Annotated in this window: 51 protein-coding genes and 1 tRNA gene (1 of these 52 cut by a window edge); 26 read left to right on the forward strand and 26 right to left on the reverse strand. The window is 65.8% G+C overall.

What is annotated here, in order from left to right; translation table 11 throughout:
- The 3 genes from ACQR1H_RS31555 to ACQR1H_RS31565 all read right to left on the reverse strand — a co-directional run.
- Positions 1-2429: hypothetical protein (locus ACQR1H_RS31555; RefSeq protein WP_434908703.1), on the reverse strand; the 2429-nt coding region annotated here is incomplete at its 3' end.
- Between the two features lie 491 nt (positions 2430-2920).
- Entirely contained in the window at positions 2921-4279 is a 1359-nt protein-coding gene (locus ACQR1H_RS31560; protein WP_315804955.1) for a cytochrome c3 family protein, read from the reverse strand.
- A gap of 12 nt (positions 4280-4291) precedes the next feature.
- The gene (locus ACQR1H_RS31565; protein ID WP_434908704.1) at positions 4292-5170 is read right to left on the reverse strand and encodes a pyridine nucleotide-disulfide oxidoreductase; all 879 of its coding nucleotides are present in this window, start codon (positions 5168-5170) and stop codon (positions 4292-4294) included.
- A gap of 357 nt (positions 5171-5527) precedes the next feature.
- Here ACQR1H_RS31565 and ACQR1H_RS31570 point away from each other — a divergent pair, with 357 nt between their 5' ends.
- From ACQR1H_RS31570 to ACQR1H_RS31605, 8 genes are all read left to right on the forward strand, one after another.
- Positions 5528-6829, forward strand: coding sequence for an NAD(P)-binding domain-containing protein (locus ACQR1H_RS31570; RefSeq protein ID WP_434908705.1), 1302 nt, complete (start codon positions 5528-5530; stop codon positions 6827-6829).
- A 46-nt stretch (positions 6830-6875) separates the two neighbouring features.
- Complete coding sequence (locus tag ACQR1H_RS31575) at positions 6876-8318, forward strand: ankyrin repeat domain-containing protein (protein ID WP_434908706.1); 1443 nt, start codon at positions 6876-6878, stop codon at positions 8316-8318.
- A gap of 327 nt (positions 8319-8645) precedes the next feature.
- Entirely contained in the window at positions 8646-10634 is a 1989-nt protein-coding gene (locus ACQR1H_RS31580) for a heme lyase CcmF/NrfE family subunit (protein WP_434886696.1), read from the forward strand.
- Between the two features lie 8 nt (positions 10635-10642).
- A complete protein-coding gene (locus tag ACQR1H_RS31585) occupies positions 10643-11179 on the forward strand; it encodes a DsbE family thiol:disulfide interchange protein (protein ID WP_434908707.1) in 537 nt (178 codons plus the stop codon).
- Positions 11176-11688: a cytochrome c-type biogenesis protein gene (locus ACQR1H_RS31590; protein ID WP_434908708.1), complete on the forward strand. Its 513-nt coding sequence runs from the start codon at positions 11176-11178 to the stop codon at positions 11686-11688. Before ACQR1H_RS31585 ends, ACQR1H_RS31590 begins: the two co-directional genes overlap by 4 nt.
- Positions 11685-13004 (forward strand): c-type cytochrome biogenesis protein CcmI, encoded by a 1320-nt coding sequence (gene ccmI, locus ACQR1H_RS31595; protein WP_434908709.1) that lies wholly within the window; start codon positions 11685-11687, stop codon positions 13002-13004. Before ACQR1H_RS31590 ends, ccmI begins: the two co-directional genes overlap by 4 nt.
- Positions 13005-13068: 64 nt before the next feature.
- The gene (locus tag ACQR1H_RS31600; RefSeq protein ID WP_315804948.1) at positions 13069-13722 is read left to right on the forward strand and encodes a response regulator transcription factor; all 654 of its coding nucleotides are present in this window, start codon (positions 13069-13071) and stop codon (positions 13720-13722) included.
- Positions 13723-13726: 4 nt separating this feature from the next.
- Positions 13727-15103 carry an ATP-binding protein gene (locus ACQR1H_RS31605; protein WP_434908710.1) on the forward strand — a complete coding sequence of 459 codons (1377 nt, stop codon included), beginning with the start codon at positions 13727-13729 and terminating at the stop codon, positions 15101-15103.
- Positions 15104-15284: 181 nt separating this feature from the next.
- Here ACQR1H_RS31605 and ACQR1H_RS31610 read toward each other — a convergent pair whose 3' ends face one another.
- Positions 15285-15656, reverse strand: coding sequence for a c-type cytochrome (locus tag ACQR1H_RS31610; protein WP_434908711.1), 372 nt, complete (start codon positions 15654-15656; stop codon positions 15285-15287).
- A gap of 213 nt (positions 15657-15869) precedes the next feature.
- Between ACQR1H_RS31610 and ACQR1H_RS31615 the strand changes: the two genes are divergently transcribed.
- Together ACQR1H_RS31615 and ACQR1H_RS31620 are read left to right on the forward strand one after the other, a co-directional pair.
- Positions 15870-17042, forward strand: coding sequence for an FIST N-terminal domain-containing protein (locus tag ACQR1H_RS31615; RefSeq protein WP_434908712.1), 1173 nt, complete (start codon positions 15870-15872; stop codon positions 17040-17042).
- Complete coding sequence (locus ACQR1H_RS31620; protein WP_434908713.1) at positions 17039-18391, forward strand: hybrid sensor histidine kinase/response regulator; 1353 nt, start codon at positions 17039-17041, stop codon at positions 18389-18391. Before ACQR1H_RS31615 ends, ACQR1H_RS31620 begins: the two co-directional genes overlap by 4 nt.
- Here ACQR1H_RS31620 and ACQR1H_RS31625 read toward each other — a convergent pair.
- From ACQR1H_RS31625 to ACQR1H_RS31650, 6 genes are all read right to left on the reverse strand, one after another.
- Complete coding sequence (locus ACQR1H_RS31625) at positions 18345-19079, reverse strand: response regulator transcription factor (RefSeq protein ID WP_316182172.1); 735 nt, start codon at positions 19077-19079, stop codon at positions 18345-18347. The genes ACQR1H_RS31620 and ACQR1H_RS31625 overlap by 47 nt on opposite strands.
- Before the next feature lie 210 nt (positions 19080-19289).
- Positions 19290-19979 carry a response regulator gene (locus ACQR1H_RS31630; RefSeq protein WP_434908714.1) on the reverse strand — a complete coding sequence of 230 codons (690 nt, stop codon included), beginning with the start codon at positions 19977-19979 and terminating at the stop codon, positions 19290-19292.
- A 69-nt stretch (positions 19980-20048) separates the two neighbouring features.
- Complete coding sequence (locus ACQR1H_RS31635; protein WP_434908715.1) at positions 20049-21260, reverse strand: c-type cytochrome; 1212 nt, start codon at positions 21258-21260, stop codon at positions 20049-20051.
- 151 nt (positions 21261-21411) lie between these two features.
- Positions 21412-23103 (reverse strand): PQQ-dependent methanol/ethanol family dehydrogenase, encoded by a 1692-nt coding sequence (locus tag ACQR1H_RS31640; protein WP_434894052.1) that lies wholly within the window; start codon positions 23101-23103, stop codon positions 21412-21414.
- Between the two features lie 451 nt (positions 23104-23554).
- On the reverse strand, positions 23555-24259 hold the full coding sequence (locus tag ACQR1H_RS31645; RefSeq protein WP_434894051.1) for a Crp/Fnr family transcriptional regulator: 705 nt from the start codon (positions 24257-24259) through the stop codon (positions 23555-23557).
- Between the two features lie 169 nt (positions 24260-24428).
- Positions 24429-24725 (reverse strand): putative quinol monooxygenase, encoded by a 297-nt coding sequence (locus ACQR1H_RS31650; RefSeq protein WP_434894050.1) that lies wholly within the window; start codon positions 24723-24725, stop codon positions 24429-24431.
- A 348-nt stretch (positions 24726-25073) separates the two neighbouring features.
- On the opposite strand from ACQR1H_RS31650, the gene ACQR1H_RS31655 reads away from it, so the two are divergent.
- The 3 genes from ACQR1H_RS31655 to ACQR1H_RS31665 are packed head-to-tail and all read left to right on the forward strand — an operon-like array spanning position 25074 to position 27207.
- Complete coding sequence (locus tag ACQR1H_RS31655) at positions 25074-25862, forward strand: SDR family NAD(P)-dependent oxidoreductase (protein ID WP_315804938.1); 789 nt, start codon at positions 25074-25076, stop codon at positions 25860-25862.
- Positions 25859-26713 (forward strand): SDR family NAD(P)-dependent oxidoreductase, encoded by an 855-nt coding sequence (locus tag ACQR1H_RS31660; RefSeq protein WP_434908716.1) that lies wholly within the window; start codon positions 25859-25861, stop codon positions 26711-26713. Before ACQR1H_RS31655 ends, ACQR1H_RS31660 begins: the two co-directional genes overlap by 4 nt.
- Entirely contained in the window at positions 26710-27207 is a 498-nt protein-coding gene (locus ACQR1H_RS31665) for a nuclear transport factor 2 family protein (RefSeq protein ID WP_434838306.1), read from the forward strand. The genes ACQR1H_RS31660 and ACQR1H_RS31665 overlap by 4 nt, the downstream gene beginning before the upstream one ends.
- A gap of 786 nt (positions 27208-27993) precedes the next feature.
- On the opposite strand, the gene ACQR1H_RS31670 is transcribed toward ACQR1H_RS31665, so the two are convergent.
- Both ACQR1H_RS31670 and ACQR1H_RS31675 read right to left on the reverse strand, forming a co-directional pair.
- Positions 27994-28078: transfer RNA gene (locus ACQR1H_RS31670), tRNA-Leu, on the reverse strand.
- A 136-nt stretch (positions 28079-28214) separates the two neighbouring features.
- Entirely contained in the window at positions 28215-28463 is a 249-nt protein-coding gene (locus tag ACQR1H_RS31675; protein ID WP_315717718.1) for a FliM/FliN family flagellar motor switch protein, read from the reverse strand.
- Between the two features lie 65 nt (positions 28464-28528).
- Between ACQR1H_RS31675 and lipB the strand changes: the two genes are divergently transcribed.
- Positions 28529-29251, forward strand: a complete 723-nt coding sequence (gene lipB / locus ACQR1H_RS31680; protein WP_434838307.1) for a lipoyl(octanoyl) transferase LipB — start codon at positions 28529-28531, stop codon at positions 29249-29251.
- Between the two features lie 2 nt (positions 29252-29253).
- On the opposite strand, the gene ACQR1H_RS31685 is transcribed toward lipB, so the two are convergent.
- Positions 29254-29682 (reverse strand): tautomerase family protein, encoded by a 429-nt coding sequence (locus tag ACQR1H_RS31685; RefSeq protein ID WP_316182161.1) that lies wholly within the window; start codon positions 29680-29682, stop codon positions 29254-29256.
- A gap of 108 nt (positions 29683-29790) precedes the next feature.
- Between ACQR1H_RS31685 and ACQR1H_RS31690 the strand changes: the two genes are divergently transcribed.
- Complete coding sequence (locus tag ACQR1H_RS31690) at positions 29791-30648, forward strand: LysR family transcriptional regulator (RefSeq protein WP_434838308.1); 858 nt, start codon at positions 29791-29793, stop codon at positions 30646-30648.
- A 59-nt stretch (positions 30649-30707) separates the two neighbouring features.
- Positions 30708-31754 carry a helix-turn-helix domain-containing protein gene (locus tag ACQR1H_RS31695; protein ID WP_434874561.1) on the forward strand — a complete coding sequence of 349 codons (1047 nt, stop codon included), beginning with the start codon at positions 30708-30710 and terminating at the stop codon, positions 31752-31754.
- Positions 31755-31767: 13 nt separating this feature from the next.
- On the opposite strand, the gene ACQR1H_RS31700 is transcribed toward ACQR1H_RS31695, so the two are convergent.
- From ACQR1H_RS31700 to ACQR1H_RS31710, 3 genes are read right to left on the reverse strand one after another with little or no spacing between them, the layout of a single operon-like run.
- A complete protein-coding gene (locus tag ACQR1H_RS31700) occupies positions 31768-33204 on the reverse strand; it encodes a TIGR01777 family oxidoreductase (protein WP_434886688.1) in 1437 nt (478 codons plus the stop codon).
- Complete coding sequence (locus tag ACQR1H_RS31705; protein ID WP_316216094.1) at positions 33201-33860, reverse strand: DUF4166 domain-containing protein; 660 nt, start codon at positions 33858-33860, stop codon at positions 33201-33203. The genes ACQR1H_RS31700 and ACQR1H_RS31705 overlap by 4 nt, the downstream gene beginning before the upstream one ends.
- A gap of 17 nt (positions 33861-33877) precedes the next feature.
- On the reverse strand, positions 33878-34447 hold the full coding sequence (locus tag ACQR1H_RS31710) for a GbsR/MarR family transcriptional regulator (protein ID WP_315804920.1): 570 nt from the start codon (positions 34445-34447) through the stop codon (positions 33878-33880).
- A gap of 149 nt (positions 34448-34596) precedes the next feature.
- Here ACQR1H_RS31710 and ACQR1H_RS31715 point away from each other — a divergent pair, with 149 nt between their 5' ends.
- Complete coding sequence (locus tag ACQR1H_RS31715; RefSeq protein ID WP_434874563.1) at positions 34597-35406, forward strand: class I SAM-dependent methyltransferase; 810 nt, start codon at positions 34597-34599, stop codon at positions 35404-35406.
- A gap of 24 nt (positions 35407-35430) precedes the next feature.
- On the opposite strand, the gene ACQR1H_RS31720 is transcribed toward ACQR1H_RS31715, so the two are convergent.
- The 5 genes from ACQR1H_RS31720 to ACQR1H_RS31740 all read right to left on the reverse strand — a co-directional run bounded on the left by ACQR1H_RS31720 (position 35431) and on the right by ACQR1H_RS31740 (position 40305).
- Positions 35431-35733: an acylphosphatase gene (locus ACQR1H_RS31720; RefSeq protein WP_315804918.1), complete on the reverse strand. Its 303-nt coding sequence runs from the start codon at positions 35731-35733 to the stop codon at positions 35431-35433.
- Positions 35730-36596 carry an isocitrate lyase/PEP mutase family protein gene (locus ACQR1H_RS31725; protein ID WP_434908717.1) on the reverse strand — a complete coding sequence of 289 codons (867 nt, stop codon included), beginning with the start codon at positions 36594-36596 and terminating at the stop codon, positions 35730-35732. Before ACQR1H_RS31725 ends, ACQR1H_RS31720 begins: the two co-directional genes overlap by 4 nt.
- A 112-nt stretch (positions 36597-36708) precedes the next feature.
- Positions 36709-38724 (reverse strand): acetyl/propionyl/methylcrotonyl-CoA carboxylase subunit alpha, encoded by a 2016-nt coding sequence (locus ACQR1H_RS31730; protein WP_316237783.1) that lies wholly within the window; start codon positions 38722-38724, stop codon positions 36709-36711.
- A gap of 157 nt (positions 38725-38881) precedes the next feature.
- Positions 38882-39109: a hypothetical protein gene (locus ACQR1H_RS31735; protein ID WP_434908718.1), complete on the reverse strand. Its 228-nt coding sequence runs from the start codon at positions 39107-39109 to the stop codon at positions 38882-38884.
- Positions 39110-39177: 68 nt separating this feature from the next.
- The gene (locus ACQR1H_RS31740; RefSeq protein WP_434908719.1) at positions 39178-40305 is read right to left on the reverse strand and encodes a zinc-binding metallopeptidase family protein; all 1128 of its coding nucleotides are present in this window, start codon (positions 40303-40305) and stop codon (positions 39178-39180) included.
- Between the two features lie 226 nt (positions 40306-40531).
- Between ACQR1H_RS31740 and ACQR1H_RS31745 the strand changes: the two genes are divergently transcribed.
- The 7 genes from ACQR1H_RS31745 to ACQR1H_RS31775 all read left to right on the forward strand — a co-directional run bounded on the left by ACQR1H_RS31745 (position 40532) and on the right by ACQR1H_RS31775 (position 50008).
- Positions 40532-42997, forward strand: coding sequence for a PAS domain-containing hybrid sensor histidine kinase/response regulator (locus tag ACQR1H_RS31745; RefSeq protein WP_316182145.1), 2466 nt, complete (start codon positions 40532-40534; stop codon positions 42995-42997).
- A gap of 114 nt (positions 42998-43111) precedes the next feature.
- Positions 43112-44557 (forward strand): sensor histidine kinase, encoded by a 1446-nt coding sequence (locus tag ACQR1H_RS31750; RefSeq protein ID WP_434880573.1) that lies wholly within the window; start codon positions 43112-43114, stop codon positions 44555-44557.
- Positions 44542-45900, forward strand: coding sequence for a sigma-54-dependent transcriptional regulator (locus ACQR1H_RS31755; protein WP_434908720.1), 1359 nt, complete (start codon positions 44542-44544; stop codon positions 45898-45900). The genes ACQR1H_RS31750 and ACQR1H_RS31755 overlap by 16 nt, the downstream gene beginning before the upstream one ends.
- A 113-nt stretch (positions 45901-46013) precedes the next feature.
- A complete protein-coding gene (locus ACQR1H_RS31760) occupies positions 46014-46718 on the forward strand; it encodes an OB-fold nucleic acid binding domain-containing protein (RefSeq protein ID WP_434908732.1) in 705 nt (234 codons plus the stop codon).
- Between the two features lie 45 nt (positions 46719-46763).
- Entirely contained in the window at positions 46764-47417 is a 654-nt protein-coding gene (locus tag ACQR1H_RS31765) for a hypothetical protein (RefSeq protein ID WP_434880575.1), read from the forward strand.
- Between the two features lie 40 nt (positions 47418-47457).
- A complete protein-coding gene (locus tag ACQR1H_RS31770; protein WP_434908721.1) occupies positions 47458-48732 on the forward strand; it encodes an MFS transporter in 1275 nt (424 codons plus the stop codon).
- A gap of 22 nt (positions 48733-48754) precedes the next feature.
- Entirely contained in the window at positions 48755-50008 is a 1254-nt protein-coding gene (locus ACQR1H_RS31775; protein ID WP_434908722.1) for an arsenic transporter, read from the forward strand.
- 13 nt (positions 50009-50021) lie between these two features.
- Here the strand turns inward: ACQR1H_RS31775 and ACQR1H_RS31780 are convergent, their stop codons facing one another.
- A complete protein-coding gene (locus tag ACQR1H_RS31780) occupies positions 50022-50516 on the reverse strand; it encodes a ferritin-like domain-containing protein (RefSeq protein WP_316216083.1) in 495 nt (164 codons plus the stop codon).
- 204 nt (positions 50517-50720) lie between these two features.
- On the opposite strand from ACQR1H_RS31780, the gene ACQR1H_RS31785 reads away from it, so the two are divergent.
- On the forward strand, positions 50721-52574 hold the full coding sequence (locus ACQR1H_RS31785; protein WP_434908723.1) for an alkaline phosphatase family protein: 1854 nt from the start codon (positions 50721-50723) through the stop codon (positions 52572-52574).
- 188 nt (positions 52575-52762) lie between these two features.
- On the opposite strand, the gene ACQR1H_RS31790 is transcribed toward ACQR1H_RS31785, so the two are convergent.
- Complete coding sequence (locus tag ACQR1H_RS31790) at positions 52763-53887, reverse strand: S1C family serine protease (protein WP_434908724.1); 1125 nt, start codon at positions 53885-53887, stop codon at positions 52763-52765.
- Positions 53888-54059: 172 nt separating this feature from the next.
- The gene (locus ACQR1H_RS31795; protein WP_315804904.1) at positions 54060-54629 is read right to left on the reverse strand and encodes a hypothetical protein; all 570 of its coding nucleotides are present in this window, start codon (positions 54627-54629) and stop codon (positions 54060-54062) included.
- A 365-nt stretch (positions 54630-54994) separates the two neighbouring features.
- Between ACQR1H_RS31795 and ACQR1H_RS31800 the strand changes: the two genes are divergently transcribed.
- Positions 54995-55654 carry a peroxiredoxin gene (locus tag ACQR1H_RS31800; RefSeq protein ID WP_315804903.1) on the forward strand — a complete coding sequence of 220 codons (660 nt, stop codon included), beginning with the start codon at positions 54995-54997 and terminating at the stop codon, positions 55652-55654.
- Positions 55655-55762: 108 nt separating this feature from the next.
- Here the strand turns inward: ACQR1H_RS31800 and ACQR1H_RS31805 are convergent, their stop codons facing one another.
- Both ACQR1H_RS31805 and ACQR1H_RS31810 read right to left on the reverse strand, forming a co-directional pair.
- Positions 55763-56164, reverse strand: coding sequence for a DUF2177 family protein (locus tag ACQR1H_RS31805; RefSeq protein WP_315804902.1), 402 nt, complete (start codon positions 56162-56164; stop codon positions 55763-55765).
- Between the two features lie 58 nt (positions 56165-56222).
- Positions 56223-56563, reverse strand: the final stretch of a protein-coding gene (locus tag ACQR1H_RS31810) for a DEAD/DEAH box helicase (protein ID WP_434864254.1). It continues 1648 nt past the right edge of the window; 341 of the gene's 1989 nt are visible here — the last part of the coding sequence; its start codon lies off the right edge, out of view; its stop codon occupies positions 56223-56225.

Consider the following 56563-nt stretch of genomic DNA (forward strand, 5'->3'; position numbering starts at 1 on the left):
TTCGAGCACTGCAGCGTGCCGGTCGGAATGTGCGGCGGCGTGGTCATGCCCTGCGCCGTCTTGCCGTTGTGGCAGGTGGAGCAATTGGTGTCGGTGGCGGCATGCTTGAACGCGGCGCCGCCCCAGCTGGTGAAGCCGCCGCTCGCCGCCTTGGCGTGACAGCTGACGCAGTCGGCGCCGCCGGTGGCGACGTGGTTCGGATATGACGCCGTGCCCAGCGCCCCCTTGCTGCCCTGGCCGGTGTAGGAGCCGTTGTGGCAGCTGTCGCAGCGCGCCGTCGCCACCGCGGCGTGGTTCATCGTGTAGGTGGCAAAGCTCGCCGCGGTGTTGCTGTGGCAGTTCGAGCACTGCAGCGTGCCGGTCGGAATGTGCGGCGGCGTGGTCATGCCCTGCGCCGTCTTGCCGTTGTGGCAGGTCGCGCAGTTGGTGTCGGTGGCGGCATGCTTGAACGCCGCACCGCCCCAGCTCGTGAAGCCGCCCGAGGCTGCCTTGCTGTGACAGCTGACGCAGTCGGCGCCGCCGGTGGCGACATGGTTCGGATACGACGCGGTGCCGAGCGCCCCCTTGGTGCCCTGGCCGGTGTAGTTGCCGTTGTGGCAGCTGTCGCAGCGCGCCGTCGCCACCGCGGCGTGGTTCATCGTGTAGGTGGCAAAGCTCGCCGCGGTGTTGCTGTGGCAGTTCGAGCATTGCAGCGTCCCGGTCGGGATGTGCGGCGGCGTCGTCATGCCCTGCGCCGTCCTGCCGTTGTGGCAGGTGGCGCAATTGGTGTCGGTGGCCTTGTGAGCAAACGCCGCGCCGCCCCAGCTGGTGAAGCCGCCCGAGGCCGCCTTGGCGTGACAGCTGACGCAGTCGGCGCCGCCGGTGGCGACGTGGTTCGGGAACGACGCGGTGCCGAGCGCCCCCTTGGTGCCTTGGCCGGTGAAGCTGCCGTTGTGACAGCTGTCGCAGCGCGCCGTCGCCACTGCGGCGTGGTTCATGGTGTAGGTGGCGAAGCTCGCCGCGGTGTTGCTGTGGCAGTTCGAGCACTGCAGCGTCCCGGTCGGGATGTGCGGCGGCGTGGTCATGCCCAACGCCGTCTTGCCGTTGTGACAGGTCGCGCAGTTGGTGTCGGTGGCCTTGTGAGCAAACGCCGCGCCGCCCCAGCTGGTGAAGCCGCCCGAGGCCGCCTTGGCGTGACAGCTGACGCAGTCGGCGCCGCCGGTGGCGACGTGGTTCGGGTATGACGCGGTGCTCATGGCACCTTTGGTGCCCTGGCCGGTGAAGTTGCCGTTGTGGCAGCTATCGCAGCGCGCGGTCGCCACCGCGGCGTGGTTCATGGTGTAGGTCGTGAAGCTCGCCGCCGAGTTGGTGTGACAGTTCGAGCATTGCAACGTCCCGGTCGGGATGTGTGGTGGTGTCGCCATCCCCATCGCCGTCCAGCCGTTGTGGCAGGTCGCGCAGTTGGTGTCGGTCGCGGCATGCTTGAACGCCGCACCGCCCCAGCTGGTGAAGCCGCCGCTCGCCACCTTGGCGTGACAGCTGACGCAGTCCGCCCCGCCAGTGGCAACGTGGTTCGGATACGACGCGGTGCCGAGTGCGCCCTTGGTACCCTGGCCGGTGTAGCTGCCGTTGTGGCAGCTGTCGCAGCGCGCGGTCGCCACCGCGGCGTGGTTCATGGTGTAGGTCGTGAAGCTCGCGGCGGTGTTGCTGTGGCAGTTCGAGCATTGCAGCGTCCCGGTCGGGATGTGCGGCGGCGTCGTCATGCCCTGCGCCGTCCTGCCGTTGTGACAGGTGGAGCAATTGGTGTCGGTCGCGGCATGCTTGAAGGCCGCGCCGCCGAAGCTGGCCGTGCTGGTGTGACAGGACTCGCAAGGCAGATTGGTCTGGAGATGATTGCTGGACTTGCCGCGCGCGGTCGTCCCGTTGTGACAGTTGGCACAACCGGCGACGATGCCGGCGTGGTCCATCTTCATTCTGATGCGAAAACTCGCCGTCGACCTGTGGCACACATCGCATGGCGCTGCGGTCGTGATGTGATTCTTCGACTTGCCCCGTGCCATCACGCCGTTGTGGCAGGTCGTACATGACGCCTTCGCCTGGGTATGATCGATCGCCCGGACGTCCTTCCATGTCGAAGTCTGATGGCAGCTCTCACAGCGCCGCGTGGTCATCGGGTGATTGACGGACATGCCCGCCGTCTGCGCGCCGTTGTGGCAACTGGCGCACTGCGTCTGCGTGCCCTTGAACCGCCCGCCGACGTGACAGGACGAGCACTCCACGCCGACATGGCTTCCGGTCAGCGGAAACCCGGTCGAGACGTGATCGAATGAGCTCTGCGCGGCAGCGTGCCCTGCCAACACCAGAGTGAGCAGCACACAGGCGAGCAGCCACTGCACCATGCGGTGCGAGGCTCGCGCCAACAGCCCCAGTCTGCTGTAGCAGCTGCTCAACTCCAACTCCGCTCTTCACTCTCGACTCGATCGCCAGCCGGACATCCGACGGCGACCGGCCGACCCCAATCCAGCCGAGACCGTTGAGCGTCCGCCGCTCGGCGGTCGCCCTGACAAACCCAAGACACTCTTGCGGATTCCCCCTACGGCCCGGCGGCACGTCTTCCCCAGCCACCGAATACTCGAAACGCTCCGTGCTCCCTTGATCGAGCGCTGCATCGATTAGGCGATGACGGAGTCACCGGCCAGATCACGCAGCCTTCGCTACGCCTACGACAGAGCTTCCAGAGACGCGCAAAGCTGGCCCAAAACTGGGCCAAGCTGAACTCAAGCTGAATGGAGGTTTAGGTTTCTGACCTCACCCGCGCGCGATGGTCCGGCAAGCCCATCACGCAAGCCATTGATCTGCATTCGAACTGATCAGTATTGCGAGCTCTTATCAGCTCGATACGATGTCAGACGTCTTGCAGCAGCCACCGCGGCCGTTCGAATCAGTTCCTGATCTGAACGTTGCGCCATCCCGTTGCGACATGGCAGCGCTCGCACGTCTGACCGAAGGTACCATTGTGCACGTCCGAGCTGCGATGACAGCTGAAGCAATCCATCGGCAACTTCAGGTCCGGCGGCGACTTGGCCTTGTGACAGGCCTCGCAGGTGATCTTCTGGTGAACGCCAACAAGTGGGAACCGCGTCTGCCGCGCATGATCGAAGCGCCACAGCCGCCATCCGTTCGGATTGTGGCAGTTGGCGCATCGCCCGCCGAGTTTCCCCTGGTGGAAATCCTTGTGGCAGCTCTCGCAGGCCATCGGAGTGTTCTTGTAGGTCGGCGTCCGGTGGCACTCCTCGCAGGGCACCGACTTGTGCAGGCCGATCAAGGGGAAGCGCGTGATTTCATGATCGAAGGAGAGCTTCTTCCGCCAACCCATATCGCTATGGCACGTCTCGCAACGCTCGCCGAGCTTGCCCTGATGCGGATCCTGCTTGCGGTGACAGGACACGCATGAGGTCGCGAGCTTGTCCCGATAGAGATCACCCGTATGGCAGCCCTCACACTTCACCTTGGCATGGGCATTTCGCAGGGGGAAGCGGGTCTTGTCGTGATTGAAGCGGACCGTCTTCCACTTGTCCTGATCGTGGCAGGTCTCGCACTTGTCGCCGAAGCGGCCGCCATGGACGTCCTGAAGACGGTGACATGAGCCACAGGAGGTCGGCAGATCCTTGTATTGCTGACCGGAATGACACGTCGCACAAGCGACCGACTTGTGGGCGCCCACGAGGGGAAATCGGGTCTTGGTATGGTCGAACTCCTTGGTCGCGCGCCATTTCACCGCCGTGTGGCAGTTCTCGCAGCGTTCACCGAGTCGACCGCGATGCGGATCAATCGCCTTGTGACACTCGAAACAGGTCGAGGGCGCGTTGCGGAACTTCACCTTCGCGACGTGACATCCCGCACAAGGCACGGTCTTGTGCGCGTCGACAAGCCGGTAGTTCGTCATGTCGTGGTTGAAGGTCTCCTTGTCGAGCTGGACGATGTCGGTTCCACGCCCCTTGTGGTCGGTGTGACACTGCCTGCACTCCTGGCTCAGCGCCGCCTGGTCGCGTCCGTGCAGGCGCTCACGCTGCCTGCGATCGACGGCAATCTCCTTGTGGCAATCGAGACAGAGGCCCGACTGTGCTTTCCGCGTATAGGCTTCGTGGCACTTTCCGCATTCGCTCTCGAGCTTGGCATGCTTCTCGACCAACGGGCCCGGCATGACGAGCTTCTCCAGCAACGTCTGCGCCCGCCCCCCGGCCGAGAGCATCGCAACGCCGGCCAGGACGGCGACGACGACCGCAACACGCCACCGCATCACGCAACTCCGTCAATAGTGATGGACGGCCCAGACATGAACGACGCCCGCCAGCAGCATGAGAAAAAACAGCGGCAGATGAAGCACATGCCACAGCGAAAACAATCGTTCGAAGAACGTCAGCTCAGCGGCCTTGCGTACCGCAGCGGCGTAGCGCCGCACCACCTCCTCGATTCGCTTCTCGCGACGCCGCCGCTCGGACCACGACCATCGCGCGCGCTTGGCTTCGGCGCGAATGAGCCGGCGCGCTTCCGCAACCACATTGGCGCGCAGCCGCCGCGTGCGCGCTGCGATGACCGCGCCGGTCCGCAGGCTGCCCAGCGCGGTTCGGGGTACCCTGTTGTCGAGCCCTTTGCTGAAGGCAGCCAGCTCCCGCGACACGAACGAGACGGCCTGCATTTCCTGACCGAGCTCCGTCCGCATTGCCTCGGCCTCGGCGAGCAGCTCCTTGACCCGCGCTCTCCCACCATGGAGGCCCATATGGATCTTGCCATAGATGTAACGGCCGACCACGCCGCTGATCGCCACGATCAGCATGGTGAAGAACGCCACATTGCTGTTGAGCGCCCCCAGCTGGAAATTCGCATGGAACAGGATGAGCACGGGACCGATGACGCCGAGCAGCATGTGCGTCCTGAACCAGAACGGCACCGAGCCGATCCCGCGCAGCGACTTGAAGCGCTTGCGCATCGAATAGGCCAGCAGCGACAGCATCGCGACGCTGCCGTAGATCCCGAGCCAGTATCCGGTGCCGGAGCCCGGCGTAATATACTCCTCCTCCTTCTGTAGCCACCCCAGGGCAATCGCTCCGAGAACGATGACCGTGATGACGACCGGAATGGTTCCGCGAAGAGGATTGCCGCTCGCGCGAGCGACCGCTGCTCTGCTCATGACCTCGTCGTTTCCTGTGAAACCCGAATGCGGGATCGGCGGAAGCCAGACTCGCTCGCGGATATCCGGATCTCAGTCGAGAGAGCACTTAGTGATAACCACTTGCAACACCCCCTTCCGTCTTCCAACACTGACGTCATTAGTCCGAAATCAGTGCGAGCCATATTTCCGCCGACGGCATCTGTTCAACGAATGATCCAATCCTCGTCTCCAAGACGTCAGATCATTCTGGAATTTCTATGTCGGCATCTCTTGAGAGGAATTTGCATCTAGCACCGCATCGAGTCTCTTCACGCGGAGTTCGCGGCCGGCGGCTCTCTTCTGCTGTTAGTTGGTAAGACAAGGGAGCGAGACGACATGGCGCTCGATCTCCTGATCGTCTACGCCGCGCCGATGCTCGGCGTCTGGGCCACCTATATGGCGGTGCGCAAGAGAAGAGAGATAAAGAGCGTCGCGAAGCTCTCGGCCGCCAAGGATGCCGGTCTGCTCGAGCCGGCATCGCTGCACCCAATCATCGATCCCGCCTTGTGCATCGGCTGCGGGTCATGCGTCAGGGCGTGCCCGGAGGGGGACATTCTCGGCCTGATCGACGGCAAGGCGTCGCTGGTCGAGCCTTCGCATTGTATCGGACACGGCGCCTGCAAGGCGGTGTGCCCCGTGAACGCCATCACGCTGGTGTTCGGCACCGAAACGCGCGGCATCGACATTCCAAACGTGGACGAGGCATTCCAGACCAACGTGCCCGGCATCTTCATTGCCGGAGAGCTCGGCGGGATGGGGCTGGTCCGCAACGCTATCGAACAAGGACGCCAGGCGATCGACTCCGTCCGCAAGGTCAAGAACATCGGCAAGTCCGACATGCTCGACGTCGTGATTGTCGGCTGCGGTCCGGCCGGACTTTCCGCCAGTCTCGCCTGCCTGCAGCATCGGCTGCGCTTCGTCACGCTCGAGCAGGACTCGCTCGGCGGCACCGTCGCGCACTTCCCCCGAGGCAAGCTGGTGATGACCGCACCTTTCACGCTGCCGCTCGCGGGCAAGTTCAACTTCAGAGAGCTCAGCAAGGAGCAGTTGATCACCTTCTTCATGGGAATCGTGCGCAAGGCCCGCCTCAAGGTGAACGTCGGCGAGCGCGTCGAGGCCGTCACGCGAGTCGGAGAAAGCTTCGACGTCAGGACGAACCGCGGCAGCTACAGAACGCATGCCGTGCTCCTGGCGATCGGGCGCCGCGGAACGCCGCGAAAGCTGGAGGCTCCGGGCGAAGAGCAGACCAAGGTCGTCTATCGACTGATCGACCCCGAACAGTATCGCGGCCAGCACGTGCTCGTCGTCGGCGGCGGCGACGCCGCACTGGAAGCCGCGTGCTCCATCGCCGACGAGCCCGGCACGACGGTGACCCTCTCCCATCGCAGCGAGTCGTTCAGTCGCGCCAAGCTGAAGAACCGCGAACGGGTGGAAACAGCCGCTCGATCGGGGCGGCTCCGGGTCGTCTACAACTCTTCGGTCAAACGGATCGGCAGTGACGACGTTGACATCGATGCCGGCGGCAGCACGAGCACGATCCGAAACGATGCCGTCATCGTCTGCGTCGGCGGCATTCTGCCCACCGCATTCCTGAAGAGCATGGGTATCGAGGTCGAGACGAAATATGGCACGGCTTAAGTCCTCTCACGTCATCATCCCCCTGATCTGTCTCGTCGGCTCGACCGTGCCGTCGGTCGCCCCGGCCGGCGACGCGCCGGCCGGCGTGAGCTCCGAAGCATCCGCGAGCCAGGCGGCCGATGCCGCGATCCGCGCCGGACATCCTGAGGACGCACTGAAGCTGCTCGAGCGCGCCGCCAACGCCGGGGATCCGGAGGCGCAGTACCGGCTTGCGTCGCTCTACCGCGCCGGTCTCGGCACCAGAGCAGACGACACGCTGGCGTTCAAATGGATGGAGGCAAGCGCAAGGAAGGGACACGTCAAGGCGCAGTACAATGTCGCAGCGATGTGGCTCGCGGGCCGCGGAACACCGTCCGTTCCCGACCGGGCGCGGGAGTGGCTGCGCAAGTCGGCGGCGGCTGGCTATCAGCCCGCCGAGCAGTTGATGGCCGACATGGCCAGCCGAGACGCGCGACCCCGCGCCAGGGAGCCGGCGCGCGAAGCTGCGCGCAGGCCGCCACCGACGCTCGATGCGCAGGCCGCCATGCGAAACGGCCATCCGGCCATCATCGACGCCGCCCTGCGCGGCCAGTTCGATCCGATGCGCCAGCTCATCGCTGCGAAGGCTGACGTCAACGCGGTCAACGAGGACGGCGATACGCCTCTGGCGATCGCCGCGGCCGCCGGGCATCTTCGGCTGGTGGAGCTCCTGCTCGCCTCGGGAGCCAACCCGAACACCGGCAACCGGCGCGGCGACACGCCTTTGATGCTGGCAGCGGACAAGGATCATGGAGACATCATCAAACTGCTGCTGACGAAGGCGGCCGACCCATCTGCAGCGCGTGCAGATGGCACGACCGCACTATTGATGGCGCTCAGCCGCTGCAACGGCGCCGCGATCGCTGCGCTCCTCGACGGCGCCTCCGGCAGTCTGCCCGCGTCGGCGGACGGCCGGACCCCCCTCATGATCGCGGTCGCGTCGTGCACCAATGGCCCGCTCGATCGGCAACTCGTTCAGAGATCCGACCTCAACGCCGCCGATGGGCAGGGCCGCACCGCACTCTGGCACGCGGCCGGCAATGGCAATACGCACGCGATCGGACAACTGATCCGCGCCGGTGCGGACGTCAACCGCGCTGACGCCGACGACAAGACGCCGTTGCTGAATGCCATCGAAGGCCGCAGCGCCGCGGCCTCGCTGCTTCTGTTGGACCATGGGGCCGACCCGAAACGCGCGACAAGAGGCGGAAATACCGCCCTCATCCTCGCTGCGCGCGCCGGGCTTGCGGATGTCGTCAGTGAGCTTCTCAGGCGCAAGGCCGACCCGAACGTGCGCAACGGCCAGGGCATGAGCGCGTTGATGATGGCGGCCCATGAGGGGAACATCGGCATTGCGCACAGCCTTCTCGCCGCCGGCGCCGAAAAGCAATTGAGAAACAAGCGGCGCGAACGTGCCACGGACATCGCCGCTGCCAGCGGTCACAGCGATATCGCCAAGCTTCTGGAATAGCGGACGATTCCGTTTCGCCTCCCTGCCTATCATGCGGTCGACGTCGCGTTCGCTGCTCGCTGCTCGCTGCTCGCTGCTCGCTGCTCGCTGGCGCCGCAGACGATTCGCGCGTTATTTGTCAATGAACATAACGCTCCATACCAAGACGCCTCGATGATACCGCTCTCCGGCCGTGAGTGCGAATGAGTTGCATTTACACTACGATGCACGTCGATGGATCATCATCATTCCGTACGAATGATGCCTCATTCGGCGCATTGATTGTCGACGCATCACAGACACTTGATAGTTAGCTGCAGGAATATCCGCTGCAGTCGGAGATACCACATGACAGCGGAGGTCGGATCGTTTGCGCTCATTCTCGCGCTCCTCGTGTCGCTGGTGCAGTCGATCGTTCCGTTCGCAGCGCTGCGCCGCCAATCCGAGATGATCGCCGGCTTCGTTCGGCACGCTGCCTTGACTCAGTTTCTGTTCGTCTCGATCGCATTCGCATGCCTGACGTCGCTGTTTGTCCACTCCGACTTTTCAGTCCAGGTCGTCGCAGCCAATTCGCACACGCTCAAGCCGCTGCTCTACAAGGTCTCCGGAGTCTGGGGAAACCATGAGGGATCCATGTTGTTGTGGGTCCTGATCCTCTCATTGTTCGGTGCTGCCGTTGCATTGTTCGGAACGAACCTTCCGGAGCGACTGCAGAGCAACGTCCTCGGCGTGCACGGCATGATCGGCCTCGGCTTTCTGGCGTTCATCGTCTCGACATCGAATCCGTTCGCGCGGCTGGTCGATGCTCCCCTCGAAGGCAACGGACTGAATCCGATCTTGCAGGATCCCGGCCTCGCCTTTCATCCACCGTTTCTGTATCTGGGCTACGTCGGCTTCTCGATGGCGTTCTCGTTCTCGGTCGCCGCGCTGATCGAGGGAAAGGTCGATGCCAGCTGGGCCCGCTGGGTCCGACCGTGGGTGCTCGCGGCCTGGTGCTTTCTCACGATTGGAATCACGCTGGGCAGCGCATGGGCGTACTACACGCTCGGCTGGGGCGGCTGGTGGTTCTGGGACCCCGTCGAGAACGCGTCCTTCATGCCGTGGCTTGCGGGGACTGCGCTGCTGCATTCCGCCCTGGTGGTCGAACGTCGGAGCGCCCTCCAGAGCTGGACGATCCTGCTGGGGATCGTGACCTTCTCATTGAGCCTGATCGGGACCTTCCTGGTGCGATCCGGCGTGCTCACCAGTGTTCATGCTTTCGCACAGGACCCCTCGCGTGGCGCATTCATCCTGGCGCTCATCCTGGTGGCGACCGGCGGGGCGTTGACGCTGTATGCGATCCGAGCCCCAAGCCTGAAGCACGGTGCACTGTTCGCGGCCGTCAGCCGCGAGAGCGGCCTCGTCCTCAACAATGTGCTGCTCACGGCAGCCGTGGCCACCGTGTTTCTCGGCACGTTCTACCCGCTCCTCGTCGACATGCTCGGAAACGACAAGATCTCCGTCGGCCCTCCCTACTACAACCTGACGTTCGTTCCGATCATGGTTCCGCTGCTGCTTGCCATGGTGATCGGCCCGGTTCTGAAATGGAAGCGCGATCTCCTCGTTGCGGCCCTGCAACGACTCCGCCTGGCCGGAGGACTTGCGGCATTCATTGCCGTCGCGATCCTCATCGCGACGTTCGGACAGCGTTTCCTGGTCGCGTTCTTCTTCGGCATCGCCGTCTGGCTCGTGATCGGCTCGCTGATGGTGCTGGCTCATCGCGTCCGCCTCGGCATGACGACTCCCCTGGCGACCTCGCTCAACCTCGCGCGCACCACTCCGCTCGCGGTCTACGGCTTGGTGCTGGCCCATGCGGGAATGGGCGTCACCGTCGCAGGCATTACCGGGATGACCGCGTGGGCCAGCGAGAAGGTGCAGATGCTGCGGCCGGGCCAGAGCCTGCAGCTCGCGGGCTACGACATCAAGCTGCGCTCGATCGGAAAATTTCCAGGCCCCAACTACGAAGCCGAGCGTGGCACGTTCGACATCACGCGGAACGGCAAACCGTTCACGCAGCTTTCCAGCGAGCGCCGCTTCTATCCCGTCAGACAGCAGCAGACGACCGCCGCCGGCATTCGAACCAACCTGCTCTGGAACGTCTACGTGACGCTCGGCGATCCCGACGACAAAGGCGCGTGGGCGGTGCGTTGCTACTATCACCCGCTGGTGCCGCTGGTCTGGATCGGCGCGCTGATGATGGCGTGCGGCGGCTTCGTCTCGCTGGCCGACCGGAGATTTCGTGTCGGTGCTCCGCGACGGGCGATGCGGGCCGTACCCACTGCCGTTCCTGCTGAATAGGACGAGATATGCCGCGCCTCCCCTATCTCATACCGCTCGCGGCTTTCGTCGCACTGGCCGCTGGACTGGCCTTCAGCCTGACCAACGATCCGCAGCGAATGCCCTCGACCCTGATCGACAAGCCGACCCCGCGGTTCCAACTCGCGTCGCTCGACGGCAAGGGCGGCGGTCTTGCCAGTACCGACCTGCAGGGCGACGTGGTCCTGCTCAACGTGTTCGCATCCTGGTGCCCCGGATGCCGCGTCGAACATCCCATGCTGCTCAAGCTCGCGGAGAGCTCCGCGATCCCGATCTATGGGCTGAACTGGAAGGATGATCGGAACGACGGCAAACGTTGGCTTGCCAAGCATGGCAGTCCCTATGCCCGTGTCGGCTCCGATGAGTCCGGCCGGGCCGGCATCGATCTTGGCGTGACCGGCGTTCCCGAAACCTTCGTGATCGATCGGGCCGGCCGCATCCGCTTCCGCTATCCCGGCCCGCTGACCGAAGATGTATGGCGTGACGATTTCGAACCTCTGCTGAAGGCACTCAGGAGCGAGTCATGAACTGCCGGCGGATCAAGCGCGCGGCCGAAGCGCTTCTCGTCAGCTCGCTCGTGCTGACGGCGACCTGGTCGCCATCTCGTGCGGTGCTTCCCGACGAAATGTTGCGCGACGAGGGGCTGGAGGCCCGCGCGCGCGCGCTGGGCCAGGAGCTGCGCTGCGTCGTTTGTCAGAATCAGAGCATAGACGACTCCAACGCTCCGTTGGCGCATGATCTGAGGGTGCTGCTGCGCGATCGCCTGCAGGCCGGCGACAGCGACCGGCAGGCGGTGGACTTCCTGGTCGCACGCTACGGCAACTTCGTCCTGCTCAAGCCTCCCTTACAGTGGAATACCATCGCGCTGTGGATCGGTCCCCTGCTCGCTTTGCTCACGGCCGCCGTCGGCTTCGGCCGCTACGTGCGCCGGGCGGCAGCCAATGCGACTGCGCCTGAGGCCGAGCATGTCGCGCCGCTGAGCGCCGACGAACTCGAAGCCATCGAGGCGATCCTCGATCGACGGAGCCTTTCATGATGCTGTGGCTGATCCTGACGGCGATGATTTCCGTAGCCGCCGTGCTCATATCGACGCCATTCATCCGCAGCTACGAGCGGAGACGGCTGGCTTCGGCTCAGGAACTCGCCGTCCACCACGACCAGCTCCGCGAGATCGAGAACGAAACCGCACGCGGCCTGATCGACAAGTCGGATGGCGAGAGCGCGGCCAGCGAGATCAAGCGGCGCATTCTCGCCGCAGCCGCCGCCGAACAGCCGCCGGCGCCCTCCCTCACCAGCTCCGAACGAAAATTTGCGCTCGCCGTCGTCACGATGACGGTGGTGCTCGGCTCCGTCGTCCTGTACGCGGTCATCGGAAACCCGGATGTCCCCGCGGCCGCGCCGGGCCAGACCGCCGTCGGCACGACGCTGAAGTCGGTTGGCGAAGCGCGAACGGACGCCGGCACCCAGGCCATCGCGTCGTTGGAGCAGATGGCCGGCCAGGACGGTCGCGACCGACCGCAGCAAGGCAGCGGACTGCCGCCGGTCGAAGAGATGATCCAGCGTGTGCAGACCCGACTGGAGCGAAATCCCAGGGATCCGGACGGATGGCGGCTGCTGGGCTGGTCCTTGTTCAACATCGAGCGCTTTGCGGAGGCGGCGCAGGCCTATGCGCGCGCAATGGAGCTGCGGCCAAGCTCGGCAGAGTACCGCAGCGCGCGGGGCGAAGCGCTGGTGCGGGCCGCGGACGGCACCGTCAACTCCGAAGCCCGCGCGGATTTCGACGAAGCACTCAAACTGGATCCCAAGGACGCGCGCGCCCGTTTCTTCATCGGCGTCGTGAAAGAACAGGATGGAGACAAACGGGGTGCGATGGCCGACTGGACGGCGATCGTATCGGAGGCCGATCCGAACGAGCCGTGGCTGCCTGATCTCAAGCAGCGGCTCGGCGCGCTTCGTCGCGAGCTTGGGGAGGATGACGGCTCGCCATCGCCTGCCCGGCCGAACCTGTCCGCCGAGCGCATGCAGGACCTCCTGCGCTCCGGCAAGACCGCGCAGAGCGAGCCGGCGGAGCCGCGCGGCCCCCGCGCCGAGGACATCCGCAAGGCGGAAAGCATGTCCACACAGGATCGCAACCTCATGATCCGGGGCATGGTGGATGGCCTTGCGAGCCGACTCGAACAATCACCGCGCGATGCAGAAGGCTGGATCAAGTTGATCCGCTCGCGGGTGGTGCTGGGTGACGTCGAGGCGGCGAAACAGTCGCTGCAACGCGCACTGTCGGTCTTTGCGGAGGACGTCCCGGAGCGCACGCGCATAGCTGACGCAGCCAAAGAGCTCGGGATCAATCCATAGCGTTCGAGGGCCCGATCCGCGTATCCGCATCGTCGGAACCCGTTCGGCAACCGGAGGAATGGCAATGCGGATTCTGCTCATAGAGGACGAGCCCGTCTACGCGGAGCGCATCAGGGAAAGCCTGGCCGACGCCGGTTTCGAGGCGGATCTCGCCACCGATGGCAGGCAGGGCTGGATGCTGGGCAACAGCCAGCCCTATGATGCCGCGGTCCTCGACCTCGGCCTGCCGTGCATTTCGGGCCTCGACGTGCTGCAACGCTGGCGTCATACCGGCCACACGCTGCCGGTGCTGATCCTGTCCGCCCGCAGCGGCTGGGTCGAGCGTGTCAACGGCCTGAACGCAGGCGCGGACGACTATCTCGAAAAGCCCTTCAAGGCACAGGAGCTCGTCGCGCGGGTCAAATCGCTGCTCCGTCGGGTTTCGAGCAGACCGGAGGCCGTGCTCCGCCTCCGGCAGATCGAATTCAACGCGGCGGCCGGCCTGGTCAAGAAGGACGGGGAGATCGTCGACCTGACTGCACTCGAGTTGCGCGTCCTCGAGTTCCTCATGCGCCGCGCCGATCATATCGTGTCGCAGACCGAGCTGCTGGAGCACATCTATCCGAGCAGCGACCATCGCGACTCCAATACGGTCGAAGTCTACATTGCCCGGCTCAGGAGAAAGCTGGGGCGTGACTGCATTCGCACCGTCAGAGGCATGGGATATCGCTTCGGATAGAGCAATGTTCAGCCGCAACTTCCGAGCCCGGATGATCGCGGTCGCCGCGATCTGGATTTCAATCGTCTTGTTCGCCAGCGGGCTCGGGCTCTCGATCGTCATTCGCCGTGTCGTCGAGGCCCACTTCGATCACGACCTGCTGGATCACGCCCGCGAGCTCGCCGATCTCGTGGAACTCGACGCAGCGCAGCGGCTGTTCATCGCCCGCAATCTGAGCGATCCGCGTTTCTCTCCGGCCAGATCCGGAATGTATTGGCAGGTCATCCTGCAGAACGGCGAGACCGTGCGTTCGCCCTCGCTACAGGATGACCTCTCTCTTTCAGTCACGCCCGACCAGGCCCGCGAGGGCTCACTGCCTCCCTCCACGGCGCTGGCGAATGTGGAAGGACCGACCGGGCCGATGCGGATGGTCCGAAACATCAGCGAGCCGTCTCGTCTCGGGCAACCCGTCGAAATCCGAATCGGCGCCGACGAGCGACTGATTAGTAACGAGATGGAGCACCTCAATCTGACACTGATGGCGACGCTGGGTCTGCTGGCCCTCGCCATGGTTGGCACCGCCTACGCTCAGGTCGCCTACGGCCTGCGGCCGCTGCAGCGGATGAGTCGCGCCATCGTGGACGTGCGCAGCGGCAAGACCACACGCCTGCCCGAGGACCTGCCGGAGGAAATCATGCCGCTCGTCACCGAATTGAACGGGATGATCACGGCAAACCTCAGCATGGTCGATCGCGCTCGCGTGCTCGCAGGAAGCTTTGCGCACGCGCTGAAGACGCCTCTGGCAATCCTCGACGAGGAGGCCGCACGGCTGAAAGCGTCCGGTCAGGAGAGCCACGCGCAGATCCTGTCGGAGCAGTGCTCGCGCATGGCGCTGCTCATCGACTACCAGACGGCGCGCGCAAAGGCCTCCACGATCGCGAATGCAGGTGCGTTTGCGGTCGTCGCAGACGTCTTGAGGAGCGTCATCAATACCTACTCGCGATTCAGCCCCGGGCACGACCGGCGTTTCGAAGTCGAAGGAGCGGCCGACGTCGTCGTTGCCTGCGATACGAACGATCTGACCGAACTCATCGGCAACCTGCTCGACAACGCGGCAAAATGGGCACATGACCTCGTCGTGGTTTCGATCGAGGATCTCGACAGCACCGTCTTGATCACGGTCGAGGACGACGGGCCCGGCATTCCAGTCGAACATCGAATGCGCGTGTTCGACGTGGGCACGAGACTTGACGACGCGAAGCCGGGCACTGGGCTCGGTCTGGCGATCGCCCGCGACCTGACCAGCCTCTATGATGGCCGACTGTGGATCGAGGATTCGCGAATGGGGGGCGCCGCCCTGAAGCTCGCACTTCGAAAGAAGGGTGATCCAAGCTCATCGTGACATGACTGGTGCCCGCAAAGCGACCGCAGCGGCATACGGCACGAAGCCAGTGGAGCAGGAAATCACCATGGCAAGATGCCTGGGCCGGCGCGCCAACGACGCCAGCCGTAGTCGGTGAGAGGCTCCTTTCGAACAGCGCGGGTCAGCAGCGTCGGCAAAATCGCAAGCTTCCCCGGCCGCGCTATCTCAGTGTCGAGAGATAGGCGACGACGTCGGCCCGCTCCTTCGCGTCCGCCAATCCTTTGAAATACATCTTGACCCCGTGAACGTCCCCGCGAGGATCGGCGATATAGGCATCCAGTGCCGCTGCGGTCCAAGGCGCGTTGTTCTTTTTCATGCTCTCCGAATAGGCGTAGTCCGGCACGGCCGCTGGCTGGCGCCCAACGATGTTCCAGAGGCTCGGGCCGACCTTGTTGACGCCGATCTCGGCAGAGTGGCAGTTATGGCAGATGCGCTGGAAGATGCTTTTCCCGGCGACCGGATTGCCGTCGAGCGCGCGGGCGCTCGGTGCCAGGCTGACGAGAACGGCGACAAGAACGATGCGGCGGAGCATGCGAGATCTTTCCCTTTTCGATCCGGAGCGGGCGCGGGCCAGCCCCCCGGCCAGGCGCGGTGAGCAGATCCGGGCAGATGATCGGACGACAGCCCGGCCCAAGTCCTTGTTCTGGATCAAGCCGCGCAGTTGCCGTTGCTGCTCAATTGGCCTAATCTTCTAAAAAAACGAACGATCACCAACAACCCAAAGTGTCGTTCCGGGAGGTGCCCGATGGGAGACGCCGATCCTCGGCCCCCGCGTCCGTCTGGCGTGACTGCTGCAAAGTCCAAGGCTGCAACGGAGGCCGCTGCGGCGGCCGACATCTGCAGCCAGTTGCCGGCCGAAGGGTTGGCGATGGTGCTGATCTTCCTGTCGCCCCACTACGATCCAAACGAGTTCATGGTGGAGGTGACGACCCGTCTTGCGGACATCCCCGTATACGGCTGTACGACGGCTGGAGAGCTGTCGCCCGATGGCTGGGACGACAACAGTGTCGTCGCTCTCGGATTTGCCGCCGAGGATTTCACGGTATTCGCACAGCCCATCTTCGGGTTGTCGGGCTTTCGCGTCGATGAAGGACGTCGCCTCGGCAACCAGCTGAGGCAGGACCTGTCGCGGCACGGCGGCCGCGACGACGACGGCGTGTTCGGGCTCGTCCTGATCGACGGCATGTGCCAGCGCGAAGAGGCGATCATGTCGGCGATCTACGCCTCGCTCGACAATATTCCCCTGGTTGGCGGGTCGGCCGGTGATGGTCTGCGGTTCGAGCGCACCTGGGTCTTTCACGACGGCAAGGCCCACACGGACATGGCTGTGCTGATCCTGATCAGGACGTCATTGCCGTTCCGGCTGTTCAAATGCGACAATTTCGAGCCGACCTCGACCAAGATGGTGGTGACGGAGGCCGATCTCGAGCAGCGCATCGTCAAGCAGCTCAATGCCGAGCCGGCGGCGGAGGAATATTGCCGCGCGATCGGAATCGCCGATTCCGAGCTCGACCCGTTCCTGTTTGCAGCCCATCCGGTCCTGGTGCGAGTCGGCGGCTCCTATTTCGCGCGCTCGATTCAGCGCGTCAGCCCTGACGGCTCACTCCGGTTCTTCTGCGCGATCGACGAAGGCATGGTGCTGACGGCGGCGAGGTCACGCAATTCCGTGGCGGCCGCCCGCGAGATGCTGGCCGAGGTCCGCGACGAGATCGGCGAGGTCTCGATCTTCATCGGTTTCGAGTGCATCCTCAGGCGTCTTGACGCGGAGCAGCATCAGTTTGCGCGGGAAATGTCCGAGCTCTATCGCGACAACCGGATCGTCGGATTCCATACCTATGGCGAGCAGTACGGTTCAATGCATGTCAATCAGACGCTGACCGGGGTCGCGATCGGCAAACGTGGAGCGACGCAGCAATGACCGCCGCGGCGTCTCCGGAAGACCTGCAGCGCGAAGCGGCCAAGCTCAGGAAGATCAACGCCGCGCTGATGTCCCGGGTCGAACGCTCGATGGACCAGCAGTTCAACGCGTTCTCACTGTTCGAAACGGCGATTGCGCTCGATCAGCAGGTGCGCGAGCGAACGCGCCAGCTGCGTGATGCGCTGCGTTCGATCGAAACCGCCAACAAGGACCTGTTTCGGGCCAAGCAGCAGGCTGAAGCGGCGAGCTCCCTGAAATCCTCGGTTCTCATCTCCGTCACGCATGATCTGCTTCAGCCGCTCAACGCCGCGCGGCTCACGCTCTCGACCTTGGCGGACGAGGTCTCGTCCGATCGCGGAACGGCCATGGTGGGCCAGGTCGACCATTCGCTGGCCATGCTCGAGGATCTGCTGCGATCCCTGCTGGAGATTGCCAAGCTCGATGCCGGAGCCCTGCGCCCCGATGTCAGGCCCGTTCTGCTCTCGACCCTGTTCGAGCCGCTCGAACGCGAATTCGCCCCGATCGCGGCCAAGCGCGGGTTGTCCTTGCACATCTGTCCCTGCTCTGTGGCGGTGGTCTCGGATGCCATGATGCTGCGGCGCATCTTGCAGAATCTCCTCGCCAACTCCCTGCGCTACACACGGCAGGGCGGCGTCGTCATGGGATGTCGGCGAGGACCGGGTGCAGACCGGGTTCGGATCGAGGTTTACGACACCGGCCCGGGCATTCCCGGGCCGCAGCAGGAGGCGATCTTTCTCGAATTCCAGCGCGGTCGGCCGAGCGCCGAGGATCAGGCCGGTTTTGGGCTGGGCCTGTCGATCGTTCGTCGCTTCGCCAAGGCATTGGACCATGAGGTCGGGCTGGCTTCGCGGGTTGGACATGGGTCCACATTCAAGCTCGAGCTCGACCGCGCAGACCCGGCAGCCGTACTGCCGGATCCACATCCCGCGGATCACGTCGACCACGACTATGGCGGGCTCGAAGGCGCCAAGATCCTGCTGATCGAAAACGACCTGGCCACCGCCGAGGCCATGGTCAGTCTGCTGGAAAAATGGGGCTGCGACGTCGTAGCTACAGCGTCGTTGAATGACGCCTTGCAGCGTTTGAGTGCGCTCGGCGCAGTCCCTGAGACGATCATCGCGGATCTGCACCTGGATGGCGACGAGAGCGGGCTTGCCGCCATCCGGGACATCAGGCAATTCCTTGGCCGAGATGTTGCGGCCATGATCGTGACCGCCGACTATTCCGAAGACGCAGCCAGGGAAGCAAGCCAATACGGGCTCGAGATCTTGACCAAGCCGGTCAGGCCTGCGGAGCTTCGCGCGCTGTTGTCGTTCTTGCTGTCATGAGCGCTTCAGCGCCGTTTGCCCGAGCTGGCGTGCGCGGCTCGCTGATGAGGTTCACGAAGTCGATCTTTTCCATCTCGATGATGGCCTTGGTCCTGCTCATGACGCGAAGCTTGCGCAGGATCTCCGAGACGTGGACCTTCACTGTCGTCTCGCAGATCCCGAGCTCATAGGCGATCTGCTTGTTCTGCAGTCCACGGCGGATAAGGTCGAGCACGCGCAGCTGCTGCGGCGTCAGCTCGTGAAGACGCTTCAGGAGGTCCTGAGCAGGAAGCCGGCCACGGCGCGCGCCGGCGCAGAGGGAGCCGCCTTCAACATGGACCTCGCCGCGCAGCACGGCGTTGATTGCCTCGGCAAGCTGCTGCTTCGAAGTCGATTTCGAGATGTAGCCGGAGACACCCAGCGCGAGCACGTGGGCGACGAGGTCCGGGTCCCGATGCGCGGAAACGACCAGGATCGGCGTGCGCGGCGCGGTCTTGCGGATGCGGATGACGCCGGAGAGTCCGGTCGTTCCGGGCGTCGAGAGGTCGAGCAGGATCAGGTCGAATCTCGGCGGAGATGAAAGAAGCCCAACGGCCACGTCGACGGACGTCGCCTCGCGCATCTCGGCGTCAGCCAGAGCGGCGCGGATCGCGCTCTCCAGCGCCTCGCGAAACAGCGGATGGTCCTCGACGATGAGCAATCGAGCCACGTGCCTGTCCCCTCCCCGGCCAGATCGAAGGTCCGGCTTATTCAGTGTCGCGGATCCGACATTCAACCAGCGTGCGCGCCGCGTCTTCGAAGGAACGTCAGAACCGGAGCATCAGCGATATCGCGTTGGCTGGCATCAATCAACGACCAAGACGCCATCGACGTCGCCACGCCTGCGGTGGCCGTGAAGTCTTGCGGCGCAACAATTCCGCTACAGGTGTTTTCTGCCCGAAGCGGTGCGCGATCCCTGACGGTCGGCCGGCGCGTTCAGCGCGATCTTGCCGATCTCGATGATGGCCTTGTTGCGGCTGAACAGGCGGAGTTTTCTCAGGATCTCGGTGATGTGCGCCTTGACGGTCGACTCCGCAAGCTGAAGCTCGCCGGCGATTTCCCGGTTCTGATAGCCACGCCTGATCAGGTCGAGGACGCGAAGCTGTTGCGGCGTCAGCTCCTCGAGACGCGCCTGCAGCGCGCGAGATGAGCCCTTCCCGTGGCGCTCGACCGCGGGCACGAAGTCTTTCGGGACCGAGATCGAGCCGCTGAGCACGCGCTCGATCGCGGACGTCAGCTCGCGCTTCGAGGTCGACTTCGGCAGATAGCCGGCCGCGCCGAGCGAAAGCGCCTCGCGCACCACGTTCTGGTCCTCGTCACTCGAGACGATCGCGACCGGAAGCCGCGGATGGGCGGCGCGAAGCCGCTGGAATCCCGAGAAGCCCATGGCATCGGGCAGCGTCAGATCGAGCAGCGCCAGGTCGATGTCGGGTTCGAGCGCAAGGGTGCTGAGGGCATCGGCAATCGACAGCGCCTCGAAGATCTCGGCGTCAGGATGCGCCAGAAGCACCGCATTACCGAGAGCTTCGCGAAACAGGGGATGATCGTCGATGATCAGAAAACGCGTCATGTCCGACCTTCACTCGCTGCCAGCACGTGCCGGGTGATCCGGCAGATCGTGTCGACCGGTGTCGCTCCCTCAATTTGCCGTCTCTGACGACTGCACGGTCAGCAGGAATGTATAGATGCTCTCGAACTGGTCGTCGGTAAAGACCTCCTTCCAGGCGGGCATGCCCTTGGAGGGACGACCTTCATGCACGGTGGTCCAAAATTTGTCGCGCATGTCCTCACCGTAGCGGGTCTGCAGCCGTCGCAGGTCGATCCGGCGTTCTGCCTGCACGGCGTCGGGTCCGTGACAGTGGGCGCAGGTGCCATTGAATATCTCTTTGCCTAGCGTCACCGCCTCGGTCTTCGACTCGCTCGCAGTCGAGTCCGAAACGCTGGTCACGACGGCCTCGGCGACCGGCTGGCGGAGAAGCGGAGCGGGGTCAGTTGTCGACGCCAGCTTGATCGGGCGCGGCACGGCGCCGAGCCTGATCGACGGCTCGCTCGGCAGCCCGTATTTGACCGCGAGCTCGGCGATCCGCGGCGCGAGCTGCGGCAATGCGGCGTCGATCTGATCGCGCAGTTGGCCGGAGCTCTTGGCAAGGCCGATCGCGGCATCCCAGGAGAGCCCGTCGCCCTCGACCGGCTGGATCCGGAAGCCGCTCTGGTAGATCGTCTTGTTCAACCAGCCTGCAACCGGCCCCCAGACGAAGGCGACGTCGGCCCTGCCCTGGGCCAGCGCCGCAAGGCCCTCGTCCGGCGTCAGCACCGTCACCTTCTTGATGTCGTCGCGCTGGGCCAGCAGGTTTTGCGGCGTGGTCTGGTATTGCACGGCGACACGCTTGCCTCGGAGATCGTCGATGCTATGGACGATGAGCGTCCCGCGGCTGACGAGTGCGTAGGTTTCGGTCGCGATCTTCTTCGAGAAGATCACGGCCGGTCCCATGAAGTCCGCTGACAGCGGCAGGCCGATCATCGCGTCGCACTGCTTGCCCAGCAGCGTCACGCGCACGGTTCGCTTGCCGAAATAGGATTTGTACCAGTCATAGGCCACGGGGCGGCCGAGTTGCTGTGACAGCGCCTGACCGACCTCGAGATAGAATCCCGGCTGCGTTGGATTGTTGCTCGAGAACGGAAGATTGGTCGGATCGGCACAAAGCCGCAGCGGCTCCGCCTCGTTGGCCAGACCCGCAGCCGACGAGGCCAGCGGGGTGGCGGCCATCAAGGCGACGAGAGCCGTCGCGCGTGCTGCCAGTACGGCGGCGGCCCGCCCATTCGAGCCAGTCTGACGACGATTCAGGCGCATCCTCGATCCCTCAGATCTTGTTTATCTGTTTATATGGTACGGCTCGGTCTCGCGAGCGGGCCGCCTTCCTTCGTCCGCTTGATGCGGATTGGCCGAACGCTGCGCGTGTCCCCGCGGCCGGGGACACGCGTGGCCGTCGTGAACTCTGCGGCTATTGGACAGCGAACACGAACAGGGCGCCGCCCTCGGGAGCCGCGTTTGTCATCTTCTTGCCGATCTCGCCCAGGAACGCCGGGATCGAGGCGGTGCGACCAACGACGACGGCGACGTATTGCTTGCCGTCGACCGAATAGGTCACCGGACCGGCCCCGATGCCGGAGCCGAGATTCTTCTTCCACAGGATCTTGCCGGTCTTGGCGTCGATGGCGCGGAAATCGCCGTGCAGATTACCGGAAAAGACCAGACCGCCGGCGGTGCTGAGCGTACCGCCGTTGAACGGAAGGTCTTCCTGGATCGACCAGACTTTCTTGTTGTTCACGGGATCCCAGGCGATGAGCTCACCGAGGAATCCGCCGGGGCCTTCCTTGGTCGGGAATTCCGCACCGAGATAGAACACGCCGCGCTTGTACGAGACGTCGCTGACCGCCCAGTCCATGCAGACATTGTTGGTCGGGATGTAGACCAGGCCGGTGTCCGGATTGTACGACATCGGCTGCCAGTTCTTGCCGCCGATCAGGTTCGGGCAGACGTCCTTGACGGGATGTCCAGGGCCCGGCCGCTTATCCGGGTCCTCGACCGCGCGCAGGGTCGAAATGTCCCATTTCTGCGCCCAGTTGGCGAAGACGTACTTTTCGGCCGAGATCACCTTGCCGGTCTCTCGATTGGCCACGAAGAAGAAGCCGTTGCGATCGGCCTTCATCAAGGTCGGAACGGCTGCGCCGCCGACCTTGAGATCGGCGAGGATGGCTTCGTTGACGCCGTCATAGTCCCAGGCATCGGCAGGCGTGGTCTGGATGTGCCACTTGATTTTGCCGGTGTTCGGATCGAGCGCCAGCGTGGACGCCGTATACAGATTGGTCAGCTTGCCGAAATCGCCATTGCCGGTCGAGCGCACGGCGGTGTTCCAGGGACCGGGGTTGCTGGTGCCCCAATAGACCGTGTCGCTCTTCGGATCGTAGGAGCCGACCAGCCAGGCTGCGCCGCCGCCATGCAAGCCGGTGTCGCCCTTCCAGGTCTCGCTGCCAGGCTCGCCGGGCGCAGGCACGGTGTAGGTCTGCCAGACCATCTTGCCGGAGTTGATGTCGTAGGCCTGCAACGAGCCGCGCACGCCGTACTCGCCGCCGCCGAAGCCGGTGATGACCTTGTCGCGCACGACCAGCGGCGGCGAGGTGATCACCGAGCCCTGCTTGTAGTCGACCACCTTCGTGGTCCAAAGCTCCTTGCCGGTGGCGGCATCGAGCGCGGTCAGCTTGCCGTCGAGCCGGCCGACGAACAGCTTGCCGTCGGCATAGGAGATGCCGCGGCTGTTCACGTCGCAGCAGGCATATTGCAGCGTATCGTCCGGAATATCCGGCTCATAGGTCCATTTGCGCGCGCCGGTCGCGGCATCCAGCGCGTAGACGTATTTCGGACCCCACGACGTCGAGACGTAGAGCGTGTTGCCGATCACGATCGGCGAGGCCTCGTTCGAGCGTAGCGAGGCCAGCGAGAACGAATAGACCAGCGACAGCTTACCGGCGTTCTCGGTGTTGATCTCCTTGAGCGGGCTGAACCGGGTGTTGCCGTAGTCATGTCCGGCCATCGCCCAGGCGCCGGGCTCGCTAGCGGCCTTCAGCGCCGAGTCGTTGGCGCGGACGCCCAACGTGCCGGCGACAAGGAAGGCAACCGTCGAGATGCCAGCCAAGAATCTCCTGCTCGTGAAATTCATCAGTTCCCTCCGCCTATGTCTTTGTTGTGTTCGTATGACGCGTGCGCGCGAGGCCCCAGATGAGCAGTCGCGGTGCAAGCACCGGGGCGATTACAGCATCAGCGCGGCCCGGCTCTCATAGGCGGAAGGTAGTAGGCGGCGGGGATCAGGGTTGAAGGCCGATTATCCCTCCCTTTCAGCGACTTACCGGAATTCCGTGAGCTGCGAGCGGAAGGATCGTTATCGTGCTTCCACTGCGCGATCTCGTGGAAGCTTGGCGTCCTCGCGGTCGCCACACCGAGGGAAGCCCTCTCTCGATATGACGCCTTGAACAAACCGGACCGAAGAGCGGCATCTTTTAGTTCAGGCGCGGCCGCCGCTGGAATACGCGGGGCTCGGTGCCAGACAGGGAAACCCGAGCGCAAAGCTTGCCTTGGCCTGGTGACGTCTAGCTCTCCACGGGGTCGCTCGAGCTGAGGCGTTCGATCGCCTCCAGGTCGTGAATCGTGACCGACGCGTACTTTGCCGTCGCAATCCCATCCTGCTCGAGACTCTTGAGCAGACGATTGATCGTCTGCCGGCCGACCCCAATCATCACCGCAAGATCCTCCTGCGACAATCGCAAATCGATGACCAACCCTTTCTTGGTCTGTCGCCCGTGACGCTCTGCGAGCCTCTGCAATTCCTGCGCAAGCCGGTGAAGTGGACGCCGATTGCGGAGAATGATCAGGTTCTGCATCGACACGCGCAGGTGATCGCAGACCATTCGAACAAACGCAGAATAATACTCGTTGCTCTCGTTGATGAGCGCCTCGAACCGCTCCTGGCTCACGTGAAACAGCACCGCCTTGCCAATGGCGAATGCGTCATAACCATATGGGCGCCCGTCGAGGGCCGAGGTGACGCCGATCCACGACCCAGGCGAAGAGATCAGCAGGAAGGAGGGATTGCCGGACAGCGAAAAGCTGGTCAAGCGCACCTGCCCCGACACCAGGGCAATCAATCCGTCGCGGGAGTCGCTCGCGGAATAGATCAGGGAGTTGTCCGCGTTTCGAACGCGACCCAGACGAAGAATGTTGTCCGCCAATGACGGAGAAAGGCCAGCAAACCACTTGTTCCTGCGCAGAACAGCCTTGAGGACCGCTTTGTTCATTCGTCGCCACACATGAAGACGGGATGGTCGCTGTCGCGACATCTGTCATCCCATATCAGTGTAGCGGAGATCAATCGAGGTGGCCGGGCTCCCAGCGGTGTAGGCCCACCCCAGCGCGAGTCGCCGGATGGGGTAAAATGAGGCGCGTCACACCGGCGGCCCGCCAGCGCTAGAACGATTTTTCCTCGGCCTCATAGATGGTCATGACGGGCGGTCTCGCGCACAGCTTGGCGACCTCCTGCACGAACGCCCGTGACCCGGGTCGGGCGAAATGCGCCTCGAGCGCGATGGCGTCACGCCAGCGCTCGAAGAAGCGCAGACGGAGCGAGTTTTCACAATCGACCTGCACGGTGTGCTCCACGCAGCCGTCTTCCATACGCGAACGACGCACATGCTCCAGGCTGACCTTCATCAGACGATCAAAGCTTTCGCTAAGCCCGTCCACAGACCCCACAACGATGATCATCGGCTCACATCCTCACTCTTGTGTTCCTCAGAAAGCGCCGGATCGCTTTACTCGGTGAATGGCATGAGCGGGATCGTGCGGACGTCGAGACCTCGGCGCCTGGGATGGACGCCAGAACATTGGTTGCCTCGGTTGTCATGCTGACCGTCGTTACACCGCGAAGTTGATTTTCTTGCACGCGGCGGCCTGCGTCCCGGCGCCCTCGCCGGCTTAAGCTAAGGTGATTTTGTGCATCGATTGTCGCGATTGCGACAGTCTCGGCCATGATCTGTGCTTGTCTCTTGGCGGCGTCACGACGCGGCACGGCCGGAGGCGCAACGGGCAACCATGTCGAAACGAGGAGACCCGATGTTGCTGACGGCCGAACGCCTCTTCGCAGTCGAGGGCTTGGTCACCATCGTGACCGGCGCGGCGAGCGGACTTGGCCTGGCCATTTCCCGGACCATGGCAGCCAACGGTGCCGATTTGATCCTGGTTGACAGGAACGAGACCGAACTGAGGCGGATCGGCGAGGAGATCATCCCGGGGGCAGAGATCGCGACGGTCGATGTCGCAGATCCAGACGCCATCCGGCGGACGGTCGATGACGTCATCGCGCGCAAGGGCCGGCTCGACGTCATGTTCGCGAACGCCGGCATCAGCGGGGGAGCCGGAATTCGATTGCCGCAGGGCCACATCGAGAACGTCGATTTCGCAGCCTGGAATGACGTTATTGCCATCAACCAGACCGGCGCGTTCGCGACCATCCAGGCTGCGGCCCGTCACATGAAGGCGCAGCGCGGCGGTCGGATCGTGGTCACGGCGTCGGTCGGAGGATTAAGAGGCTCGGCAGCGACCGCCTATGCGTATGCGGCCGCCAAGGCCGCGGTGGTGAACCTGGTCAGGCAGGCCGCGCTCGAGCTCGCCACGTTCGACGTCCAGGTCAATGCCATCGCGCCCGGCTTCTTCCGGACGGGGCTCGGCGGAGGCCGCCTGCTGGACGAGGCCGCGACAGCGCCGCTCCACGCCATGGTGCCGATGAACCGGCTTGGGATCCCCGACGAGATTGCCGGCGTCAGCCTGCTGCTGGCATCGCCGGCCGCGAGCTATATCACCGGATCGGTGTTCACCGTGGACGGCGGAATCAGCGCGGCATGAAGCACCTCGAAGGCAAGGTCGCGGTGATCACGGGAGCTGCCAGCGGCATCGGGCGCGAGCTGGCCGCTGCCTGCGCTGCGCAAGGAATGAAGCTCGTTCTCGCCGACGTCGATCGCGACGGACTATCAGCCACGAAAGACCCGATGCCGGGCGGGATTGCCGTGCACACGGCGCAGTGCGACGTGTCCAGCGTCGAAGCGGTTCAACGCCTCGCCGACCTTGCCTTTGAAGAGTTCGGCAACGTTCACCTGCTCTTCAACAATGCCGGCGTCGCAGCGCTTGGCCCGGTCTGGTCGGCCACCCCCGAGGACTGGACATGGGTGCTTGGAGTGAATCTCCTCGGCGTTGCCAACGGCATTCACAGCTTCGTGCCGCGCATGATGGCTGCGGGCGACGAGGGACACATCGTCAACACGGCCTCGGCCGCGGGCTTGAGCACCGTTGCGGGCTCCGGCGTCTACTGCGCCAGCAAGCACGCGGTCGTCGCCCTGTCCGAGTGCCTTGCGAAGGACCTTCAGCTTGCCGGATCTGATCTCAAGGTCAACGTGCTGTGCCCCTCGCTGGTCAGGACGGCCATTGTCGATTCCAGCCGACATCGGCCGGTCCATCTGGCCGCGACCAATCCGGACAGCGCCCCCTTTGATCAGCGCGTCAGAGCGGGAATGGAGGCATCCGAGGTCAGCGCCGCCGATGTGGCCAGCATGACGATCCAGGCCATCCACGACGACGAATTCTACATCCTTCCGCATCCCTCGGTGCGGCTCCGGGTCGAGGAGCGGCTCCGCAACATCATCGGTGATCAACATCACCACCAGCCAGACGGCCTCCTTGCGTCGACGGATGAACCATGAGCAATTCAAACGAGACCGCCGACCTCAGAGCCAGGATCGAGGCGCTCGAGAAACGCGTTGCCGAGCATGACGATCGCGAGGCGATCCGGACACTGCGCTGCACGTACCACGAATACGTCAACCAGGAGCGCGTCGCCGAACTGGCCGATCTCTTTGCGGAGAACGCCACCGTCTCCTATGGCGGTCGGCCGTCGGTGACTGGCCGCGAGGCGATCCGCGACTTCTTCCTCAACTTCCCGATCAAATGGGCGCGCCAGTTCATTCACGCACATGTCGTCGAAGTCGACGGCGATCGCGGAAGAGGTTACAGCCATCTCGACGGACGCCCTGTTCTCAACGGCAAGAGCCTCATGGTCGGCGGCCGCTTCGATGACGAATATGTCAGGGAGAACGGCCGTTGGCTGTTTTCAAAAGTCGTGCTGACGACCTGGTACATGGTCCCGGTCGAGCCCGGCTGGGAAGCCGCGGCAGCGACCAGGCCGGCCCAGACCTGAGCTGCACGAACTCAGGCCTGCTGATTTGACGGCCGAGCTCCGTCAGACGTGGATAGTGGCGCCGACAAGGACGGCGTCATGCACGATCTTTCACGGGCCGTGCCCCGGCCCGCCCCGACTGGCGCCAACGCTGGGCACGCGTCGCTGCGGGGTCACTTACCCTAGCAACGTCACTGCGGCGGAGTCGGGGCGCCCGGCGCGACGGGTTCCATCAGACGGAATCAAGCTGATTTGGCCCTGTCCACAACTTCTGAATAAATTAACTCTGTTGCTTTTTTTCAGAAATCATGTTTATGTATCGCCATCTTGGACCCGCCGAGAGGGGCGCTTCGCGATCGTCACGAGACGTGGGGTCTGGGGATGCGGTGGCCGCAGGCGTGCTGCAGCGGGCTTACGGGCTCGCCGACGAACGGCAGGCTTGCGGACGTGAAGACGCGTGGTCCTGGCGCCCCGATGCTGGCGCCAAGTCGTCGGGCGATGATCCCGAGGGCGACGGTGGCTAAAAAGCCGGACACCGGGGAGATCGCGACATAAGCGTGAAAACCATCGCGCGGGGAATGCCGGGATGTCTCGGCTGAACCTGTGGTTCCTGCCGCCTGCTTTTTTTCGCAGGCGGGCCATGGGTGCGGCCAGCGCCCGGCATTCCCCGCGCCCTCTCATTCTCGAGGGCGGAACGACCGGCAGAACTCGGACGCCATCGCGCCGCGGGACCGCAGTCCCTCGCCCGAACGAAAGGCGCGAGGCTGGAACAAACCGCAAACAGATTTGAATTTGAGGAGAGAGAGATGGTGCGCTCGGAGGGACTCGAACCCCCACGGTGTTACCCACTGCCACCTCAAGGCAGCGCGTCTACCAATTCCGCCACGAGCGCGAAGAAGAAGCCGGAGCCAGAGGAAGGGCGGCACCGGATCAGTGGCGCCCGTGTATCAAATCGATGTCAGGGGGACAAGGCCCGCCCTGCCCTAAAATACCGGATTGTGGACGGTTTTGGCGTGGGCCGTGGCGCGCTATCGCGACGTCGGCGTCGGCGAGCGCGGCAGCATCTGCTTGACCTCGACCGCGATGCGGTTGCGGTCGACCAGCACCACCCCATTTGCGATCGGCAGATTGTTGGCGAGCACCTTGACGTCGTCGGCCTCGGTGGCATCCAGCTCGATAATGGCGCCGCGGGACAGGCGCAGAACCTGGTGGATGGGCATGGAGCAGGTGCCGAGAACGACCATCAGGTCGACTGTCACTTTATCGAGGGTTGACACTGCAGGACCACCGAAGTCACGACTGGATTTTGATTGCCCAGACATCACCATGTTGTGGTTAGCCAATGGTTAACAGCCGCGAAACACTCGACCTGACCACCTTTGCGGGCCCTCCCGGCAACGCCGTGGATTGGCGCATCTCCGATTCGCCGGTCGACTACGCCCGGGCGACCGAATTCATGGAGGCGCGGGCGGCCGCGATCGCCGCCCATGAGGCCGCGGAGATGGTCTGGCTGCTGGAGCATCCGCCGGTCTACACCGCCGGCACGTCGGGCAAGGCCGAAGACCTGCGCGATCCGCGCTTTCCGCTGGTGCCGACCGGCCGCGGCGGCCAGGTCACCTATCATGGCCCCGGCCAGCGCGTGGCCTATGTCATGCTCGACCTCAAGCGGCGGCGCCCCGACGTGCGCGCCTATGTCGCCGCGCTCGAGGAGACCATCATCCGCACCCTCGACGCCTTCAACGTGCGCGGCGAGCGGCGCGAGGATCGCGTCGGCGTCTGGGTCAAGCGGCCCGACAAGGGCGAGGGCCACGAGGACAAGATCGCCGCCATCGGCGTGCGGCTGAAGCGCTGGGTGACCTTCCACGGCATCGCCATCAATGTCGAGCCGGACCTGTCGCACTTCCAGGCTATCGTGCCCTGCGGCGTGACCGATCCGCGCTACGGCGTCACCAGCCTGGTCGATCTCGGCCTGCCGGTGACGCTCGCCGATGTCGACGTCGCGTTCCGACAGGCGTTCGAGAGCGTGTTCGGCGCCGTCAGCGTCGCGCAGCCGGAGACGGCATGAGCTCACGCGGCGCCCTGCTGCGGCGGGACGTCGAGCTTCGCCGCAACATAGCGGCGCTCCTGGCTCAGGCCGCCGAAGCCGTAGGCATCCGCCTTGACCTCGTCGACATGCAGATAGGTCTCGTGATGCAGCGGGCCGATCAGCTCGGCCATGCGCGCGAACACCGCGGCGAGATAGGCGGCCTTCTCGTCCTTGGTGTTGGTGCCCTCGCTGACGTGAACGTCGATCCAGTAGCTGGCAAGCCCCTGCTCCGCCAGCGAGGCGCCGCCGGCGAACCAGTCCGCGGCATCCGCTTCCGAGACGATGACGGCGGTGACCTTGGGATCCTTGCGCAGGATGTGCGCGGTCAATTCGGTGATGGCGTCCGCGATGGCCTTCTTCAGCGACGGCGAGCGGCGCTGGCTGGCATAGACGATGTTGATCAACGGCATGGTCGGCTCCCGGTATCCAGCGCGTGACTGCGCTTCGGGAGCAAAGCTAGCCGCGCGCCGCTCATTTTGGTATCTTATCGATATGGATATCAATGATAACGAGTTCATATGACCGCCACGCTCGACATCGCGACCGTCCGCGCCTTTCTGCTGGTGAGCGACCTGCACAGCTTCACCCGGGCGGCCGAGACGCTCGGCACCACCCAGGCCGCGGTCAGTCTCAAGCTGCAGCGGCTCGAAGCGCTGCTCGGAAAGCGGCTGGTCGAGCGTTCGCCTCGCGCGGTCCGGCTCACCGCCGACGGCGCGGCCTTCGCCGAGAACGCCCGCGCGCTGGTTGCCGCGCATGACCTCGCGCTCACCGGGGCCCCCCGCATCCGGCCGCTGCTGTCGCTGGGGATCAGCGATCACGTCGCCGGCCCCGAGCTGGTGCCGATGCTCGAGCAGTTGCATGCTGCCATGGCGGACCTCGTGCTGTCGGTCAGCATCGGCTTCTCGCGCGACCTGCTCGACCGCTACGATGCCGGCAAGCTCGACGCCGTGATCGTCCGCCAGGAGGCGAGCCGCCGCGGTGGCGAGGCGTTGATCACGGACGAGTTCGGCTGGTTCGCAGCGCCCAGATTTCGTCTGCCGGCCGGCGGCACGCTGCCGCTCGCCACGCTCGCACCGCCCTGTGGCGTGCGCAGCATCGCGGTCCGCGCGCTCGAGCGTGCGCGAATCAGCTTCAGCGAGACGTTCGTCGGCGGCGGGGTGACGGCCGTTGCGGCCGCCGCGCGCGCCGGTCTTGCGATTGCGCCGCTGGCCCGCCGGATCGCACCCAGCGGACTGATCGATATCGGAACGGATCTCGGCCTGCCCAAGCTCGGCCGCTCCAAGGTGATGCTGCATGCAAAGGCGGGAGATGCGGCCAAGCGCGCGGCCTTGCGCACGCTGGCCGCGGCATTCCGAAGCGCCGCGATGTCGAAGTAATTGACGCCGACAGGACCTGATGTAGCATGGGTTAATAATCGGAGTTCAGGAGCAGCGGCTTGAACCGTCTCTTGACCGCAGCTGACATCGTCAGCGCCCCAGCAAAGCCGAGCCCGGCCTCGACCGGCGCGACCGGCCTCGAACCATTGCATCGCCACGCGCTGATCCGGACCTCGAACGCCGACGTGCTGCGCGACCTCGCGGGGCGCCGGCTCGGCGCCGAGCGCGTCGACTTCAGGAACGCCGAGCGCTTCGAGGCGATCGTCAACCTGATCGAACTCGAGACCATCGGTCTCGCCTTCGGCACCACGACCTGCGACATGGTCTGCGACCATCGCGCCGCCGACTTCATCAGAGTGCAGATCGCCCTGAAGGGACGCGCGGTCAGTTGCACTCCCGGCGAGGCGACCGACGTCAATGAGCATCAGTTCGCGGTCGCGCCGGCCGGCGTGCCATGGCAGATGGCGTGCCAGGGCGGCCATCGGCGACTAACCCTGCGGCTCGATCCGCAGGCGCTGCGACGGCGCCTCACGGCGCTGGTCGGCGTGCAGCCGCGCGCCGACTTCGTGATCGACCCTGCCATTCCGGCCGCCGATCCGCAGGCCCGCAGCCTGATGCGACTGCTGGACTTCCTGACGACCCAGCTCAACGAGCAGGATACGGCGTTCCCCGCCGCAGTCTATCGCGAGCTGGAGGATGCGGTACATGTCGCCTTCCTCTGCGCCAGCCGTCATCGTTTCCGCGACACGCTCCTGGATCCCTCTCCGATGCCGGACTTCGGCCTGGTCAAGCGGCTCGAGGACTACATCGAGGCCAACTGGCGCGAGCCGATCACGATCGAGCGCTTGGCGCGCGAGGCCGGCGTCAGCGTCCGGTCGATCTTCCGCTTGTTCGAGCGTGTGCGCGGCTATTCGCCGATGGCCTTTGCCAAATCGGTGCGCCTACGGCGCGCCCACGAGATGCTGCGCTCGGGCGATCCCGCCGTCACGGTGGCGGCGGCAGCCGCCGCCTGCAACTTTGCCAATGCCGGACACTTCGCCCGCTACTACCGCGCCACGTTCGGCGAGCTGCCATCGGCGACGATGGCGCGGGGCGAGCGGTCGTGACGCATTCGGCCGCTCACAGGATGGATTCGAGCGCGCTGCGCAGGCTCTGATGCCGGAACACGAAGCCGCTCGACAGCGCCTTGTTCGGCACCACGCGCTGGCCGCCGAGCAAGAGCTCCTCGGCGAAGTCGCCGCCGATCCGGCGCAAGAGGCCGGCGGGAACACGCAGCAGCGCCGGACGCCGCAGGCAGCGCGCGAGCTCGGCGGTGAAGGCGAGATTGCGCACCGGCAGCGGCGCCGTCGCATTGACCGGCCCGGTGATGGCATCCGTCGCGATCACATGCGCGATCAGCCGAACGAGATCGTCGCGCTCGATCCAGGACATCCATTGCAGGCCGGAGCCGAACGGCCCGCCCAGGCCGAACTCGAACGGCGTCAGCATCCGCGCCAGGAAGCCGCCGTCGCGGCCGACGACGAGCCCGATCCGCAGCAATGCGACGCGGACACCGTGCGCTTCGGCACCGCGCGCCGCCTGTTCCCAGGCGTCGCAGAGGTCATGGCTGAAGCAGGCATGCGACTTGGCCGATTCGGTCAGAGGCTGGTCCTGCCACAGGCCGTACCAGCCGATCGCCGAACCGTTGACCAACACCTTCGGCTTGCGGTCGAGCCGCGCGATCAGGGATACGACCGCTTCCGTCGTAGCAAGCCGGGACTGCAGGATCGTCGCGCGCCTGGCCGCGGTCCACGGCGCGTTGCCGATCGGCTCGCCGGCCAGGTTGACGATCGCGTCGATACGGGTGCCGGAGGCGAGCTGATCGAGGCTGGTGATCAAGGTCAGCGGCGCCGGCAGCACTGCGGCCTTGGCCGGGTCGCGGACCAGGGCGACGACGTGATGGCCGGCCGCGGCGAGACCGGCCGCCAGCCGCGCGCCGATGAAACCGGTCGCACCCGTGATCAGGATGGTCTGCGCTGGCGGCAGCGCCGCGACCAGCCCGGCCGCATCCGGCTGCGACATCCGCGCAAGGCGCCGGGCCGCGGCGAAGTCGCGCAGGCCGCACAGCGCGGCGCCAACCGCGGCAGCAGCAGCAATCCAGCTCAGCACGCCGGCATAGGCCGGCACGATCACCGAAGGCCGCATCGCCCAGCCGATCAGCAGCGGCACCAGCAGCATGAGGATCGCGCCGTAGTTGATGGCGAGCAGTGTGTGATTGACGCGTTCGCTCGGCGGCAGCTTGCGCGTCAGATCCTCCTCGACGAAATCGGTGAGGGTGATAGCGATCTCGGCCAGAAGCACCGCGAGCACGAGGATCGCGAACAATCCATGCACCTCGCACCAGCCGAGGACGGCGAACAGCAGCGCATAGAGCCCATTGCGGACGCCGTGCAGCTTGAGCTCGCCCCGCTGTGACGGGCGCCAGGCCAGGCGCTCGGTGAACTCATGGTGATAGAAGGTGTCGAACACGCCCATCACGATCTGAAGCGCGATCAGGGACCAGAGCAGCGGCGTCATGGTGCGGACTCCCGGAACACGGCGCTCTGGCGCATGATGCGCCCGAAGCGCGGATGGACGATCTCGAGCGAGAAGCGAAAGACGCCGCTGCCGAGATCGGAATGGGTGACGGTGAGGTCGCCGGGCGTGAGCCATGCCGGCAGCACCCAGCGCCGGCCGGCGAAGTCGAACGTGTAGCCGGCGCTATGGAAATGAAGCGCGCCATCGGCGACGCCGACGCGCAGGCTCATGCTGAGGCCCCAGCCGAGATATTCCTCGAGCCCCGTCGGACCGGCGAAGCGCTTGGCGGAATGGATCACCTGCGGGAAGCCATGCGGGCGCCCGCAGATGCGCGTCCAGATCTGGCCGCCACTCGCCGCGTCCTCGGTCACCGCGACGATCATCGGCACGCCGATGTTCGCGCGCGTCGGCAGCGGCCCGCCGATCAGCCGCGCCAGATGCGCGAACCAGAAGCCGGCACGGCTGATCTCGGCCTGATCGACCTCGCCGACATAGACGACGGTGGCGCCATCGGCGAGGCGCTTGGAGAAGCGGCGCCAGATCGACACCGGCAGCCGTCCCCAATCCTCGGCCGACAGCAGCGCACGAAACCTGTGATCATCATGAAGCCTGGCGCTGGCGGGCGTTGAAAGTCCGGGATGTCGCATGGTCACCATGACGCCCTCCACTCTCTTCAAACGCTGCCGGACCTGGACCTTCCCGACGGCAGCAGGTTGACGATCTTCTCGCCGAGCTTGATCAGCGTGACGAGGCGCGGCCGCGGCACCTTCAGCATCTGCACGTACCAACGGTCGACCAGCTCGGTGAACGCCAGCATGTCCTTCAGCCGCTTGGCTGCGACCGCGCTGATCGCGGGATCGCCGGTCGCCTCCGCGACGCAGGCGCGCAGCGCCGCGATGGCGGGATCGATCTCGCGTTCCTTGCGGCCGGCCGCGATCCGCTGCGCCACCTCCCAGATGTCGGTCTCGGCCTCGAAATGATCGCGGCGGTCGCCGAGGATCGGCACGCGCCGGATCAAGCCCCAGGCGAGCAGCTCCTTCAGCGAGTTCGAGACGTTGGAGCGGGCCATGCCGAGCGTGTCGGCGATGTCCTCCGCCGTCATCGGCTTCTCGGCGAGGTACAGCAGCCCGTGGATCTGGCTCACCGAGCGGTTCACGCCCCACTGGTCGCCCATGTCGCCCCAGTTGAGGATGAAGCGCTCGACGGCGGGAGGAAGTTTTCGATGACCTGCAATTTCTGTCATGACAGAAATATCTGACTGAAGAGAGTGAATGTCAAGAGGCGCGGCTTTGAACCGGACTGGCGGCCGGCCAGACGGATGTTACGGCGCACATTTTGCGCCTGCCGACCGCCCGGTTCCCCGCCTGCCCCCCTCTGCAACAGGAGCAAGCCATGACGGCATCCGACAAGGCGTTCACTGGATCGATCCCGCAGATCTACGATCAACTGATGGTTCCCTTGATCTTCGCGCCCTACGCGCTGGACCTCGCGCGGCGCATCGCGGCGTACCTGCCGCGCGACGTACTGGAGACGGCGGCAGGCACCGGCGTGGTGACGCGGGCCCTGCACGCTCAACTGCCGCCGGAGGTCCGGATCACCGCCACCGATCTCAACGAGCCGATGCTCGCGCAGGCGAGGACCCATCTCGCCGCTGCGGACCGCATCGCATTTCATCAAGCCGATGCGCTGGCCCTGCCCTTTGCCGATGCGAGCTTCGATGCCGTCGCCTGTCAGTTCGGCGCGATGTTCTTCCCCGATCGCGTCAAGGGCTATGCGGAGGCCCGCCGCGTGCTCCGGCCCGGCGGACGTTTCGTCTTCAACGTCTGGGACCGGATCGAGGAGAATGAAATTCCTCACGTCGTTCACGAGACGTTGCAACAGGTCTTCCCCGAAAGCCCGCCGCAGTTCTTCACCCGGACTCCGCACGGCTATTTCGATGCCGGGCGGATCGAGGCCGATCTGACCGCAGCGGGCTTCACGGACATCGCGATCGAGACGGTGACGCATCGCAGCCGCGCGGCTTCGCCTCAGGACCCGGCCATGGCATTTTGCCAGGGCACGCCGATGCGCGGCGAGATCGAAGCGCGCGGCAGGCCCGGCCTCGCCGCCGTGACGCAGGCGACCGCGGAAGCGCTGGCGCGCCGCTTTGGCGAGGGTGCCATCGAAGGCCGGATACAGGCGCTGGTGATCTCAGCGGAGTGAGCGACGGGCTCGCGCGCCGTGTCGTTAGAGCGTCGGCAACACGGAGAACGCCTCGCCCGGCCGGCGCGGTTTGAGCTGATCGGCCGTCGCCGGGTTTTCCATCACGGCATCGACACGCGCTGCTGGCGGTCCCTCGCGGCAGGCTGCCAACACGGCGGCGACGTCGTCCGAGGGACCCGCGAACAACGCCTCGACACTGCCATCGCTGCGATTGCGCACCCAGCCTTCGAGGCCGTTGAGGATGGCCTGGTCCTCGACCCATGCGCGGTAGCCGACGCCCTGGACGCGGCCGCGAACCATGACGTGGACGATGGCGCGATCGGTCATGATCCGAGCCCCAGAAAATCGCGCAGGCGCTTCTTCACATCGGCGTCGCGCATCACGCGTGCCGTCAGCTCGGCCGACGGCAGCCCCTTGAGCTGCTTCGGCGAGACGCCGTCACGCAGCGCCTTCAGCGTCTCATACACTGCCTGCGTCGCGGCGGCGATCGGCGCATGGCCCTGCAGCGCGACGCGGACACGGCGCGAGGCGAGATAGCCGAGATCGGACATCTCCTCCGGCGCACCGCCGAGCACGATCGGCAGCGTGGTGGCGGCCGCGACCGCGTCGAGCTGATCGCGCGCGGTGATGCCGGTGAAGAACAGCCCGTCGACGCCGCAGGCCTCATACGCCCTGGCCCGCGCGATCGCGTGGTCGAGTGAGGTGATGGAAACGGCGCCCGTCCGCCCCAGGATGACCAGCGCGGGATCGCCTCGGCCGTCGAGCGCTGCCTTCACCTTGCCGACACCCTCGGCTAACGGGATCAGCTGCGGATTCGCCTCGCCATAGCCCTGCGGCAGCAGCGTATCCTCGATGGAGAGACCCGCGGCACCGGCCGCTTCCAGCTCCTGCACCGTGCGGCGCACGTTCATCGCATTGCCGTAGCCGTGATCGGCATCGACCAGCACCGGCAGCGCTGCCGCGCGCGACATCCGCCGCATCTGCTCCGCCAGCTCGGTCAAGGTGATCAGTGCGATGTCGGGATCACCGAGCACGGCGAGCGAAGCCGCCGAGCCGCCGAACATGCCGAGTTCGAAGCCGAGGTCCTCGGCAGCGCGGATCGAAATCGCGTCGTAAACGGAGCCGGGATGGACGCAGCGATCGCTGGCGAGGATTGTGCGCAACGCTTCTCGGCGAGTACGGAACGTCATCACGCCCTACCTCTCTCCGTCATTGCGAGGAGCGAAGCGACGAAGCAATCCAGAGTCTCTTGCTCGGCCCTGGATTGCTTCGCTTCGCTCGCAATGACGGCGGTTAGACTTACTACGCAAACTCCAGGATCAGCGCATCGACCGCGAGCGTGGCCCCTGCTGTCGCGTGGATCTTCTTTACCGTGCCGTCCTGCTCGGCGCGCAGCACGTTCTGCATCTTCATGGCTTCGATCACGGCCAGCGTCTCGCCCGCCTTGACCTCCTGCCCTTCGGTCACGGCGATCGAGACCACGAGGCCGGGCATCGGGCACAGCAGCTTCTTGCCGCTGTCGCCGGCCGTGACGACCGGCATCAGCCGCGCCGCGGTCGCCTCGGCCTCCGTGTAGACGTAGACCGGCGCTTCGACGCCCTGATGCGCGAGCCGCACGCCGTTCGCAATGAGACGCGTCTGGACTGCGATGGCCGCACCATCGATGGTGCCGTGCCACACGGCATCGCCCGGTTTCCAATCCGACACCAGCTGATGCGCCGGGCCGACCTTGCCGTCGCCCCCGACGAAGCGGACCGTGATCGCGCCGTTCTCCCTGGTGATGTCGAGCAGGATCTCGTCACGCCCGAGCCACACCGCGCGGCGGCCCTGCCGCTTCACAGGCCGGCCGATCATCTGCTGCGATATCTGCCGCTTGCGCTCGCCGAGCACGTGGTCGATCGCAGCACCCACCGCCGCCAGCCGGCGCGCGATCTCGCCTTCCGGCGCGCGCGCGGCAAAGCCCTTGGGAAACTCCTCGGCGATGAAGCCGGTCGACAGCCGGCCCTCGCGCCAGCGCGGATGGTTCATCAGCGCCGACAGGAACGGGATGTTGTGGCGGATGCCGTCGACATAGAACGCATCAAGCGCGGTCGACTGCGCCTCGATCGCGGCAGCCCGCGACTCCGCATGGGTGACGAGCTTGGCGATCATCGGATCGTAATAGATCGAGATCTCGCCGCCCTCCTGCACGCCGGTGTCGTTGCGCACGGTGATGCCGTCAGCCTTGCTCTCCGCCGGCGGGCGATACTTCACGAGGCGGCCGATCGACGGCAGGAAGCTGCGGAACGGATCTTCCGCATAGACGCGGGATTCCACCGCCCAGCCGGTCATCGTCACGTCCTTCTGCGCAAGCGAAAGCTTCTCGCCGGCGGCGACGCGGATCATCTGCTCGACGAGATCGATGCCGGTGACGAGCTCGGTCACGGGATGCTCGACCTGCAGGCGCGTGTTCATCTCAAGGAAGTAGAAGCTCTTGTCCTGGCCGGCGACGAACTCGACGGTGCCGGCGGAGTCGTAGTTCACCGCCTTGGCGAGCGCCACGGCCTGCTCGCCCATCTTGCGCCGCGTCTCCTCGTCGAGAAGCGGCGACGGCGCCTCCTCGATGACCTTCTGGTTGCGGCGCTGGATCGAGCATTCGCGCTCGCCGAGATAGATCACGTTGCCATGCTTGTCGCCGAGCACCTGGATCTCGATGTGGCGCGGATCTGTGATGAACTTCTCGATGAAGACGCGATCGTCGCCGAACGAGGCCTTGGCCTCGGCCTTGGCGAGATTGAAGCCCTCGGCGACCTCGGCGGTCGAATGCGCGATGCGCATGCCCTTGCCGCCGCCGCCGGCGGAGGCCTTGATCATCACGGGGTAGCCGATCTCGTCGGCGATGCGCACCGCGTGCTTGTCGTCCTCGATGACGCCGAGGAAGCCGGGCACGGTCGAGACCTTGGCCTTGGCGGCCGCCTTCTTCGATTCGATCTTGTCGCCCATCGCGGCGATCGCGCCTGGGTTCGGGCCGATGAAGACGATGCCGGCCTCGGCCAATGCCCGCGGGAAAGCCTCGCGCTCGGACAGGAAGCCGTAGCCCGGATGCACCGCCTCGGCGCCGGTCTTCTTGCAGGCCTCGACGATGCGGTCGATGAGGAGATAGCTCTCGGCGGCGGCGGGCGGGCCGATCAGCACGGCATCATCTGCCATCTCGACATGCAGCGCATCGCGGTCGGCTTCCGAATAGACCGCAACGGTTCGGATTCCCATGCGGCGGGCAGTCTTGATGACCCGGCAGGCGATCTCGCCGCGGTTCGCAATCAGAATGGTTTTGAACATGTTCTTGCTTGATACCTTTGGGCGGGCTCCCCGCTCGTGGCACAGGCGTCACACCGCGAGCTTGATCGGTTCGTCTATACCAAAATCGCCCGCGCGCAACCCGCCTCTCGTTCCGACCGTGCCGTCCGGCTAGGCATGCCAGCCGCGGGCATTGCCGTTACCCGGAATAGCTGTGGAAACGTCCGCGGGCATAGGCGTGGGACACCGCCTTCATGAGCTCACCGACCTCGGTCTCGAGAAAATCGTTCGCAACAATCAGGGCCCGAATGGCCGCGCGCAGATCGCCGCCGCAGGCAGCAATGGCCTGGTCCACGGCGGCCTCCAGCGCGAGGTGTTCAGCGTCCGCGGCTTGAGCATTGGTGTTGGATTGCGATCTGGGCTGCATGCGCGATGACGGTCCTCGCTCCGGTCACGCTGCCATGTTCACTTTATGTTCTCCGGAGTCAAGGCGGATCACGCCGCCCCGATCTCTTGATGCTGCGGCTCGGCCTGCGGCTTTTCGGGCGCCAGGGTGACGGACGTCTCCCGGCCGCCCTGCCGCACCAGGCGGTGGATGAAGCCCAGCTTGCCGATGACCGGCGGCGTCAGGATGAAGGGATAGAGATCGCGCGCGCCCATCGCCCGGGCGACACTGTTCATGGCGAAGGTGAACGGCAGCCAGGCGTTGACGATGGTGTCGAAGTCCTCCGCGACATACGGATCGAAGGTGACGCGCGCTGTCAGTCCGCCGATCTGGTCGGCGGGCGGATCGATCTCGATACCGAACTCGGAGGCCATCTCCAGCGTATCGACGATGTGGAGGTAGTGCGCCCAGGTCTCGGCAAAATCCTCCCACGGATGCGTGGTGGCGTAGGCGGAGACGAAATTGTCCTGCCAGTTCACCGGCGGCCCCTGCTCGTAGTGCCGCTTCAGTGCCTCGCCGTAGTCCTGGGTATCGTCGCCGAACACCGCCCGGCATTCGTCGAGCCGGCCGGCATCGCGCACCAGCACGTCCCAGAAATAGTGCCCGACCTCGTGGCGGAAATGACCGAGCAAGGTCCGGTACGGCTCGCCCATTTCCAGCCGGCGCCGCTCGCGCTCGAAATCGTCGGCCTCGGCCAGCGCGATGGTGATAAGGCCGTTGTCGTGGCCGGTCATGACCTTCTGCTGGCCGGCGGGGTCGTCGGCGAGGAAGTTGAAGATCAGCCCGTGCTCGGGATCCTCGATGCGTGTCTTCACAGGGAGTTTCCAGCGGATCAGCGAGTAGAACAGCCGGTGCTTGGCCACCTCCAGCTCTCGCCATCCGGCGAGTTGCGCGGGATCAGACAGATTGGGAATCGTGCCGTTATGCCGGCAGGCGCGGCAGAAGCCTGCGGTCTCCCCGATCTCGAGCGCCCAGTTGCAGGCGTCGTGCTCGGCATTGGCGCAGAAGAAGCGCCCCGACCCGTGGTCGGCGAGCGTCCGAACCCCCTCCTCCGCCGGCTCGATCGCCGACAGGGTCTGGCGCTCCGGCATGAAGGCGAGCTGATGGCCGCAGCGACCGCAGCTGCGATTCTCGAAATACAGGATGTTCTTGCAGGCCTGACAGACGAAGAGCTTCACGGTATGGACCTACGTGTTGCGGAGTTCAGGGCCTGACGACGCACGACAGTAACAGTCCGTTCCGGGAGCGCGGAACTTTTTATCTGCCCCGACGTTCACGTCATGCGGTCGTTTGCCCGCCTTAATCTCTGCCCAGTTTGCTTTCCTTGAACCCAATGTCGCCACGCTTCCGAACACCCGCGGTGGAATTCTCGGACGACTGCTCGCCACACCAGTACAGGTCAGCATGAACAGCGCGGATGCGCCCAGAGACGACGTGAGGCCGGAGGCTGCCGCCGACGCGCTGCGCCAGCATATCGAGGAGATCGCCCGCGATCGCGATCAGGCCTACCGGGCGCTGCAGGAGCGCGAGGCGGAGCTCGCGCGCATTCAGCGCATCGCCCGGGTCGGCGGCGTCGAGGTCGATTTGCGCGAGGGCTACCGCAACCGCCGCTCCCCCGAATACCTGATCATTCACGGCCTGCCGCCGGAGGCCGTCCACGAGACTCATGAAGACTGGGTCAGGCGCGTCCATCCCGACGACCGCGTCAAGGCCGAGCGGGACTTCATCGCCGCGGTGAAGAGCGATCAGGAGGACTACACCACCGAATACCGCATCATCCGTCCCAGCGACGGCGAGATCCGCTGGGTCCGCGTCATCGCCCGCATCGAGCGTGACTGGAACGGCCGTGCGATCCGTCTGGTCGGCGCGCATATCGATGTCACCGACCAGATGCTGGCGCAGGCCAAGCTGCGCGAGAGCGAGGAACGCTTCCGGCTGATCGCCGACAGCGCGCCGGTGCCGATCTGGGTGACGAAGCTCGACCGCACCCGCTCCTTCGTCAATCGCGCCTATATCGATTTCCTCGGCCTGCCCCCTGACGAGGCGCTGGCCTTCGACTGGCGCAAGGTGCTGCATCCCGAGGACCTTCCGCGCATCCTCGCGCAGCAGCAGTCGGGAGAGTGCTCGCTGAAGCCGTTCTTCCTCGAGGCGCGCTACCGGCGCGCCGACGGGGAATGGCGCTGGCTGCGATCGGAATCGCAGCCACGCTGGGATGCGAACGGCAAACATGTCGGCTTCATCGGCGTCGCTCACGACGTCACGGCCGCCAAGCAGGCCGAGATCGAGCTGCGCCGCGTCAACGAGACCCTCGAAGAGCGTATCAGGGAGCGCACCGCCCAACTCGAGGCCAATGAAGCGCGCATGCGCGCGATCTTCGACACCAGCAATCAGTATCAGGCCATCCTCGACGTCGAGGGCCGCGTGATGCATGCCAACCGCATCGCGGTCGCCGGCATGCGCGCCGGTGAAGTGAACGTCATCGGCCAGCCGCTCTGGGATGCGCCCTGGTTCACCCATACGCCGGGCGTGACCGAGATGCTGCGCAAGGCGTTCGCCCGCGTTCTCGCCGGCGAAAGCTTCCGGACCGAGATGCGGCTCGACTTCGCCAGCGGCCAGCGACATTTCGAGCTGTCGATGCGGCCGCTGTTCGACCAGCATGACGTGGTCACCGGCGCGGTCGCCGAGGCCGTCGACGTCACCGAGCGCATCCAGGGCGAGGAGCTGCTGCGGCAGTCGCAGAAGATGGAGGCGGTCGGCCAGCTCACCGGCGGCGTCGCCCACGACTTCAACAACCTGCTCACCATCATCCGCTCGGCCACCGACTTCCTGCGCCGCCGCGATCTTCCCGAGGAGCGGCGCCGGCGCTATGTCGACGCGATCTCGGAGACGGTGGAGCGCGCCTCGAAGCTGACCGCGCAGCTCCTGGCCTTCGCCCGGCGGCAACCCTTGACGCCGCAGGTGTTCAATGTCGGCGAGCAGGTCGAGAACGTCGTGCAACTGATCCGTCCTCTCGTCGGCAGCCGCATCCAGATCGAGCTCGCGGTCACGGACAGCGGGCTGTTCACCCTCGCCGACGTCGCGCAATTCCAGACTGCGCTGATCAATCTCGCCGTCAATGCGCGCGACGCCATGAACGGTGAAGGTCATCTGCAGATCGGCGTGCAGCGAACCGAGAGCATTCCGGCCTTGCGCGGCCAGAGCCCCCGCCCCGGGGCCTTCATCGCGATCTCGGTCACCGACACCGGCGGCGGCATCGCGCCTCAACATCTCAACGCGATCTTCGAACCGTTCTTCACCACCAAGGAGGTCGGCAAGGGCACGGGTCTCGGCCTTAGCCAGGCATTCGGCTTCGCCAAGCAGTCCGAAGGCGACATCGCGGTCGACAGCCGCATCGGCCACGGCGCGACCTTCACGATCTATCTGCCACAAGCCACGGCAACGGAATCCGGCACGGAAGCGGGCGCCGCGCGCATCGAGCCGGCGACCATCGGGCGCGGCTACCGCGTGCTCGTGGTCGAGGACAATGACGAGGTGGGGCAGTTCTCGACCGAGCTGCTCGAGGATCTCGGCTATGTGACGCGCCGCGTCGCCAACGGCGCCGATGCGCTGGCAATCCTGGCGAACGACGAATTCGCCGTCGACCTCGTGTTCTCCGACGTCATCATGCCCGGCATCAACGGCCTGGAGCTTGCCGGCATCATCCGCGACCGCTATCCCGGCCTGCCGGTGGTGCTGACATCCGGCTACAGCCACGTGCTAGCCGAGAATGCCCATCACGGCTTCGAGCTGATCAAGAAGCCCTATTCGGTGGAATCGCTGTCGCGCATCCTGCGCAAGGCGATGGCCGAGAAGGCGCCGCTGCCGCGCTGAACCGGCATCGGGAACCAACATTGCCGATCGGACGTTCTGTTCCGCAGATGTGCCGTGAACCGCGTCCGCGCGTCGCGCCGCACTCGGTCATCCAATGTCATTGCGGACCATTTGATGCGCTCCCTTCGCTCGCGGCTGTCGGCGCTCTGGCTCATGCTGGCAGTTTCCGGCGCGGCGACGGCGTATCTCCTCGTGGAATCGTTTCAGCAGTCGAACGACGCTCGCGTGGCGCGCGCGCAGGATCTCGTGACGCGCGGCTGCCGCGACATCGCCGACCGCTATCAGTTCTTCGTCTCGGGCTGGCGCGGCGCGCCGGTCGACGACAGCCTGAAGCAGGACCTGATCCCGCTGGTGCAATCCGCCTTGGCCGCGACCCCCGGCGTCGAAGGCGGCATCTGGCAGACGGAGACCGGGTCGCTGGCCTATGCCTATCCGACCTACGAAGGCACCGGACCCAAGACCGACCTGCCGGCAGCCGAACTCAGCGTGATCAAGCAGATCAACAGCGACGCGCAGCGCAGCGGCCGCCCCTTCACGACAAAGAATGCCGGACGGTCGCAGACCCTGATCGTTCATGCCTGCCCATTGCGCGGTCCGCTCCAGAACGTCACCGCCTGGACCATGACCCGCGCCGCCGCGGCCGAAGGTCCGGCCTACACGCATCTGCTGATCGGGCTGATCGTGCTGGCGGCGACGCTGCTCGGCTCGGCCATCTGGCTGGCCTGGATCCTGGTGTCGTGGTCCCGCCGCATCGCCATGATCGAGACGGCGCTGGGCGAGCCGACGGACAATGCCGACCTGCCGCAACTGCCGCACACCGGCGCCCGCGAGCTCGACCGCCTCGTCGACGCCGTCAACGATGCCGGCCATCGCCTCTCGGCGGAGCGCATGCGCGCAACCGCCGCCGAGCGCCTCGCAGCCGTCGGCCGGCTGTCGGCCACGCTCGCCCACGAGATCCGCAATCCGATCGCGGCGATGCGCCTGAAGGCGGAGAACGCGCTCGCCTCTCCCGACCCTGCGCGCAAGGCCGGCGCGCTCGAAGCGATCCTGCAGCAGGTGGCGCGGCTCGACGCGCTGCTGCGCGATCTCCTGGCGATGACCCAGGCGAGCCAGCCGAAGACCCGTCCCGTCGAGCTCGACGACTTCCTGCAGGCCACGATCGAAGCGCACCGCGATGTTGCCGCGCGCCACGGCCAGTCGCTCCGCGCCGTCGCGCCCTCCTCCGCGCGGTGCTGCTTCGATCCCGCGCAGCTGCAGCGCGCCCTCGACAATCTGATCCTCAATGCGATCCAGAACACGCCCGAGGGCGGCGAGATCGTCGTCGCAGCCGAGATCGCCGATGGACGCCTGCTGTTTCGCGTCACCGACAGCGGCCCGGGCATCGCCCCCGGCATCAGGGATCGCCTGTTCGAGCCGTTCGTCAGCACCCGCGCCGACGGCACCGGCCTCGGACTCGCAATCGTGCGCGAGATCGCACGCGCCCATCATGGCGATGCGCAGCTCGCCCCTGTCAGCACCGGCACCAGCTTCGAGATCTCCCTGCCATGGCAACCATCCTGATCGTCGACGACGATGCGGCGCTACGCGACGGGCTCGCGGAGACGCTGACCGATCTCGGCCACGAGGCGATCACGGCGGCCTCCGGCCGCGAAGCGATCGGCATGGTGTCTCCCGCGACCGATGCCGTGCTGCTCGACCTGCGCATGCCGGGGCTCGACGGCATCGAGACCCTGCGCTGCATCCGTGCCGACGGCGATGCGCCTCCGGTGGTCGTGCTGACCGCCTATGCCAGCCCTGAGAACACGATCGAGGCGATGCGGCTCGGCGCATTCGATCACCTGGTGAAGCCGATCGGCCGCGAGGCGCTGCGCGAGCTGATCGCGCGGCTGCCGCCGCGCCGGTCTCAGCAGCAGGACACGGCCTCCGCCGACGACAGCGGACTGATCGGCACCAGCGAGGCGATGCGCCGGGTGCAGAAGACGATCGGCCGCGCCGCCGATGCCGACGCCACGGTGCTGATCCGCGGCGAGACCGGCACCGGCAAGGAGCTGGTCGCGCGCGCGCTTCATGTCCACAGCCGGCGTGGCGCGTCTCCCTTCATCGCCGTGAACTGCGCCGCAATCCCGCGGGATCTGCTCGAGAGCGAATTGTTCGGCCACCTCAAGGGATCGTTCACCGGCGCCAGCTCCGACCGCGCCGGCGCCTTCCGCGATGCCGGGTCGGGTACCCTCTTCCTCGACGAGATCGGCGACATGCCGCTGCCGATGCAGGCCAAGATCCTCCGCGCCCTGCAGGAGCGCGTCATCACGCCGGTCGGCGGCAAGCCGGTGAAGGTGTCGGCCCGCGTCGTCGCGGCCACGCATCGCGATCTCGCCAGGCTGGTCGCGAGCGGCGCCTTCCGCGAGGATCTGTACTACCGCCTCAACGTGATCCCGATCGAGCTGCCGCCGCTGCGCGAGCGCGCCCAGGACATCGTGCCGCTGGCCAGCCATTTCCTGGCGCTGGCGTCGGAGGGACGGCCGCGCCCGCAACTGACCGACGCGGCCATCGACAAGCTCGCTCATGCGCCCTGGCCCGGCAATGTCCGCGAGTTGCGCAACGTGATCGAACGCGCCTGCGTGCTGACGCAAGGAGTCCTGATCGACGCCGACGATCTCGACATCACCGACGCGCCGCATGACGAGGAGACGGAGACTTCGACGGACCTGCCGGCGGCGGTGGCCCGGCTGGAAGAGCGCCTGATCCGCCGCGCGCTGGCGGCGTGCGGCGGCAACCGCACCGAAGCGGCGCGACAGCTCAAGATCAACCGGCAACTGCTCTACACCAAGATGCAGCGCTACGGTCTGGGTGACGAGCAGGCGTCAGGAAATCCGACGCGGGCCGTCGGGAAGGACGACGCCTAGCGCCGCAACCCGTCATGCAACCCATTGATTTGTCGTCGTCCGGCACCTGGCACGGCCGTTGCGAACCATCTCGCGTCACCCCTGCCAAAAGGAGTCCCAGGATGACGCGAAAGATGACGCCGATCATGGCCGCGCTGATGCTCGCCGCAGCAGGCTGCGGCATGACCGCGGCCGCCGCCCAGGCCCCACTGTCCCCGCCGGATGCGACGTGGGATGCATCGCAGCTTCCGGAGACACGCGGCATCGTCAAGCAATACACGCTGACGCCGCGCGGCGATGTCGACGGACTGCTCCTCAACGACGGCACCGAGGTGAAGCTGCCGCCGCATCTGACGGCTCAGGTCGTGTTCACGATCCGGCCGGGCGATGGCGTCTCGGTGCGCGGCCTGCGTGCCCGCGCGCTGCCGCTGGTGGACGCGGCCTCGATCACCAACATCGCGACCGGCAAGAGCGTCGTGGACGACGGTCCGCCCGAGGGCCCCGGTCGCCGCGGCGCCGACCAGACGGTCAGCGGACGGATCGCCACGGTGCTGCACGGCAAGCGCGGCGAGGTCAATGGCGCTGTGCTCGATGACGGCACGTCGCTCCGCCTGCCGCCGCCCGAAGCCGAACGGCTGGCCGACTGGCTGCATCCGGGACAAACGATCTCGGTGCGCGGCGACCTGCAGGAGACCGCGCTCGGCAAGCTCGTCGACGTCAAGGCCATCGGCACCTCGCCGGATCAGATGACGGAGATCGACGGTCCGCGCCCGCCGCGCGGTCCCAAGGGCGGCCCCGACCGGCTCGGCCCGCCGCCGCCACCTCCGCCGCGTGGCTGATCTCTTTCCCTTCGATCACGAACGAACGCACCACAGGAGACGAACATGCATTGGATCGATCCCGAAAGCCTGCCGCTCGTGAACGGCGTGCTCGAACGCTTCGTGCTCAATCCGCATGGCGAGGTCGACGGCTTCGTCATGCGGGCAGGCGACAAGGACATCCTCGTCCATACGCCGCCGCATATGGCGGCGGAGCTGACGCACCACATCAAGGCGGGCGATACGGTCGGCGCGCGGGGCGTCAAGCCGCGCGGGGCGCAACTGCTCGCGGCGGTCGCCGTGTCGGCTGAAGATGGCCGGCAGATCATCGACCACGGCCCGGACGAGGAGCGCGAGCACCCCAAGCACGACCATCACCGGATGGACGTCGAAGGCAAGGTGCGGCTGTCGCTGTTCGGCCCCAAGGGCGAGCTGCGCGGCGCGCTGCTGACCGACGGCACCGTCGTGCGCATCGGGCCGAAGGAAGCCAAGGAGATTGCCGAGCTGCTCGCGCCGAAAGCGACGCTGGCGGTTCGTGGCGACGGCATCGACACGCGCTTCGGCCGGGTCATCCACGCCCGCGAGGCGGGCCCGGACCTGAAGAGCCTCAAGCCGCTCAAGCATGGCCCCAAGAAGGGCCCTGAGCATGGTCCCAAGAACGGACCGAAGCACGGACCGAAGCACAAGCATGGGCCCAAGCACGATCACGCGCACGCGTGATCGCCTGCACTGACGCAACGAGGGACCGAGGCCCGAGAGCATGTCACAGGATGAGACTACCACGCGCCGGGCGCGCCGCGCGCTCGACGCCGCCAATTTCTTCCTGGCCGACGTGCGCGATGGCCTCGGGCCCTATCTTGCGATCTATCTCCTGACCGAGCAGAAATGGGACGAGGCCTCGATCGGCGTGGTGATGTCGCTGGCGACGATCGCCGGCATCGCCGCGCAGACGCCGGCCGGCGCGCTGGTCGACGCGACCAGGGCGAAACCGCTGGTCATGATCGTTGCCGCGATCATCGTCACGGCGGCGTCCCTGCTGCTGCCGCTGATGACGAGCTTCTGGCCGGTCGCGATCTCGCAGAGCATCGCCAATGCCGCCGGCGTGATCTTCGCCCCGGCGATCGCGGCTGTGTCGCTCGGGATCGTCGGCGCCAAGGCCTTCACGGCGCGCGTCGGCCGCAACGAGACCTTCAACCATGCCGGCAATGCCGTCGGCGCCGTGATCGCCGGGGCCGCCGCCTATGCGCTCGGACCATCGGCGGTGTTCTACCTGATGGCGGTCACGTCGGCCGGCAGCCTCATCAGCGTGCTCGCCATCCCCGAGCGCGCCATCGACCATGACGTCGCGCGCGGGCTGGCGCATCAGGCGGAGGGCAACCGAACGGGCCAAGGCGAGCAGCCGTCGGGCCTGGACATTCTCCTGACCTGCCGTCCGCTGCTGATCTTCGCGGTCTGCGTCGCGCTGTTTCACCTCGCCAACGCCGCCATGCTGCCGCTGGTCGGCCAGAAGCTGGCGCTGCAGGACAAGAATCTCGGCACCAGCCTGATGTCGGCCTGCATCGCCGCCGCCCAGCTCGTGATGGTGCCGATGGCGCTCCTGGTCGGCGCCCGCGCCGACCGCTGGGGTCACAAGCGCTTCTTCCTGGCGGCGCTGCTCATCCTGCCGCTGCGCGCCGTGCTCTACACGCTGTCCGACGACAAGGCCTGGCTGGTCGGCGTGCAGTTGCTGGACGGCGTCGGCGCCGGCATCTTCGGCGCGATCATGCCGGTCATCGTCGCAGACCTGATGCGCGGCACCGGCCGCTTCAACGTCGCCCAGGGAGCGGTCATCACGGCGCAGAGCATTGGCGCGGCGCTGTCGACCGCGCTCGCCGGCCAGGTCGTGGTCCATGGCGGCTACAGCGCCGCATTCCTGGCGCTCGGCGCGGCTGCCGCCCTCGCCGTGATCGTGTGCTGGCTGCTGCTCCCCGAGACCGGTGGAGCAGAGGCCGCCCTCCCGAACGCGGCGCCCTCGCCCGCTATCCCCGCCGAATGATTTGCTCTATCGATCCCCGATCATGTCCCTGCACGATACCTGGCTCGCCTACGCCATCATCATTCCCGCCATCGCCGGCGTCATCATCCGCCCCTTTCGGCTGCCCGAGGCCGTGTGGGCCGCCGCCGGCGCGATCCTGCTGGTCGCGCTCGGCCTGCTGCCACCAGCCGATGCGCTCACCGGCATCCGCAAGGGCGTCGACGTCTATCTGTTCCTGATCGGGATGATGCTGATCGCCGAGCTGGCGCGCCGCGAGGGCCTGTTCGACTATCTCGCGGCCTATGCCGTGGAGCATGCGCGCGGCTCGCCGCAGCTGCTGTTCCTGCTGGTCTATGCGGTCGGCACCCTGGTCACGGTGCTGCTCTCCAACGATGCCACGGCGATCGTGCTGACGCCGGCGGTCTATGCCGCGACGCGCGCCGCCGGCGCCTCGCCGCTGCCCTATCTGTACGTCTGCGCCTTCATCGCCAATGCCGCGAGCTTCGTGCTGCCGATCTCCAACCCGGCCAATCTCGTCGTGTTTGGCGAACGCATGCCGCATCTGACCGAATGGCTGCGCCAGTTCACCCTGCCCTCGATGGCCGCGATCGCGCTCACCTATGTCGCGCTGTGGCTGACCCAGCGCCGCGCGTTGCGCGAGGAGACGCTGCGCACCGATGTCGAGAAGCCGCATCTCAGCCGCGAAGGCCGGCTCGCCGCGTTCGGGATCGGCGCCATCGCAGCCGTGCTGCTGACCGCCTCGGCGCTCGACGTTCAACTCGGCCTGCCGACCTTCGTCTGCGGCGTGGTCACCGCGGCCGCGATCCTGCTCATCGGCCGGCAATCGCCATGGCCCGTAATTCGCGGCATCTCATGGGGAGTGCTGCCGCTGGTCGGCGGCCTGTTCGTGATGGTGGAAGGTCTGAGCCGCGCCGGTGCGATCGGCCAGCTCAGCGCCTGGCTGCACCAGGGCGTGACGTCGTCGCCACAGGGCACGGCGTGGGCCGCGGGCCTGATCACCGCGGTCGCCGACAACATCGCCAACAATCTCCCGGTCGGCCTGGTCGCAGGCTCCGTCGCCACCAGCGATCACCTGCCGCATGAGGTCATCCGGGCCATCCTGATCGGGGTCGATCTCGGCCCGAACATCTCGGTCACGGGCTCGCTTGCCACCATCCTGTGGCTGACGGCATTGCGGCGTGAGAAGATCGAGGTGACGGCCTGGCAATTCCTGAAGATCGGACTCGTGGCAACGCCGCCCGCGCTGATCGCAGCGCTGGCGGCGGCCATTTGGTAAAGACGACCGAGGCTTAGGCGGCCGCCTCGTAGTTGACCGCGGTCTCAGCGATCTTGGTCAGCGACTCGTCGGTCTTGCGCTCTTCATTCAGCGTCTGGTCGAGCAGCTTGGCGGCCTTCGGCAGGTTGAGCTTGAGCGCCCAGGCCTTCAGGGTGCCATAGCGCGACATCTCATAGTGCTCGACCGCCTGCGCTGCAGCAAGAAGGCCGGCGTCGAGCGCCTGCGTCCCCTTGTACTCGTCCATGATCTCCTTGCCCTCGTCGATGATGCCCTCGATCGCATCGCACTTCTTGCCGCGGGCGGGCTTGCCGATCAGCTCGAAAATCTGCTCGAGCCGCTCGATCTGGCCTTCGGTCTCCTCCTGGTGCTTCTCGAACGCCGCCGCCAGCTTCTCCGACTGCGCCGCCTTGGCCATCTTCGGCAGCGTCTTCAGGATCTGCTTCTCGGCGTAGTAGATGTCCTTGAGGGTATCGAGGAAGAGCTCGTTGAGGTCTTTGTCGGCAGGCATGGTGTGCTCCCTGAATTGTGTGAGCCGACAACCGGGAAGCCACACCCTGGTTCCTGCCGCGGACTACCGCTCGACGAAAATCCTGTCCGGAGCGGTGCCGATCGGGCGCGAGCCCCTTGTAACAAAACTGTCACCCGGCAAAACTAAAGCTCTTCCCTGCGGCGAGACGCCGCGATTCCGCCGATTGCTTTTCAGGAGTTTTCAATGCGCCGCCCGCTCGTGCTGCTGTGCGCCGGACTGACCCTGCTGTCGTCCAGTGCCGCTTTTGCGCAGAACGCCACACCCCATAACCTGATCCTGTTCATTCCCGACGGCCTGCGCGCGCTGAAGGTGACGCCGGAGACGGCGCCGGCCATGGCCGCCGTTCGCGACAAGGGCGTCAACTTCAAGAATTCGCACTCGCTGTTTCCGACCTTCACCATGGCCAATGGCTCGGCCATGGCGACCGGCCATTATCTCGGCGACACCGGCACGTTCTCGAATACGATCTTCACCGGCTACACCTCCGCACCAGCGGGCGACACCGTCGTACCCTTCATCGAGAACGACGCCGTGCTCGGCGACATCGACGAGCATTTCAACGGTGACTACCTCAACGAGGACACGATCCTGAAGCTCGCCCGCAAGGCCGGCTATTCGACCGCCGCGATCGGCAAGCTCGGCCCGACCTATCTGTTCGACCACACCGGCTGCCCCTGCAAGCCGGGCGCGAGCTCCTCGATCGTGATCGATGACTCCACCGGCAACAAGAACGGCGTGCCGATCACCGACGAGATCAAGGACGCCCTGACCAAGGCCGGCCTGGCGCTGGCGACGCCGTCACGCGGCGACAACGGCAAGGCGGGCGACGCCAAGACGCCGGGCACGACCACAGCCAACGTCGCCCAGCAGGCCTATATGGTCGACGTCGCCACCAAGGCGGTGCTGCCGATGTTCAAGGCCCGCAACAAGCCGTTCGTGCTGGTGTTCTGGTCGCGCGACCCGGACGGCAGCCAGCACAATCAAGGCGACAGCCTGAACACCATCACGCCGGGCATCAACGGCCCGACCTCGATGGCCGGCATCAAGAACGCCGACGACAATCTGGCAGCGCTGCGCAAGGCGCTCGACGATCTCGGCCTGGCCGACTCGACCAACATCATGGTCCAGGCTGACCACGGCTTCTCGACCATCTCCAAGGAGAGCAAAACGAGTCCCTCCGCCAAGGTCAGCTATGACGACACGCCGAAGGAGTTCCTGCCGATGGGCTTCCTGGCGCTCGACCTCGCCAAGGCGCTCGACCTGCCGCTGTTCGACCCGAACGACAAGAACGCGGCGGTGCCCGAGGGCAAGCACCCGAAGGCCGGCAATGGCGTGCTCGGCAAGGACCCGGCCAGGCCCGATCTCGTCGTCGCCACCAATGGCGGCTCCGACTTGATCTATTTGCCCAACAACGACAGGAAGCTCGCCCGCCGCACCGTTAAGGCGCTGCTGGCGCAGGACTACATCTCCGGCATCTTCGTCGACGACAAGCTCGGCGAGATCCCGGGCACCTTGCCGCTGTCGCAGATCAACCTGCAGGGCAAGGCGGTGACGCCGCATCCGGCGATCGTGGTCAACTTCCGCACCTATGTCGCGCCGGGTTGCGACCAGCCGTCCAACTGCCAGGTCGAGGTCGCCGACACCGTGCTGCGCCAGGGCCAGGGCATGCACGGCTCGTTCGGCCGCGGCGATACCTACAACTTCATGGCGGCCATCGGTCCGGACTTCAAGGCGGGCTTCGTCGATCCGCTGCCCGTCAGCAACGCCGATGTCGGCGCCACCGCCGCCAGGCTGCTCGACCTCAAGGTCGCTCCGAAGGGCAGACTGATCGGCCGCGTCATGACCGAAGCGATGCCGAACGGCGCGACGCCCAAGGCTGTGTCGGACGTCGTCAAGTCCGATCCGGCCGCCGGCGGCCTGCGCACCGTGCTGAAGCTGCAGCGCGTCGGCCAGCAGCGCTATTTCGACGCCGCCGGCTTCCCCGGCCGCACGGTCGGCCTGGACGACGAGGCGCCGAAGCAGAAGGCGGCGAAGTAGTCAGTCGATCGCCAGTACTTCCATGCGATCACCGAAGTGCCCCGCGAAAGCGGGACACTCCTGTTTCGATCAAACGCGATGCCTTAGCCCGGGTGAGCGCAGCGATACCCGGGGACACTTTTCCCGCATGTCGCTTCGCTCATGCGGGCTACGGCTATCTCCTCGCCGACGGAGTGTGGTCCACTTACTCACCGCGCGACGTCGAGCGTCACCCGGACTTCGACCGTTTTGCCGCCGCGGAGCACGCGCAGCACCACCCGATCGCCCGGGTTCTTGTACTCCAGCGCGCGCGTCATGTCCTCGGGCGACTCTACCGCTTGGCCGTCGATCGCCAGCACGACGTCACCGAGTGCGAAGCCGCCGTCGCGGGTCAGCCGCGCCGGGATCAGTCCGGCTTTCTCGGCCGCCGAATCCTGCTCGACATCGAGCACGAACACGCCGGACAGGCCGAGCCGCGCCGACAGCGCCTCATTGGCCTTGGGATCGGTGCGGATGCCAAGGCTCGGGGTGACGTAGCGGCCGCTCGCGATCAGGCGCGGCACGACCCGGTTGACCCTGTCGACGGGCACGGCGAAGCCGATGCCGGCCGAGGCGCCCGAGGGACTGTAGATCGCCGTGTTGACGCCGATCAGCCGTCCCGCGCTGTCGAGCAGCGGCCCGCCGGAATTGCCCGGATTGATCGCGGCATCGGTCTGGATCAGTCCGTTCAGGGTGCGGTCCTGCGTGACCTGAAGGTTGCGGTTGAGCGCCGAGACGATGCCGGTGGTGAGCGTGCTGCTGAGACCGAACGGATTGCCGATCGCGAACACCTTCTGCCCGACCTTGAGGTCGGCGCTGGTGCCGAGCGGCAGCGGCTTCGGCCGGTCGACGCCGACGCCGATCACGAGCACCGCCAGATCGTTCTCCGGACTGGCGCCGACCAGCGCGGCGCGGAACGAGCGTCCGTCGGTCAGGCTGACCAGCGCCTCGGTGGCGCCTTCGATGACGTGATAGTTGGTGACGACGTGGCCGAGGTCGTTCCACACGAAGCCCGAGCCGGTGCCGGAGCGCTCCTGCTGCGAATTGCCGGTCCACGGGTTGACCGATTGTTGAACGGTCGTGATGAAGACGACCGAGCCGCTGCGGCTCTCGAACAGCGCGATCGTGCTCTTCTCGTCGGCGGCGAGATCGCCGCGCGGCGTGATCTCGCGGGGCTTGGCGCGCATCCCGAGCAGCTCGGCCTGGATCAGCGGAAAGGTCTGCCAGGCCATCATGAGCAGCAGCGCCGTCGCCGCCACCGCGAACAGACGCGCGGCGAAGCTCCATCGGCTCATCTCGACATTCTCCGTGTTCGGTCGCATCACCGCCGATTGATTCACCGGCCGGGCGGCGCCATCAAGAGCCGTGATGCGATCGCCGCCGGTCAGAAAGACCGGTCAAAACGAAAAGAGCGCGATGAGATCATCGCGCTCGTCGAACTCATGCGGCTGGATGAACGCGACGCGCCTACATCCCGATGTCGATCATCGACGGCAGTTGCGCCAGCGGCAGCACGGTGACGCCGACCAGGGTCGCGACCATCGCCATCAGCGCGCGGTTGCCCTGGCGCTTGCCGCGCATCTGCTTGGCGACCCATTCCAGCGCATCGGTGCGAATGCCCCGCGCATTGATCGGAGCCCAGCTCTCGATCGCGGTCTCCGGCGACAGCGCCACGCTGCGCGGCGGCACCGGCAGGCCGGAGGCGGCCGCGGTGTGATGCGCCACCGCCTTGGCGAGCAGATCCTCGAAACGGCCGTCGTCCTTGCGCTCGGTCGCGGCGGCATCGATCGCGAACAGCGCCTCGGCCTCGGCGCGGCTGACCGGCGCGTCGTTGATCGCGGCGGCGCTCAGAATGCGCGCGCACCAGGCCGCGTCATCGGCATCGAGCACGCGGGAGAAATGCACGCGTCCCGCGGTGGTCGGCCCCTCGCCGGTGATCACGCCGTCGCGCACGATGCCGAGCGCGAGAGCAGCGGTCTCACAGGAGGACGGTTCGAGACCATCGATGCCGATGGTTTTTGGTGCAGAGGTAGCCATGTTCTCTTCTCAGTTGCTGTGTTGACCCACCTTGTCGGCGCCCGTCTGAACGAGTGGTTAACGGTTCGAAACGGTGCTGTGGGTTTTTGTATCGGTTGCCGATTTGCCGCAGTGACCTCGATCACGGTTCAAAGCCGTGGGGCGTCCGGGGGCGGCGTGTTGCGACCAGCAGATGGCGAAATCTGGGCAAGCGGTCGTCTGACGGATGTTTCGCCGCCGCCCGGGAACTCAAAAGAAGTTGTTGGCCTCGTGAGCTTTGGGGCAATTATCTTCTCTTTTCCGTCAGCCGGTTCCCTTTCGCGGCGGTATTTCCTATACTGTTTGGAAGATTTATTCCCACCACGTGCAATGAATTGAGGACTGCCATGGCTCTCCAGATCGGCTCCACTGCCCCCGACTTCGAGGCAGACACCACCGAAGGCAAGATCAAATTCCACGACTGGATCGGCGACAGCTGGGCGCTCCTGTTCTCGCATCCGAAGGATTTCACCCCGGTGTGCACCACCGAGCTCGGCGCGCTGGCGCGGCTGAAGCCGGAGTTCGACAAGCGCGGCGTCAAGCTGATGGGCCTGTCGGTCGACCCGGTCGACAACCACGCCAAATGGTCGGAGGACATCCGCGAGACGCAAGGCGCGGCGCCGAACTATCCGATGATCGGCGACACCGACTACAACGTCTCGAAGCTCTATGACATGCTGCCGGCGGCGATCTCCGGGGATCCGTCCAAGCGCAGCGCGGCCGACAACCAGACCGTCCGCAACGTCTTCATCATCGGCCCGGACAAGAAGATCAAGCTGATCCTGGTCTACCCGATGACCACCGGGCGCAACTTCCAGGAAATTCTCCGCGTCATCGATTCGCTGCAGCTCACCTCGAAGCACCGCGTCGCCACCCCCGCCGACTGGAAGCAGGGCGAGGACGTCATCATCGCCGGCTCGGTGTCCGATGACGAGGCCAAGACGATCTATCCGAACGGCTGGAAGGCGCCGAAGCCCTATCTGCGCGTCGTGCCGCAGCCGAAGTGAGGCCGGCAAACGACGTTTGACGACGTCATCCCGGGACGCCTCGCAGAGGCGGACCCGGGATTTCGATTGACCCGGCCTCGACTCGGAGCGCTTCGGGCCGATGCCCTTTCAGCCCCGCGGCGTCGCCCAGTCGGCGATCAGCAACCCCACCGTCGCCGATACCGCCGTGACGAACACGCCCCAGCTGATGTCGACCGCCACCACCGTCCAGGTCCACTGCTTGAGCATCGCCAGCGACGTCAGCTCGAAGGTCGCGTAGCAGAACAGCCCGAACAGCGCGCCATAGAGCAAGGTCGAGCGCCAGGTCGCATCAAGCGGGCCGCTGACGAAGATCAGCACGCCCACGACATAGAGCAGATAGAACAGCACCGCCGGCACGGGACGAATCTCGCCGAGCATCTCGCCGACCTGCGACTGGAAGAAGCCCTTGGCGACGATGCTCAGGAACGGGATGTCGAAGCCGAGCAGCACGGCCAGGGTTGCAAAATACAGGACGGCGTAGCGGCTCAAGGACGGCTCCTCCTTCACGTTTCACGCACTGCCGTCGGCGCGGGATCGGCCGGTGCCGTCAGCCGCGACGCTTGGTCTTGGGCTTCTTTCCACCAGGCGCCTTCGACCGTGGGCTATGAGACGGAAACGCCGGTCCGCCACGGCTGGACTTGTCGCCGTGCTTCTTTTTCTTCGTGAACGCCTGGGCATGGCCGGACTTCGACGGCGGAGCGTCGTGATGCGCCCTGCTCCGCGGCGGAGCTTCCTTGTCCCGGCGAGGCTGATCGCGATGCAGCGGATGGTAGGCGCTTTCCTCTGCCTGGCGCCGTGGCTCGGCCTCGCGCCGCGCCGCCCGCTTCTCCGGACGCGGTTTGTCGGCGGCCCCCTGCCCCGACGGCGCAGCCGCCAGCGGCTCGATGC

Origin of the sequence: Bradyrhizobium sp. HKCCYLRH2015, assembly GCF_051168215.1 — a bacterium.
Classification (GTDB): domain Bacteria; phylum Pseudomonadota; class Alphaproteobacteria; order Rhizobiales; family Xanthobacteraceae; genus Bradyrhizobium.

Bases quoted from the DNA above. Each gene is read 5' to 3' on its own strand.
- ACQR1H_RS31705 (WP_316216094.1), bottom strand. From the start codon at position 33,860: ATGGTGACCATGCGACATCCCGGACTTTCAACGCCCGCCAGCGCCAGG.
- ACQR1H_RS31580 (WP_434886696.1), top strand. From the start codon at position 8,646: ATGACAGCGGAGGTCGGATCGTTTGCGCTCATTCTCGCGCTCCTCGTG.
- ACQR1H_RS31730 (WP_316237783.1), bottom strand. From the start codon at position 38,724: ATGTTCAAAACCATTCTGATTGCGAACCGCGGCGAGATCGCCTGCCGG.
- ACQR1H_RS31605 (WP_434908710.1), top strand. From the start codon at position 13,727: ATGTTCAGCCGCAACTTCCGAGCCCGGATGATCGCGGTCGCCGCGATC.
- ACQR1H_RS31685 (WP_316182161.1), bottom strand. From the start codon at position 29,682: ATGCCGTTGATCAACATCGTCTATGCCAGCCAGCGCCGCTCGCCGTCG.
- ACQR1H_RS31610 (WP_434908711.1), bottom strand. From the start codon at position 15,656: ATGCTCCGCCGCATCGTTCTTGTCGCCGTTCTCGTCAGCCTGGCACCG.
- ACQR1H_RS31760 (WP_434908732.1), top strand. From the start codon at position 46,014: ATGACGCCGATCATGGCCGCGCTGATGCTCGCCGCAGCAGGCTGCGGC.
- ACQR1H_RS31750 (WP_434880573.1), top strand. From the start codon at position 43,112: ATGCGCTCCCTTCGCTCGCGGCTGTCGGCGCTCTGGCTCATGCTGGCA.
- ACQR1H_RS31790 (WP_434908724.1), bottom strand. From the start codon at position 53,887: ATGAGCCGATGGAGCTTCGCCGCGCGTCTGTTCGCGGTGGCGGCGACG.
- ACQR1H_RS31570 (WP_434908705.1), top strand. From the start codon at position 5,528: ATGGCGCTCGATCTCCTGATCGTCTACGCCGCGCCGATGCTCGGCGTC.
- ACQR1H_RS31785 (WP_434908723.1), top strand. From the start codon at position 50,721: ATGCGCCGCCCGCTCGTGCTGCTGTGCGCCGGACTGACCCTGCTGTCG.
- ACQR1H_RS31630 (WP_434908714.1), bottom strand. From the start codon at position 19,979: ATGACGCGTTTTCTGATCATCGACGATCATCCCCTGTTTCGCGAAGCT.
- ACQR1H_RS31645 (WP_434894051.1), bottom strand. From the start codon at position 24,259: ATGAACAAAGCGGTCCTCAAGGCTGTTCTGCGCAGGAACAAGTGGTTT.
- ACQR1H_RS31690 (WP_434838308.1), top strand. From the start codon at position 29,791: ATGACCGCCACGCTCGACATCGCGACCGTCCGCGCCTTTCTGCTGGTG.
- ACQR1H_RS31620 (WP_434908713.1), top strand. From the start codon at position 17,039: ATGACCGCCGCGGCGTCTCCGGAAGACCTGCAGCGCGAAGCGGCCAAG.
- ACQR1H_RS31715 (WP_434874563.1), top strand. From the start codon at position 34,597: ATGACGGCATCCGACAAGGCGTTCACTGGATCGATCCCGCAGATCTAC.
- ACQR1H_RS31765 (WP_434880575.1), top strand. From the start codon at position 46,764: ATGCATTGGATCGATCCCGAAAGCCTGCCGCTCGTGAACGGCGTGCTC.
- ACQR1H_RS31600 (WP_315804948.1), top strand. From the start codon at position 13,069: ATGCGGATTCTGCTCATAGAGGACGAGCCCGTCTACGCGGAGCGCATC.
- ACQR1H_RS31560 (WP_315804955.1), bottom strand. From the start codon at position 4,279: ATGCGGTGGCGTGTTGCGGTCGTCGTCGCCGTCCTGGCCGGCGTTGCG.
- ACQR1H_RS31775 (WP_434908722.1), top strand. From the start codon at position 48,755: ATGTCCCTGCACGATACCTGGCTCGCCTACGCCATCATCATTCCCGCC.
- ACQR1H_RS31800 (WP_315804903.1), top strand. From the start codon at position 54,995: ATGGCTCTCCAGATCGGCTCCACTGCCCCCGACTTCGAGGCAGACACC.
- ACQR1H_RS31795 (WP_315804904.1), bottom strand. From the start codon at position 54,629: ATGGCTACCTCTGCACCAAAAACCATCGGCATCGATGGTCTCGAACCG.
- ACQR1H_RS31720 (WP_315804918.1), bottom strand. From the start codon at position 35,733: ATGACCGATCGCGCCATCGTCCACGTCATGGTTCGCGGCCGCGTCCAG.
- ACQR1H_RS31585 (WP_434908707.1), top strand. From the start codon at position 10,643: ATGCCGCGCCTCCCCTATCTCATACCGCTCGCGGCTTTCGTCGCACTG.
- ACQR1H_RS31735 (WP_434908718.1), bottom strand. From the start codon at position 39,109: ATGCAGCCCAGATCGCAATCCAACACCAATGCTCAAGCCGCGGACGCT.
- ccmI (WP_434908709.1), top strand. From the start codon at position 11,685: ATGATGCTGTGGCTGATCCTGACGGCGATGATTTCCGTAGCCGCCGTG.
- ACQR1H_RS31665 (WP_434838306.1), top strand. From the start codon at position 26,710: ATGAGCAATTCAAACGAGACCGCCGACCTCAGAGCCAGGATCGAGGCG.
- ACQR1H_RS31660 (WP_434908716.1), top strand. From the start codon at position 25,859: ATGAAGCACCTCGAAGGCAAGGTCGCGGTGATCACGGGAGCTGCCAGC.
- ACQR1H_RS31655 (WP_315804938.1), top strand. From the start codon at position 25,074: ATGTTGCTGACGGCCGAACGCCTCTTCGCAGTCGAGGGCTTGGTCACC.
- ACQR1H_RS31635 (WP_434908715.1), bottom strand. From the start codon at position 21,260: ATGCGCCTGAATCGTCGTCAGACTGGCTCGAATGGGCGGGCCGCCGCC.
- ACQR1H_RS31770 (WP_434908721.1), top strand. From the start codon at position 47,458: ATGTCACAGGATGAGACTACCACGCGCCGGGCGCGCCGCGCGCTCGAC.
- ACQR1H_RS31615 (WP_434908712.1), top strand. From the start codon at position 15,870: ATGGGAGACGCCGATCCTCGGCCCCCGCGTCCGTCTGGCGTGACTGCT.
- ACQR1H_RS31700 (WP_434886688.1), bottom strand. From the start codon at position 33,204: ATGACGCCGCTGCTCTGGTCCCTGATCGCGCTTCAGATCGTGATGGGC.
- ACQR1H_RS31725 (WP_434908717.1), bottom strand. From the start codon at position 36,596: ATGACGTTCCGTACTCGCCGAGAAGCGTTGCGCACAATCCTCGCCAGC.
- ACQR1H_RS31755 (WP_434908720.1), top strand. From the start codon at position 44,542: ATGGCAACCATCCTGATCGTCGACGACGATGCGGCGCTACGCGACGGG.
- ACQR1H_RS31650 (WP_434894050.1), bottom strand. From the start codon at position 24,725: ATGATCATCGTTGTGGGGTCTGTGGACGGGCTTAGCGAAAGCTTTGAT.
- ACQR1H_RS31565 (WP_434908704.1), bottom strand. From the start codon at position 5,170: ATGAGCAGAGCAGCGGTCGCTCGCGCGAGCGGCAATCCTCTTCGCGGA.
- ACQR1H_RS31590 (WP_434908708.1), top strand. From the start codon at position 11,176: ATGAACTGCCGGCGGATCAAGCGCGCGGCCGAAGCGCTTCTCGTCAGC.
- ACQR1H_RS31780 (WP_316216083.1), bottom strand. From the start codon at position 50,516: ATGCCTGCCGACAAAGACCTCAACGAGCTCTTCCTCGATACCCTCAAG.
- ACQR1H_RS31710 (WP_315804920.1), bottom strand. From the start codon at position 34,447: ATGACAGAAATTGCAGGTCATCGAAAACTTCCTCCCGCCGTCGAGCGC.
- ACQR1H_RS31745 (WP_316182145.1), top strand. From the start codon at position 40,532: ATGAACAGCGCGGATGCGCCCAGAGACGACGTGAGGCCGGAGGCTGCC.
- lipB (WP_434838307.1), top strand. From the start codon at position 28,529: ATGGTTAACAGCCGCGAAACACTCGACCTGACCACCTTTGCGGGCCCT.